The sequence below is a fragment of the Amycolatopsis samaneae genome, from assembly GCF_039541975.1.
GTDB lineage: Bacteria > Actinomycetota > Actinomycetes > Mycobacteriales > Pseudonocardiaceae > Amycolatopsis > Amycolatopsis samaneae.
This window is the reverse complement of record NZ_BAABHG010000007.1, coordinates 335,993-392,130: the sequence shown is the minus strand read 5'-3', so window position 1 is coordinate 392,130 and position 56,138 is coordinate 335,993. Positions and strand designations below refer to the sequence as shown.

General features: G+C 70.4%; 55 protein-coding genes and 1 tRNA gene (2 of these 56 running past the window's edge). 25 read left to right on the top strand and 31 right to left on the bottom strand.

Going from position 1 to position 56,138, the window contains the following annotated elements:
* The 3 genes in view from ABD987_RS20915 to ABD987_RS20905 are tightly spaced (each overlapping or abutting the next) and all read right to left on the bottom strand, a layout consistent with a single transcriptional unit that may run on beyond the window.
* Positions 1-427 carry the 5' portion of a DUF899 family protein gene (locus ABD987_RS20915; RefSeq protein WP_345395892.1) on the bottom strand. The gene continues 299 nt to the left of window position 1, outside the view, so 427 of the gene's 726 nt are visible here — the first part of the coding sequence; it begins with the start codon at positions 425-427; its stop codon lies beyond the left edge, outside the window.
* On the bottom strand, positions 424-819 hold the full coding sequence (locus ABD987_RS20910) for an ArsR/SmtB family transcription factor (RefSeq protein WP_345395889.1): 396 nt from the start codon (positions 817-819) through the stop codon (positions 424-426). Before ABD987_RS20910 ends, ABD987_RS20915 begins: the two co-directional genes overlap by 4 nt.
* On the bottom strand, positions 809-1,240 hold the full coding sequence (locus ABD987_RS20905; RefSeq protein ID WP_345395886.1) for an SRPBCC domain-containing protein: 432 nt from the start codon (positions 1,238-1,240) through the stop codon (positions 809-811). Before ABD987_RS20905 ends, ABD987_RS20910 begins: the two co-directional genes overlap by 11 nt.
* A 120-nt stretch (positions 1,241-1,360) precedes the next feature.
* Here ABD987_RS20905 and ABD987_RS20900 point away from each other — a divergent pair, with 120 nt between their 5' ends.
* Complete coding sequence (locus ABD987_RS20900; RefSeq protein WP_345395883.1) at positions 1,361-2,653, top strand: hypothetical protein; 1,293 nt, start codon at positions 1,361-1,363, stop codon at positions 2,651-2,653.
* Positions 2,654-2,809: 156 nt separating this feature from the next.
* Here ABD987_RS20900 and ABD987_RS20895 read toward each other — a convergent pair whose 3' ends face one another.
* From ABD987_RS20895 to ABD987_RS20870, 6 genes are all read right to left on the bottom strand, one after another.
* A complete protein-coding gene (locus tag ABD987_RS20895) occupies positions 2,810-3,151 on the bottom strand; it encodes a hypothetical protein (RefSeq protein WP_378214198.1) in 342 nt (113 codons plus the stop codon).
* Between the two features lie 23 nt (positions 3,152-3,174).
* The gene (locus ABD987_RS20890) at positions 3,175-5,922 is read right to left on the bottom strand and encodes an FtsK/SpoIIIE domain-containing protein (protein WP_345395877.1); all 2,748 of its coding nucleotides are present in this window, start codon (positions 5,920-5,922) and stop codon (positions 3,175-3,177) included.
* Positions 5,923-5,930: 8 nt separating this feature from the next.
* On the bottom strand, positions 5,931-6,176 hold the full coding sequence (locus tag ABD987_RS20885) for a hypothetical protein (RefSeq protein ID WP_345395874.1): 246 nt from the start codon (positions 6,174-6,176) through the stop codon (positions 5,931-5,933).
* An 8-nt stretch (positions 6,177-6,184) separates the two neighbouring features.
* Entirely contained in the window at positions 6,185-6,445 is a 261-nt protein-coding gene (locus ABD987_RS20880) for a hypothetical protein (protein WP_345395871.1), read from the bottom strand.
* A gap of 773 nt (positions 6,446-7,218) precedes the next feature.
* Positions 7,219-7,303: transfer RNA gene (locus tag ABD987_RS20875), tRNA-Ser, on the bottom strand.
* A gap of 62 nt (positions 7,304-7,365) precedes the next feature.
* Positions 7,366-8,130: a PP2C family protein-serine/threonine phosphatase gene (locus ABD987_RS20870; protein WP_378214178.1), complete on the bottom strand. Its 765-nt coding sequence runs from the start codon at positions 8,128-8,130 to the stop codon at positions 7,366-7,368.
* Between the two features lie 70 nt (positions 8,131-8,200).
* Here ABD987_RS20870 and ABD987_RS20865 point away from each other — a divergent pair, with 70 nt between their 5' ends.
* Together ABD987_RS20865 and ABD987_RS20860 are read left to right on the top strand one after the other, a co-directional pair.
* Positions 8,201-9,958 (top strand): N-6 DNA methylase, encoded by a 1,758-nt coding sequence (locus ABD987_RS20865; protein ID WP_345395865.1) that lies wholly within the window; start codon positions 8,201-8,203, stop codon positions 9,956-9,958.
* A 26-nt stretch (positions 9,959-9,984) separates the two neighbouring features.
* Entirely contained in the window at positions 9,985-10,878 is an 894-nt protein-coding gene (locus ABD987_RS20860) for a serine/threonine-protein kinase (RefSeq protein WP_345395862.1), read from the top strand.
* A gap of 38 nt (positions 10,879-10,916) precedes the next feature.
* Here ABD987_RS20860 and ABD987_RS20855 read toward each other — a convergent pair whose 3' ends face one another.
* Positions 10,917-11,426 carry a hypothetical protein gene (locus ABD987_RS20855; RefSeq protein WP_345395859.1) on the bottom strand — a complete coding sequence of 170 codons (510 nt, stop codon included), beginning with the start codon at positions 11,424-11,426 and terminating at the stop codon, positions 10,917-10,919.
* 223 nt (positions 11,427-11,649) lie between these two features.
* Here ABD987_RS20855 and ABD987_RS20850 point away from each other — a divergent pair, with 223 nt between their 5' ends.
* The gene (locus ABD987_RS20850) at positions 11,650-12,324 is read left to right on the top strand and encodes a L,D-transpeptidase family protein (protein WP_345395856.1); all 675 of its coding nucleotides are present in this window, start codon (positions 11,650-11,652) and stop codon (positions 12,322-12,324) included.
* A gap of 41 nt (positions 12,325-12,365) precedes the next feature.
* Here the strand turns inward: ABD987_RS20850 and ABD987_RS20845 are convergent, their stop codons facing one another.
* Positions 12,366-13,901 (bottom strand): 3-hydroxyacyl-CoA dehydrogenase, encoded by a 1,536-nt coding sequence (locus ABD987_RS20845; RefSeq protein ID WP_345395853.1) that lies wholly within the window; start codon positions 13,899-13,901, stop codon positions 12,366-12,368.
* Between the two features lie 56 nt (positions 13,902-13,957).
* On the opposite strand from ABD987_RS20845, the gene ABD987_RS20840 reads away from it, so the two are divergent.
* Positions 13,958-14,581, top strand: coding sequence for a TetR/AcrR family transcriptional regulator (locus ABD987_RS20840; protein ID WP_345396229.1), 624 nt, complete (start codon positions 13,958-13,960; stop codon positions 14,579-14,581).
* Here ABD987_RS20840 and ABD987_RS20835 read toward each other — a convergent pair.
* Positions 14,566-15,243, bottom strand: coding sequence for a TetR/AcrR family transcriptional regulator (locus ABD987_RS20835; RefSeq protein ID WP_345395850.1), 678 nt, complete (start codon positions 15,241-15,243; stop codon positions 14,566-14,568). The genes ABD987_RS20840 and ABD987_RS20835 overlap by 16 nt on opposite strands.
* A 130-nt stretch (positions 15,244-15,373) precedes the next feature.
* On the opposite strand from ABD987_RS20835, the gene ABD987_RS20830 reads away from it, so the two are divergent.
* Positions 15,374-15,820: a nitroreductase family deazaflavin-dependent oxidoreductase gene (locus ABD987_RS20830; RefSeq protein WP_345395847.1), complete on the top strand. Its 447-nt coding sequence runs from the start codon at positions 15,374-15,376 to the stop codon at positions 15,818-15,820.
* Here the strand turns inward: ABD987_RS20830 and ABD987_RS20825 are convergent.
* From ABD987_RS20825 to ABD987_RS20815, 3 genes are all read right to left on the bottom strand, one after another.
* Positions 15,767-16,018, bottom strand: a complete 252-nt coding sequence (locus tag ABD987_RS20825) for a hypothetical protein (protein ID WP_345395844.1) — start codon at positions 16,016-16,018, stop codon at positions 15,767-15,769. The two genes, ABD987_RS20830 and ABD987_RS20825, sit on opposite strands and share 54 nt — an antisense overlap.
* 94 nt (positions 16,019-16,112) lie before the next feature.
* Positions 16,113-16,769: a response regulator gene (locus tag ABD987_RS20820; RefSeq protein WP_345395841.1), complete on the bottom strand. Its 657-nt coding sequence runs from the start codon at positions 16,767-16,769 to the stop codon at positions 16,113-16,115.
* A 100-nt stretch (positions 16,770-16,869) separates the two neighbouring features.
* Complete coding sequence (locus ABD987_RS20815) at positions 16,870-18,045, bottom strand: sensor histidine kinase (protein WP_345395838.1); 1,176 nt, start codon at positions 18,043-18,045, stop codon at positions 16,870-16,872.
* Between the two features lie 153 nt (positions 18,046-18,198).
* Between ABD987_RS20815 and ABD987_RS20810 the strand changes: the two genes are divergently transcribed.
* From ABD987_RS20810 to ABD987_RS20800, 3 genes are read left to right on the top strand one after another with little or no spacing between them, the layout of a single operon-like run.
* The gene (locus ABD987_RS20810) at positions 18,199-18,945 is read left to right on the top strand and encodes a response regulator transcription factor (RefSeq protein WP_345395835.1); all 747 of its coding nucleotides are present in this window, start codon (positions 18,199-18,201) and stop codon (positions 18,943-18,945) included.
* On the top strand, positions 18,920-20,419 hold the full coding sequence (locus ABD987_RS20805) for an ATP-binding protein (protein WP_345395832.1): 1,500 nt from the start codon (positions 18,920-18,922) through the stop codon (positions 20,417-20,419). The genes ABD987_RS20810 and ABD987_RS20805 overlap by 26 nt, the downstream gene beginning before the upstream one ends.
* Positions 20,420-20,470: 51 nt before the next feature.
* Positions 20,471-22,441 (top strand): ArnT family glycosyltransferase, encoded by a 1,971-nt coding sequence (locus tag ABD987_RS20800; protein ID WP_378214179.1) that lies wholly within the window; start codon positions 20,471-20,473, stop codon positions 22,439-22,441.
* Between the two features lie 2 nt (positions 22,442-22,443).
* Here ABD987_RS20800 and ABD987_RS20795 read toward each other — a convergent pair whose 3' ends face one another.
* Both ABD987_RS20795 and ABD987_RS20790 read right to left on the bottom strand, forming a co-directional pair.
* A complete protein-coding gene (locus ABD987_RS20795) occupies positions 22,444-23,616 on the bottom strand; it encodes an FAD-dependent oxidoreductase (protein ID WP_345395829.1) in 1,173 nt (390 codons plus the stop codon).
* A gap of 815 nt (positions 23,617-24,431) precedes the next feature.
* Positions 24,432-25,508, bottom strand: a complete 1,077-nt coding sequence (locus tag ABD987_RS20790; RefSeq protein ID WP_345395826.1) for an RNA polymerase subunit sigma-70 — start codon at positions 25,506-25,508, stop codon at positions 24,432-24,434.
* Between the two features lie 230 nt (positions 25,509-25,738).
* Here ABD987_RS20790 and lysA point away from each other — a divergent pair, with 230 nt between their 5' ends.
* Complete coding sequence (gene lysA / locus ABD987_RS20785; RefSeq protein WP_345395823.1) at positions 25,739-27,082, top strand: diaminopimelate decarboxylase; 1,344 nt, start codon at positions 25,739-25,741, stop codon at positions 27,080-27,082.
* On the opposite strand, the gene ABD987_RS20780 is transcribed toward lysA, so the two are convergent.
* Positions 27,079-27,675, bottom strand: a complete 597-nt coding sequence (locus ABD987_RS20780) for a hypothetical protein (RefSeq protein WP_345395820.1) — start codon at positions 27,673-27,675, stop codon at positions 27,079-27,081. The genes lysA and ABD987_RS20780 overlap by 4 nt on opposite strands.
* 54 nt (positions 27,676-27,729) lie before the next feature.
* Complete coding sequence (locus tag ABD987_RS20775; protein WP_345395817.1) at positions 27,730-28,170, bottom strand: hypothetical protein; 441 nt, start codon at positions 28,168-28,170, stop codon at positions 27,730-27,732.
* Between the two features lie 261 nt (positions 28,171-28,431).
* Here ABD987_RS20775 and ABD987_RS20770 point away from each other — a divergent pair, with 261 nt between their 5' ends.
* Positions 28,432-28,929: an Lrp/AsnC family transcriptional regulator gene (locus ABD987_RS20770; protein WP_345395814.1), complete on the top strand. Its 498-nt coding sequence runs from the start codon at positions 28,432-28,434 to the stop codon at positions 28,927-28,929.
* Between the two features lie 147 nt (positions 28,930-29,076).
* Here the strand turns inward: ABD987_RS20770 and ABD987_RS20765 are convergent, their stop codons facing one another.
* Entirely contained in the window at positions 29,077-31,368 is a 2,292-nt protein-coding gene (locus ABD987_RS20765) for a helicase (protein WP_345395810.1), read from the bottom strand.
* A 184-nt stretch (positions 31,369-31,552) separates the two neighbouring features.
* Positions 31,553-33,400, bottom strand: coding sequence for a LamG-like jellyroll fold domain-containing protein (locus ABD987_RS20760; RefSeq protein WP_345395806.1), 1,848 nt, complete (start codon positions 33,398-33,400; stop codon positions 31,553-31,555).
* A gap of 506 nt (positions 33,401-33,906) precedes the next feature.
* Between ABD987_RS20760 and ABD987_RS20755 the strand changes: the two genes are divergently transcribed.
* Complete coding sequence (locus ABD987_RS20755) at positions 33,907-34,482, top strand: superoxide dismutase (protein WP_345395803.1); 576 nt, start codon at positions 33,907-33,909, stop codon at positions 34,480-34,482.
* Positions 34,483-34,489: 7 nt separating this feature from the next.
* Here the strand turns inward: ABD987_RS20755 and ABD987_RS20750 are convergent, their stop codons facing one another.
* The 3 genes from ABD987_RS20750 to ABD987_RS20740 form a co-directional block, all read right to left on the bottom strand.
* On the bottom strand, positions 34,490-34,891 hold the full coding sequence (locus ABD987_RS20750; RefSeq protein WP_345395800.1) for a TIGR03667 family PPOX class F420-dependent oxidoreductase: 402 nt from the start codon (positions 34,889-34,891) through the stop codon (positions 34,490-34,492).
* 376 nt (positions 34,892-35,267) lie between these two features.
* A complete protein-coding gene (locus ABD987_RS20745) occupies positions 35,268-37,055 on the bottom strand; it encodes a DUF2339 domain-containing protein (RefSeq protein ID WP_345395797.1) in 1,788 nt (595 codons plus the stop codon).
* Between the two features lie 58 nt (positions 37,056-37,113).
* Positions 37,114-37,887, bottom strand: a complete 774-nt coding sequence (locus ABD987_RS20740; RefSeq protein WP_345395793.1) for a hypothetical protein — start codon at positions 37,885-37,887, stop codon at positions 37,114-37,116.
* 123 nt (positions 37,888-38,010) lie between these two features.
* Between ABD987_RS20740 and ABD987_RS20735 the strand changes: the two genes are divergently transcribed.
* From ABD987_RS20735 to phoU, 8 genes are all read left to right on the top strand, one after another.
* Complete coding sequence (locus ABD987_RS20735; protein ID WP_345395790.1) at positions 38,011-38,466, top strand: Lrp/AsnC family transcriptional regulator; 456 nt, start codon at positions 38,011-38,013, stop codon at positions 38,464-38,466.
* A 90-nt stretch (positions 38,467-38,556) separates the two neighbouring features.
* Positions 38,557-39,228: a response regulator gene (locus tag ABD987_RS20730; RefSeq protein ID WP_345395787.1), complete on the top strand. Its 672-nt coding sequence runs from the start codon at positions 38,557-38,559 to the stop codon at positions 39,226-39,228.
* A gap of 36 nt (positions 39,229-39,264) precedes the next feature.
* Positions 39,265-40,410: a tRNA dihydrouridine synthase DusB gene (gene dusB, locus ABD987_RS20725; RefSeq protein ID WP_345395784.1), complete on the top strand. Its 1,146-nt coding sequence runs from the start codon at positions 39,265-39,267 to the stop codon at positions 40,408-40,410.
* Positions 40,411-40,473: 63 nt separating this feature from the next.
* Positions 40,474-41,307, top strand: a complete 834-nt coding sequence (locus ABD987_RS20720) for an alpha/beta fold hydrolase (protein ID WP_345395781.1) — start codon at positions 40,474-40,476, stop codon at positions 41,305-41,307.
* Between the two features lie 86 nt (positions 41,308-41,393).
* Positions 41,394-41,978, top strand: a complete 585-nt coding sequence (gene idi, locus ABD987_RS20715) for an isopentenyl-diphosphate Delta-isomerase (RefSeq protein ID WP_345395778.1) — start codon at positions 41,394-41,396, stop codon at positions 41,976-41,978.
* A gap of 93 nt (positions 41,979-42,071) precedes the next feature.
* Entirely contained in the window at positions 42,072-42,788 is a 717-nt protein-coding gene (locus ABD987_RS20710; protein WP_345395775.1) for a GGDEF domain-containing protein, read from the top strand.
* A gap of 252 nt (positions 42,789-43,040) precedes the next feature.
* Positions 43,041-45,197: an LCP family protein gene (locus ABD987_RS20705; RefSeq protein WP_425551087.1), complete on the top strand. Its 2,157-nt coding sequence runs from the start codon at positions 43,041-43,043 to the stop codon at positions 45,195-45,197.
* An 83-nt stretch (positions 45,198-45,280) separates the two neighbouring features.
* Complete coding sequence (gene phoU, locus ABD987_RS20700; protein WP_345395772.1) at positions 45,281-45,946, top strand: phosphate signaling complex protein PhoU; 666 nt, start codon at positions 45,281-45,283, stop codon at positions 45,944-45,946.
* A 442-nt stretch (positions 45,947-46,388) separates the two neighbouring features.
* On the opposite strand, the gene pstB is transcribed toward phoU, so the two are convergent.
* The 6 genes from pstB to ABD987_RS20670 all read right to left on the bottom strand — a co-directional run bounded on the left by pstB (position 46,389) and on the right by ABD987_RS20670 (position 52,296).
* Entirely contained in the window at positions 46,389-47,165 is a 777-nt protein-coding gene (gene pstB / locus ABD987_RS20695; protein ID WP_345395769.1) for a phosphate ABC transporter ATP-binding protein PstB, read from the bottom strand.
* A gap of 3 nt (positions 47,166-47,168) precedes the next feature.
* Positions 47,169-48,086: a phosphate ABC transporter permease PstA gene (pstA, locus tag ABD987_RS20690; protein WP_345396220.1), complete on the bottom strand. Its 918-nt coding sequence runs from the start codon at positions 48,084-48,086 to the stop codon at positions 47,169-47,171.
* Positions 48,087-48,088: 2 nt separating this feature from the next.
* On the bottom strand, positions 48,089-49,009 hold the full coding sequence (pstC, locus tag ABD987_RS20685; protein ID WP_345395766.1) for a phosphate ABC transporter permease subunit PstC: 921 nt from the start codon (positions 49,007-49,009) through the stop codon (positions 48,089-48,091).
* 195 nt (positions 49,010-49,204) lie between these two features.
* On the bottom strand, positions 49,205-50,332 hold the full coding sequence (gene pstS / locus ABD987_RS20680) for a phosphate ABC transporter substrate-binding protein PstS (RefSeq protein WP_345395763.1): 1,128 nt from the start codon (positions 50,330-50,332) through the stop codon (positions 49,205-49,207).
* Between the two features lie 225 nt (positions 50,333-50,557).
* Complete coding sequence (mshD, locus tag ABD987_RS20675; protein ID WP_345395761.1) at positions 50,558-51,460, bottom strand: mycothiol synthase; 903 nt, start codon at positions 51,458-51,460, stop codon at positions 50,558-50,560.
* An 80-nt stretch (positions 51,461-51,540) separates the two neighbouring features.
* Positions 51,541-52,296 (bottom strand): winged helix-turn-helix transcriptional regulator, encoded by a 756-nt coding sequence (locus ABD987_RS20670; RefSeq protein ID WP_345395758.1) that lies wholly within the window; start codon positions 52,294-52,296, stop codon positions 51,541-51,543.
* Positions 52,297-52,462: 166 nt separating this feature from the next.
* On the opposite strand from ABD987_RS20670, the gene ABD987_RS20665 reads away from it, so the two are divergent.
* The 5 genes from ABD987_RS20665 to ABD987_RS20645 all read left to right on the top strand — a co-directional run bounded on the left by ABD987_RS20665 (position 52,463) and on the right by ABD987_RS20645 (position 55,731).
* Complete coding sequence (locus ABD987_RS20665; protein WP_345395755.1) at positions 52,463-53,374, top strand: LmeA family phospholipid-binding protein; 912 nt, start codon at positions 52,463-52,465, stop codon at positions 53,372-53,374.
* A gap of 4 nt (positions 53,375-53,378) precedes the next feature.
* On the top strand, positions 53,379-53,810 hold the full coding sequence (locus ABD987_RS20660) for a TlpA family protein disulfide reductase (RefSeq protein WP_345395752.1): 432 nt from the start codon (positions 53,379-53,381) through the stop codon (positions 53,808-53,810).
* A gap of 295 nt (positions 53,811-54,105) precedes the next feature.
* Positions 54,106-54,540: a DUF4395 domain-containing protein gene (locus tag ABD987_RS20655; RefSeq protein WP_345395749.1), complete on the top strand. Its 435-nt coding sequence runs from the start codon at positions 54,106-54,108 to the stop codon at positions 54,538-54,540.
* A gap of 46 nt (positions 54,541-54,586) precedes the next feature.
* A complete protein-coding gene (locus tag ABD987_RS20650; protein WP_345395746.1) occupies positions 54,587-55,423 on the top strand; it encodes a sulfurtransferase in 837 nt (278 codons plus the stop codon).
* Positions 55,423-55,731 (top strand): DUF1416 domain-containing protein, encoded by a 309-nt coding sequence (locus ABD987_RS20645; protein WP_345395743.1) that lies wholly within the window; start codon positions 55,423-55,425, stop codon positions 55,729-55,731. The genes ABD987_RS20650 and ABD987_RS20645 overlap by 1 nt, the downstream gene beginning before the upstream one ends.
* Positions 55,732-55,791: 60 nt before the next feature.
* On the opposite strand, the gene ABD987_RS20640 is transcribed toward ABD987_RS20645, so the two are convergent.
* A protein-coding gene (locus tag ABD987_RS20640) for a helix-turn-helix domain-containing protein (RefSeq protein ID WP_345395740.1) crosses the window boundary here: on the bottom strand, positions 55,792-56,138 show its 3' portion. 52 nt of this gene lie beyond the right edge of the window; 347 of the gene's 399 nt are visible here — the last part of the coding sequence; the start codon falls outside the window, past its right edge; its stop codon occupies positions 55,792-55,794.

Here is a 56,138-nt window from a genome sequence, read left to right as displayed (position 1 = left end):
CGGAGGACTCGACCGAGTACCATGGCACGTCCCAGCCCATGAAGTCGCGGTAGCGGACGCTCTCCTCGTACGGGCCCTGGCAGAACGTGGCATAGGTGACGTCGCGGGCGTGCAGGTAGGACAGCTCGCGAATCTGTCCATTGTAGAAAGTGCAGCCCTCGCACTGCTCGGCCGCCGGGTGCCCGTTGTGCCACATGTGGAAGTAGGCGATCAACTGACGGCGACCCTCGAACACCTCAAGCAGCGGCACCGGACCGTCCGGGCCGAGCACCTCGATGGCGGAGTCCACCTCCACCATCGGCAGCCGCCGCCGGGCCGCCGCGATCGCGTCGCCTTCATGGGTGTGCGCCTTCTCCCGTACCCGCAGTGCGTCCACTTCGGACTGCCAGGTGGCCCGGTCGACCACCTGGGGAATACTCGCGGTCATCGGTCGTTTCCTTCCGTTTCGCTCGCTTCGAGATGGTTCTTCAACGCGCCGAGCGGACCGTCCCAGTCCCGGGCCAGCGCCGCCAGGAACCGCTGCGCCACCCGCATCGGCGCGGAGTTCAGCCGGAACCGCACCCGGCGACGTTCACCGGGAACGGCGATCACCAGCTCGGCTTCGGTCAGCAGGGCGAGATGCTTGGCGATCGCCTGCCGGGTGATCGGCAGCCGGGCCGCCAGGTCTGTGGCGGTGGCCGGGCCACCGGTGGCGAGCTCGGCCAGGATGGCGCGACGGCTCGGATCGGCCAGCGCGGCGAAGACCTGTTCGGCGACCGCCTCGGTGTCCTGACCTGCGGGAAAAGCGTCGCCTGCCCCCGTCTCGGTGTCAGGCGGCATCGAGGTAGGCGACGAGCTCGCCCAGTTCGTTCGCCCAGCCCGTGGTGTTGCCGTCGAACGCCACGCGATAGGTGTCCTCGGACAGCTGGGCGAATCCGGTCTCGACCACCGTCAGCCGGGTGCCCTCGGCCACGGGTTCGAGGGTGAACTCGACGTAGGTGCGGCGCGGATCGTCCTCGGGCAGCCCGTAGATCCGCCAGGTGAACCCGAAGACCTTCGGCTCCTCGATGCGCTCCACCCGCATGTCGGCCACATGCCCTTCGGCCCAGGTCATCCGGGCCGCGCCGCCGGGGCGCAGGTCGATTTCGGCGGTTTCGCCGAACCACGCGGCGAGCCCCTCCGCCGTGGTGAGCGCCGCCCACACCTTGCCCGGTGACTGGGTGATCTCGACGGTCCGCTCGATGCGATCAGGAAAGGCCATGGCGTCTCCAAACGAGTAGCAACTGTTCGGTTGCCACTCTATGGCAACCATCTGGTTGCGTCAACTCTCGACCCGAAAACCGGTTGTGACACCACGGAACCGGCTGCGACGCTCGGCGACGTGCTCACCGAACTGCACCTGCACTTCCATGGCTGTATCCGGCCACTCGCACTACTCGATCACCTAGCGCGGGCCAAGTACGCGCTGTGGGACTGGTACGAGGCGGAGATGGCGACCGCGTACGGGGCCGTGCCCGCGACCCGGCAGGTCGTCGAGCGGTACCGGCACGGCGACCAGTCCGCGACGGTGGAGTTCGAGGAGCTGTTCGTGTTCGGCGAAGCGGACGCGGGCACGTTCGCCCGATTCCAGGCGAAGGCGAACCTGCTGTGGATCGCGGCGCGGCCGGACGACCACACGAAACCGTGGTCCGACACCGACGACGAGGTCGCCCGGTTCGCCGAGGGGATCCGCACGAGCCACCGGCAGCAGGGCGTCGGATACGCGGAATTCCGGGTCAGCGCGGACATGGTCGCCGCGGCCCACCGCGGTGGCACTGAAGGGCTCGTCGAACGCTTCGCGATTTCCTTGCCGCGTAAGGATCCCTGGCCGGAATGGCAGCGTGTCCAGGAACTCGCCCTCGGGCCGTACGGGTCCTCGGTGACCGGGGTGGACTTCTGCGCCAACGAAGAAGGACATCCTCCGAAGGAGAAGGCCGCATTTTTCGCGGCGGTCCACGACTTCAACGCGGCACATCCGGAACGCGCGCTGGCGATTCTGTACCACGTAGGGGAAAGCTTCGGCGACAAGAGCCTGGAAAGCGCGGTGCGCTGGGTGGACGAAGCGGCCGAACTCGGCGCGCACCGGCTGGGTCACGCCATCGCGCTCGGTGTCGACCCCGGGCTGTTCGGCACGCGCACGCGCGTGGAGCCGGTGGCCGAACGCCGGGACCAGATCGCCTACGACCTCCGCCACCACGACGGACTGCGTGCCGCCGGAATACATGTCGATCCGTTGGCACTGCGCGAAGAACTCGCGCGCCTCGACGCTCTGCCGTCCGACGCGCCGATCACCGTCGAGTACGACCACGCACGGCTCGACGAAGTCCGTCGCCGCCAGGAGTACGCCATCGCGCGGGTCCGCTCGACGGGCGCGGTGATCGAGGTCTGCCCCACGTCGAACCGGCGGATCGCCGGCCTGACCGACCCCGCGCACCACCCAATCCACCGGTTCCTTTCCGCAGGGCTACCGGTGGTGGTCTCCTCCGACGACCCGGGCATCTTCGGCACCACCCTGGCCGACGAACTCGCCTGGGTCTGCGAACACACCGGAGGCGACGAAGACCTGCGCCGTACTTTGCTGGAAACCGCCTGGCAGAGCCGCTCCGAAGTCCTCACCGGCCGAGAAACCCCGTGACCAAGCGGAGTTCTCACGTGATTGAACACCGAACTCACGTGATTGGACGGAGAACTCGCGTGATTGCAGGCGTACCTCGTCCAATCACGCGAGTTTCGTCTCTGATCACGTGAGATCTCCGGCTGATCACGCGAGATCGCTGTTCGGTCCCGGGGTTCAGCGTTTGGCGCGCCAGCCCAGTGCCAGTACGGCTTGGACGAGTTCCTGGTAGCTCGGCTTGACCTCTTCCAGGTACCGCTCCAGGTACTGCGGCCGCGCGGTCGACACCGGCTCCGGCTCTTCCAGCTCCAGCCAGGTCAGCCGTTCCACGTTGTGCTGGGCCATTTTCCACCAGCGGGCGGCGCGTTCGGCGGCGCGTTCCTCGACTTCGGCGGCGGCGGCCACCGCGGCGTGCGCGTCGGCCAGCGCGGTTTCCAGTTCGTCGACGCGGGCGATTTCCCAGTTGCGCAGGTTCTCGGCCGAGCCCCTGGCCATGCCCACGATCTCCTTGTACCGCATGGCGGCGGTGATGCCATCGTCGGTCACGACACACCTGTCCCTTCGAAATCGGGCCGCTGGAACGGAATGATCACCTCGGGCGCGCCGTGGGTGGTGCGGTCGAAGAACAACGCCCGGCCCGGTCGCGGCGACCAGTGCACGACCTGTCCCGCGGCGAACGGCGACAGCTCGTTGCCCTGCACGTCGAGCGCCGCCCAGGTGCCGATGTCGTCGGTGCCGCCGAACCCGAGGGTGTCCTTCAGCCGCGCGATGCTGCGCCACCAGCCGATCGTGTGAATACCGTGGCCCGGCCCCTGTTTCAGCACCGTGCGCAGGTGATCGAGCCCGCTCTTGGGCTGGCCGACCGCCTTGGCCTCCAGCACCGGCAACGCCGCGTCGATCCCGTACAGCAGCAGGATCTTCGCGGTGTCCGCTGTGGACAGTCCATCGACGATCCCGGCCAGCCGGGCCGGGAGATCCTCGGCAAGTTCGACCCGGTGACCCTCGTTGCCCAGCCGTCCGACCAGCTCACGCACGGCGGGAAGGCAGGCTTCGACCGGGCAGCTCACCACGAACTCGACCGCGTCGCCCTCGTACTGACGGGCCAGCGACCGGGCCGCCGAGTCCATAATGGACAACGCCTCGGCGGTCGCACCGCCCAGCACGGCGATGTTGCGGCCGGGTGCGCGCGGGAGGTCGACGCCGCAGGCGGCCTCGGTGACGTCGATCGACTGGCCGAGCAGCGCGCGCGGCCGGTCGTTCGGCTTGAGCTCGGCGTACACCGGGAATTGTTCCAGCACGGGCGAATGCGCGCCGTCGAACAGCCGTGGCCGCGCGAAGCTGTCCGCGTACTTCTCCCACAGTTTGTGCTGGAGGTCGACGAAGACGTTCTTGCTGCTCGCGTCCGGCACATGGGCGAGCTGGTTTCCGTGCGCCACCCCCGAATCGTGGTTGAGCACGGCGTGCCACTTCGGCGCGGATACCGCGGCGTTGTTCGTCTCGGCGAGCACGCGCCGCGCCTTCGGCATCGCGATGCGCAGCGTGCACTGCTCGAACACCGCCGGTTTCCCCCAGAACGCCTCGATCCCCGCGACGTCCTGGCTGGCCAGCACCAGGTGGATGCCCTGCGAACGGCCGCGTCGCGCGATGTCCTCCAGCAGCTGAGTGGCCTGCGCGGTGACGCCGTCGCGGCCGGCGAACAGGTACTGGAACTCGTCGATCACCGCGACGATGCGCGGCCAGTGCCCGGTGGGATCCTGTTCGCGCAGGTCAGCGAGGTTGGTGACCTCCTGTTCCTTGGCCGCCGCCGAGCGCCGTCGCAGCTCGTCGGCGAGGAACCGCAGCAGTGCCAGGCCGAACTCGCGGTCGGTGTTCACGTTGACACCGACGAGCCGGGCGTGCGGCAGCCAGCTGGCGTCCTTGCGGCCCGGCGCGAGCCCGGCGAAGGACACGCCTTCCTTGAAGTCGAGCAGGTACAGCGCCAGCTCGTCCGGGCCGTACCGCGCGCACATGCTGCCCAGCATCGCGTAGAGGAAGTTCGTCTTCCCCGACCCGCTCGGGCCGCCGATGAGCGCGTGCGGGCTCGCGTCGCCGATGACGACCTCGACCGGCTCGCCCTCGAAGAATCCCACGGGGGCACGGAGTTCCCGCGACGAACTCTCCTTGCCGAACTCGGTCGGCAGCAGGTCGGCGAACGAGCGCGGGCCGCCCTGCTTGGCGATCAGCGCCTCGGCGATCCGGCCCGCGGCGCGGATGACCTGTCCGGAAGGCAGCGGCGGGTCCAGGTCGACGACCAGGTCGGTTCCGGTCATGCTGCTGATCGCGCGGCGGTCGTCGAGCAGGCTGAGCGTCTCGACCGCCGCGTTGACCGCGGTCGGCACGTCCACCATGATCAGGCAGATGCCCGCCGCGAGCGCGCCGCTCGCGACCCGCTTGAGGTCCCTCGCCCGTTCGGGTTCCAGCGTTTCGCCGTTGCCGTAGAGCACCGCGACCCGGAACGGCTCGACCCGCTGCCCGCTGGCGCGGCGGATTTCCCGCAACGTCGTGTGCCCCGCCTGCATCCCGGTGGCGTGGATGCGGCGGATGTGCCCGGCGAGCTCGTCGAGCAGGTCTTCCAACCGCCCGGGGTCGTACAGCGTCAACGCGCTGGTGCGGCTGAGCGGGTACAGGTCCGGCAGGATCGCGGTCAGCTGCCCCATGTCCCACAGGTGCACCCGCACCGCGCCGGGCTCGAACGTGCTGAGCACGCGGATGAGCAGGTTCTGCACGATCGCGTCGATGGCGGGCCGGGTCTTCGGCGCCGACGTGATCGCCAGGTGGGATTCGTCCAGCAGCGGGACCGCGACGTCGAAGGTCCTGGCGATGTCGCGGCCTGCCGTGGTCACCGAGCCGACGCGCCACAGCCCCGGCGCGGTGATGCCGGGGTTGTGGCCGACGCGGCCGAGCCATTCGCCCGGCGGCCTGCCCGCCGGGCCGGGTGCGTTGGAGGCGACCAGTTCGCGTAGTTCGTTCGGCCCCGCGGACCAGTCCGTGTAGTACGCGCCGCGGACGCCGCTCAGCGCGGTGAAGACGTCGTGGGCGGCCGGGTGGCGGGACCATTCGTGCTGTTGCTCGGTGGTCGCGTGGTCCATGCCGACCTTGACGATCTGCTGTTCCAGTTCGAGTTTCGCGAGTTCGGCCGCCGCGGCCTTGCGAGCGCCCGCGGCGGCGCCGAGCACCAGCCCGATCTGGTGCCGGACCCGGTTCAGCGCGGTCCGTACCCGGTCGCGCTGTTCGGCTGCCTTGCTCTTCATGGAATTCCCTAGAGACGTGACTGGTAACCGCTTACCAGGTCGTCCGCGGCGGCGAGCCGGGTGAGGAGCTGGTCGAGCCCCTCATCGGCCTGCGCGAACTGCACAGGGAGCCAGGGGTCGGCCTTGGCCTGTGCGTCGACCAGTGCCCGCCGGGCGTCACCGAGCAGGCTCTTGGCCCGCTCGGTGTGGGCCCGCCCGTTCGCGAGTCCGTCCTGGACGGCGGTCAGCAGTTGGTGAAGCTCGGCGAGTCCCATGTGGGAGGTCAGAGCCGTGCCGAGTACGAGTCGGCCGACGAAATGCTCGCCTGAATGGTGCTCTGCATACCGCTGATTCCTTGCAGCGCTTCGGCGAGCAGGCCGTGAGCCTGGTTCACCTCTTGCTGACTGCTGCCCTGGGTCGCCTGCGCGAGCGACTGCTGGGCTTCTTCGAGAGATTGCGCGGCTTGTTGAAGTGCGGCGATGCTCGCGGACGCCTTCTCGTTCGCGAGCGCGATGCCAGCGCGGATCTCTTCGACTCCGGCCATGGGGGCGGACTCCTTGGGAAGTGTGAGGCTGGAAACGAACTAGTACAAACTTAGCGTGGTCAAACGACTCTGGTAAGTGAACTTGGGTGAACCAACAAGGCCCCGGACGCCGAAAACGTCCAGGGCCTACGGGCGTGCGGAAGTACCGGATTCGAACCCGCGAAGGTGTCGTGCACCGGGGCTCTTGCCCCGCTGGCCCCAGGTCAGTGGGGTATTCGTGGCACGGCCAACCTCCGCGAACCGGTACGAACGAGACGGTGACTGAGACTAGCGTGGGCATCGGACCTCACCGCCACCGGAGCCGACTTCGTGGCCGAGCTGGATGAACCAAGTATGGCGCGCCGGGAGGCGTTGGGGGGCAAGGCAAATGCCAGATTGGCAACGGGATTGACAAGCGCGGCCGACCGGAACCGGGCACCGGCGCCGGAGCCGCGACGCCCCGCTGTGCGAACCCACCCGATCGCGCGTCCGTTCGAGTGGCACTCGCCTGCGGTCGGAGTACGCGGGCGCGTACTTTCCGCCACCACGACGGCTTTTCCCGACCAGGGCAGCATGCCGCAACACGGTGCGGCGCGGTGATTTCCCCGCCGAAAGGATGAAAGATGGCCGCCCTCCTCGTGCCCTGTCCGGAAAACGTACTGACGATGCCCGGCGAACCACGGAACGAAGGAGACCGCCCAGCGCCGGGGAGGCCGCCGGACACGCGGCCCGAGCCCGGCAACGGGAAACGCCGGGCAACCCTGGGGCCGCCCGGCGTTTCGCCTGCTGAAGCGCGGAGGATACAGGATTCGAACCTGCGAGGGCGTGAACCCAACACGCTTTCCAAGCGTGCGCCTTAGGCCGCTCGGCCAATCCTCCGTGGAGAACGATACCGGATGGGTCGGCGCCGGTGCACAGGAGGTCTGACCTGCGCCGGAGACTCAGGCGGGGAGCGCGTCGGCGACGACGCAGGTGATGTTGTCCGGCCCGCCGCCGTCGTTGGCGAGATCGATGAGGGCGGGGACGGCCTGGGCGGGCTCCGGGGTCCCGGCGAGGATGTCCCGGATGGCCGATTCGGCCGCCGGAGCGGTCAGCCCGTCGGAGCACAGCAGGTAGCGGTCACCGGGTTCGGGAGTGAACGTCCACAGATCGGGGTCCTGTCCGCCGACGCCTTGAAGCGCTTTCATGAGCAGGGAGCGACGCGGGTGATCGGCTGCTTCGTCGGGGGCGATCCGGCCGTCTTCGACCAGCGCCTGCACGAAGGTGTGATCACGGGTGAGCCGCCGGAGCTCGCCGCCGCGAAGCAGGTAGCCGCGGGAATCCCCGATATGCGCGGCGGCGAACCGGGTGCCGTCGAACAGCAGCGCGGTGAGGGTGGTCCCCATGCCCTCGGTGGCGGGTTCACGCGCGGAGATCTCCGCCAGCCGGACGGGGATCCGCAGCACCGCCTCGCCCAGTGTCGCCTGGAGGTCGAGCGCGGCCGGGTCCAGTGCCCGCAGTTCGGCGTCGAGTTCACCGAGCACCGCGACCGCCGCCGCGCTGGCGACCTCGCCGTAGGGCTGGCCGCCGATCCCGTCGGCCACGGCGAGCAGCCGCCCGCTGGCGTAGACCGAGTCCTCGTTCACGTCCCGGCGGCGTCCGACGTCGGAGCCGGCCGCGTAGCGCAGGACGTAGCGCGGCGTCTGCTGCTGTGTCATGGCACCCATAAAAGCACTGGTTGACTCAGTTCACAAGGAAAGCTGGCGAAAACAGAAGTTGCGGCTAGAGTGACCGGTCATGGACGACGCGAGGATCAGCGCGGTCGAGATCGCCCGGCTGGCGGGTGTGGGGCGGGCCGCGGTCAGCAACTGGCGCCGCCGCTATCCCGACTTCCCCGCGCCGATCGGCGGCAGCGCGTCCAGCCCGCTGTTCTCCCTCGCCGCTGTCCAGTCCTGGATGCGCGCCAGGGGCAAGCACTTCGAACTCACGACAGGAGAACGCGCGTGGCGGCGATTACGTGCCCTCGGTGACGATCTCGAACTCGGCACCCGGCTGAGCAGGGCCGGGGCGTACCTCGCCGGCCGGGTCAGGGACCTCGACCCCGAGCTCGCGACGCTGCTCGACGAGCTCACCGCCGAGATCGGGGACGCCGCCGCCTTCGAGCTGTTGTTCGGCCGCTACACCGAGGCGCACTCACGCCAGCTTTCGAACACACCGGCGCCGGTCGCGCGGCTGCTGGCCGGGCTCGCCGGCCGGGGTGCCGAGAGCGTGCTCGACCCCGCCTGCGGGTTCGGCACGCTGCTGCTGGCCGTCGACGCGCCGTGGGTACTCGGCCGGGACGTCGATCCGGTGGCCGCGTCGATCGCCGCGCTGCGCCTGGCCCTGCACGGCTACGACGGGGAGGTCCGCGAGGCGGATTCCCTGCGCGAGGACGACGCCGGCATCGGACTCGCGGACGTGGTGCTGTGCGACCCGCCGTTCAACGAACGGACATGGGGACACGACGAACTGATCGGCGACACCCGCTGGGAATACGGGCTCCCGCCGCGCGGCGAGTCCGAGCTGGCCTGGGTGCAGCACTGCCTCGCACACGTGAAACCGGGTGGGCTGGTGGCGATCCTCATGCCCGGCGCGCCCGCTTCCCGCCGCGGTGGGAAGCGGATCCGCGGGAACCTGTTGCGGGCGGGGGCGTTGCGCGCGATCTTCACCCTCGCGCCCGCCGGGCCGGACCTCTGGCTGCTGCGCCGCCCCGAGCCGGGCGGGCGGGCACCTTCGACCGTGCTGCTCGCCGGGCCGGTCGACGAACTGTCCACTGTGGAGAAACTGTGGCGGGAGTACGAACGCGACCCCGGGGCGGCGGGCACCCGGATCATCGACCTGCTCGACGACGACATCGACCTCACCCCGGCGCGACGGCGGAACGGTACGGAGCATTCCGGCCGGGCCTTCGCCGAGGCGTACGACCGGTTTTCCGCGTTGCCGCTGGCGATACCGTCGTTCGCCCCTGGCGAGGCGGAGCCCGCGTTCACCACGGTCGGCGAGCTGATCAGGGCGGGGGTGCTCGAACTGCGGCACGCACCGGCGAAGACGGCCGACGGCGACCACCCGCTGCTCACCCTCGACGATCTGGCCGCCGGACGCGCGCCGACCGGGCGGGCCGCGTCCGCCGCCGGTGAGGTGGTGGCCGAGGCGGGCGACGTCGTCGGGTCCGTGACCGGCCTCGCCCGCGTCCACAGTGGACCGTCGGTGCGCGTCGGCCCCGCGTTGTCGGTGTACCGGGTGGATCCCGAGCGGCTGGACGCGTGGTTCCTGGTGGGCTGCCTCCGCGCGGCGGAGCTGCCCGCGAACAGCGGCTCGACGCGGTTCGACGTCCGCCGGACCCGGATTCCGCGTCACCCGGTGGAAACGCAGCGTGAACTCGGCCGCGCGTTCGCCCGGCTCACCGCGTTCGACGACGCCGTGCGCGAGGCGGCCGAGATCGGCCACACCCTGGTCAGGCTAGGATTTGCCGGGCTCACCGAGGGGCGCTTGGAGCCGGGAAGCCCGAACCGGTGACGTCAGGGGGCCAGACGGGAGGCCGGATGCTCATCGCCGATCGCTACGAACTCGACGAACTGCCGAGAGGTCGTGGCGGGATGGGCGCGGTGCACGGCGGTCACGACCGCAGGCTCGGCCGCCGGGTCGCGGTCAAGCTGCTGCGGCTGCCCGGCGGCGACGAGGAGCTCGAACAGCGGTTCGCCAGGGAGGCCAGGATCCTGGCCACACTCGATCATCCCGGGGTGCCGACGCTGTACGACTTCGGGACCCACGACGAGCGGTTGTTCCAGGTCATGCAGTTCGTCGACGGGGTGACCGTGGCCGATCTGCTCGCCGAGCACGGCCCGCTGCCGGTGCCGTGGGCGGCCGCGATCGCGGCACAGGCCTGCGCCGTGCTCACCGCGGCGCACGCGCTTTCGGTCTGTCATCGCGACCTCAAGCCGGCGAACCTGATGCTGTGCCCCGACGGCAGTGTCAAGGTGATGGACTTCGGGCTCGCGGTGCTCCGGGAGGCCGACGTCGCGCAGTTCACCAGGGCCGGCCAGATCCTCGGCACCCCGTCGTACATGGCGCCCGAGCAGATCCAGCGCGGCGTCGCCGAGCCGCGCAGCGACCTGTATGCGCTCGGCTGCGTCCTGCACGAAATGCTCACCGGTGTCCAGCTGTTCAGTGGTCCGACCGCGTACGCGGTGTTCGAGAAGCAGGTGAAGGACGCGCCGCCCGAGGTACCGGACGTGCCTCGCGCGCTCAACGCCGTCCTCGCCGAGACGCTGGCGAAGGCCCCGGAACGCCGTCCGGCCGGAGCGGCCGTGCTGTACGACCGGCTCGGCCCGTTCGCACGGGACCTCCCGCCGCTGCCCGGGTTCCTGCGCCCACCGGACGAACCGAGCCCTGGCCGGATGTACGCGCGCATGGTCGGTGCCGTCCTTTCCGGATAGTCCTGTTCGAGCAGTCCTTTTCGGACATTTCGTGCCGGTCAGCGGGCGGACGCGACGCGACGGCCCTCCGCGAGGGGCAGGCGCAGCTGCTGGATGCGGTGCAGCGTCATCGCGTTCTGCACGCCGATGCTGATCCCGATGGTCAGCGCGATGGACGCCGAGGTGAGCGGCCCGGTGATGCCGAGCACAGTGCCGAGACCGACGAAGCCAAACCGGGCCGCGATGGTCACCAGCCACAGCACCACCGTCATCGCCGCCCCCTTCTGGAAGGTCGTCCCGGCGCGCTCGGTCAGCGTCGTGGTGGCGGCGCGGGCCGCGCCGAGAGCGGCGAGCACCACGATGTCGGCGACGAGCAGGCCGACCTCGGCGGTGGTGGCGCCGGGCAGCGCCTTGACGACGAAGAACGCGCCGACGACGACCAGGATCAGCGGCAGCCGCATCAGGCCGGAGCGGGTGAGCAGGGTGCCCCGCAACTGCTTGTAGATCATCCGGTAGAAAACGAGACCCGCGATCCCGACGTAGACCAGAATGGTGACTGCGGTGTTCATGGCGAGGGACTCCTTCGATCCGGCCTGCTTCTTGGTGCTCTCAGCATCGGCGGATCGGGCGGGGAATTCGTCGGCGCACGGGCCGGTCCCGGGTTGAGCCCGGTATCAACCCCAGGGTGGAGACGCGCGCTGCCCGAAGGTCACTCCGGGGCAACCAGGGCGGGGCGGGATTCGTCACCAGGACGAGAGCACGATCGGACGGCGGAGGAGGAGGTGCCTGGGCATGCGGACGTGGACACGGCTGCTGACCGGGTCGGCCGCGCTGGCGGCGACGCTCGCGCTGGCCGGCTGCGGCGAGGGCGGCGTGCCGGGCACGGCGGCGCCCGCGGTGACGACCACACCGGCCGTGCCGGTCACGACGAGCACGGCTCCCCCGACCAGCGCGGCCGCGGTGACGCCGACCACACTCCCCGGCAGCGGCGCCCCACGGACCGGCACCGTCGTCCCGTCGGCACCGCCCGCTCCGGCCACGCCATCGGACGGCACGCCCACGCCCTCGCCGGTCACGCCACGGCCGCGGGCGAAGGACGCCGGGGTGCCGTGCGAGGCCGCCGTGGAATCACGCGAAACGAACGCGTGTGTCGACCTGTCGGCACGCAAGGCGTGGCTGCTGGCGCGGGGCAAGGTCCTCTACGGTCCCGTGCCGATGCTGCCGGGGCGGAAGGACTTCCAAGCGCTTCTCGGCACGTTTCACGTGCTGTCCAAGGAAAAGCTGCACCGGCCGAAGGAGCGCGGCGTCCCGCCGATCACCAACTCGGTGTTCTTCCGCCCCGGTGAGGCCTTCCACTTCGGCAGCCTGACCGAGTACACGCACGGCGGTATCCACCTGTCGTTCGGCGCGTCGGTGAAGTTCTTCAAAGCGCTCCGGGTCGGTGACCTGGTCCAGATCGTCCGGTAACCACGCAATGTCCACTGAGGACGTCCACAGCGGGCCTGTCGTCACGGCCCCAGCAGATCCGCCGGTGTCGTCCCGGTCGCGGTGAGCGGGAGACCCAGCGCGGCGCGTTCGGTGAGCCAGCCGCTCGGCCGGTAACGCGGGTCCCCGGTGCTCGCGGCCAGCCCGCGCAGGATGCGCAGCGCCTCGTCCGCGCCGAGCGCCTCGCCCCAGGCCAGCGGGCCACGGGGGTAGCCGAGCCCGAGCCGGACGGCGGTGTCGATGTCGGCGGGCGCGGCGAGCCGCTGCTCGGCGATGAAGCACGCGGTGTTGACGATCGAGGCGAGCAGGCGCTGCGCGATCGGGGCCGGGGCGTCGCGGACGACACTCACCGGCCGTCCGGTCGCGGCCAGCGCGCCCCACAGCGCGCGGCCGGCGGCGGGGTCGAGGCCGGGATGCACGGACAACGTCAGCCGCCGCTCGAACCGGCCGAGCGGATCGACGCCGCCGACCCGTTCCGGCGGCAGCCCCGCCCGGCGCGCGGCGTCCACTGTGGACTCGCCGAACGGGGTGACGAGGAGGACGGCGTCGGGGTAGGCGTCCGGCACCACCTGCACACCGGATTCGTTCAGCAGCCGGGCGAGTCCCTCGTCGGCGGTGTAGACCGGGCAGTCCGGGGCGGGCGGCGACGTTGGCTCGGGTTCGACCTGCTGGACACCGTCCTCGTAGCGATAGAAGCCTTCGCCGTTCTTCCGGCCGAACAGCCCGGCAGCCACGCGCGGCCGCGTCAGCCACGACGGCCGCAGGCGCGGATCGCCGTGGAACCCGCTCCAGATGCTCTCCAGCACGGCGTGGGACACGTCGAGGCCGGTGAGGTCCAGCAGTTCGAACGGGCCGAGCTTGAGACCGAGCACGTCGCGGGCGATACGGTCGACGTCGGCGGGGCTCGCGACGGCCTCGGAGAGGATCTGGAGCGCCTCGGTGCCGAGGCCGCGGCCCGCGTGGTTGACCAGGAACCCCGGCGCGTCGGGCGCGAGCACCGGTTCGTGCCCCCAGCGACGGACGAGGTCCAGCGCCGCGGCGGGGATCCAGCCCGCGGTCCGGGTGCCGGGCACGACCTCGACCAGGCGCATCAGCGGGACCGGGTTGAAGAAGTGCAGGCCGACGAACCGGGACGGATCTTCGAGCCCGGCGGCGATCTCGGTGACCGACAGGGAACTGGTGTTGGTGGCGAAGACCGTCCGTGGTCCGCAGACCCGTTCCAGCTCGGCGAAGAGCGTCCGCTTGGTTTCCAGGTCTTCGCGGGCGGCCTCGATCACCAGGTCCAGATCGTCTGCCGGGGCGGTGGGCCCGTCGACCGCGACGAGCCGGGCCTTGACGGCGGCGGCGTCGGTGCCGTCCTTGGTGGACAGCTTCCCCTTCGCGGCGAGCTTGTCGGCCATGGCGCCGATGTGCTCGATGGCGCGGGTGACGGCCTCCTGCCGGACGTCGGCGAGTTCGACGGTCATCCCGGCGGTCGCGGCGAGCTGCGCGATGCCCCGTCCCATCACGCCGGTCCCGACGACCCGGATCCTGCCGACCTGTGCTGCCCACTCCGTCACGTCGTGCCGCCTTCCGCAGAGGTGTCTCCACCGCGAAAGGTACCGTCTCGGCCGTGATGGCGAAGCGGTTGACGCGGGCGGAAAGCCGCGAACGGACGAGAGAACGCCTGCTCGCCGCCGCGGCCGAACTGTTCGCCGAGCGCGGGGTCAACGGGACGTCGGTGGAACAGATCGCCGAACGCGCGGGGTACACGCGCGGCGCGTTCTACGGCAACTTCGAGGACAAGCACGAGTTGGTCGTCGAGCTGCTCGCCCAGCGGAGAGCACGGGAGGCCGAGGAGATCACCGCGCTCGCCGAGGGCGTCGGCTCGTTCGAGGAGATGCTGCGGCGACTGCGTGCCTGGCATGTCGAACGGGCGCGGCATCTCCCGGAGTGGTTCGTCCTGCGCGCCGAGCTCACGCTGTACGCGCTCCGCAATCCTTCGGCCCGGCCGCTGGTCGGCGCGGGCGAACTCGAGGCGCGCGCGTTGCTCGAAGGCGGGATCTCCGCCGAGCTGGCCCGGCGCGGGGCACGCCCGCCCGCGGACCCGGGATTCCTCGCGCTGATCGTGCACGCGCTGGAGGACGGCCTGCTTCGCCAGCGCTACCTGATTCCCGACGGCATCGGCGACGACGTCGTGGTGGACGCGCTGGAACTGCTCATGCGCTCCTGGTCGGCGGGTGCTCAGAGCCCGACGTAGTCCGCCATCCGCTCGGTCAGGTAATCGAAGTACGCGTCCGCCGGGTCGACACTGCCGACGTACTGGCCGAACAGCTCGAAGCTGATCGCCCCGAACAGCTGAGTCCACGCCGTGAGCAGCCGGAGCATGGTCTGCGCGGAGACGGCGACGCCGAGCTGCCCGGCGACCGCCTCGGCCTGGGCACGCAGCCGGGGTTCGAGGGCTTCTTCGCGCGGGGAGCGCGGCTCCGCCCGCCGCGTCACGGCGACCAGCGCCAGCGCGACCCGGCCCGCGGGGGCGACGGTGTCCTGCGGCGCCTGGTAGCCGGGGATCGGTGAGCCGTAGATCAGCGCGTACTCGTGCGGACGCTCCCTCGCCCAGGCACGGGTGGCGCGCCAGATCCGGCCCCAGCGGACGCGGGCCGGGTCGTCCGGATAGCGGTCGGCGCGTTCCGCGGCCTCCCCGATCGCGTTGTACGCGTCGAGGATGAGTTCGGTCAGCAGGTGATCCCGGCTCGGGAAGTACCGGTACAGCGCCGAGGAAACCATGCCCAGCTCGCGGGCCACCGCACGCAGCGAAAGGCCGTTCGCGCCGACTTCGGCCAGCTGACGCCGGGCCTCGTCCTTGATCTCCCTGGTCAGCTCGGCCCTGGCGCGCTCGCGGGCCGTCTTCGGCGCGGTCATGGCGTTCAGTGTGCCAGTTCGAGAGCGCTGCACAAAATCAAGAGCACTGCTCTTGACTCGAACCACCGTCTAGTGTTCACTGCTCTTAACAGAGAGCACTGCTCTCGCTTTCCGAACCGAGGAGGACGACATGGACGTGCGCTACGTGGAACCGGGCAAGGCCACCGCGGTGTTCAACCGGGTGATCCAGGGCCTGACCAAGCTGGGCCTGAGCGTGTGGGGCAGCAGGGTGCTGGTGGTCAGGGGACGCAAGAGCGGCGAGCCGCGCTCGGTGCCGGTCAACCTGCTGACGCTGGACGAGAGCAAATACCTGGTCGCCCCGCGTGGGGAAACCCAGTGGGTGCGCAACCTCCGCGCGGCGGGCGAGGGCCAGCTCCGGGTCGGCCGCCGCGCCGAGACCTTCGGCTACCGCGAGCTGAGCGACGACGAGAAGCCCGCCGTGCTGCGTGCCTACCTGCGCCGCTGGAAGTTCGAGGTCGGCGTGTTCTTCGACGGCGTCGACGACAAGGCGAGCGACGACACGCTACGCGGAATCGCCCCCGGATACCCGATCTTCCGCGTTCTTCCCCGCGGCTGAGGGCGGCCGGGGCGCCCGCCTGGTCGCGGTCGCGGCGACCAGCACGACGCCGACGAGGAACGCGGCGAGCCCGATCAGGAACCACAGCTTCTGCCCGGTCATGAAGCTGCCCTCCAGCACACCGATGCCCTGGAGCACCCAGACCGCGCCGACCAGGACGAGCACCACCCCGGCCGCGAGCCCGATCCAGCGCTTCATCGCCCAGCTCCTCCCGTCACCGGCGTCCAGTTTCGCATCGTCGGGGCCGGGAGGCGAGCCCGTCACCCCGACCATCCACAAAGGACGAACCGGGTCATCGCCCGTCGACGAGATCGTTCCGGTAGGCGTACACCACCGCGTGCACCCGGTCGGGCAGGCCAAGCTTCGACAGCACCCGTGACACGTGCGTCTTCACCGTCTCCTCGCCGACGTGCAACCGCCGCGCGATTTCCGCGTTGCTGCAGGCGTTCGCGATGAGCAGCAGCACCTCGCGCTCGCGGGAGGTCAGCCGGGCCAGCTCGGGCGGTTCGGCGGCGGGCGGTTCGAGGCTGCTGGTGAACTTCGCGACCAGCCGCCGGGTCACCGACGGGTCGATCAGCGCGTCCCCGCGCGCCGCGACCCGCATCGCGGCCACCAGTTCCTCCGGCGCGAGGCTTTTCAACAGGAACCCGCTGGCCCCCGCGCTCAACGCCCGGTAGACGTACTCGTCGGCGTCATAGGTGGTCAGCACGAGCACCCGGGTGTCGTTGCCCGGCGTCGCGAGGATCGCTTCGGTGGCCGCGAGCCCGTCGAGGCGGGGCATCCGCACGTCCAGCACGGTGACGTCCGGCCGCAGCCGCGCGGTCTCGGCCACCGCCTCCCGGCCGTCCGCGGCCTCGCCGACACACGCGAAGTCGGGCTGGGTGTCCAGCAGCGCCCGCATCCCGGACCGGAACATCGCGTGGTCGTCGGCCAGCAACACCCTGATCATGCGCACTCCTTGTCGTACGCGAGGCGACTCACGTCACCTCGGCGCCCTGCGGGACACCCGCACCCGGTCGGCGACACGAGCGGGCTGCGCGATTGTGTGCTCATGTCACCTCCGTCGGGAAACTCACCCTGACCCGCCAATGCCGCCCGTCCGGCAGCTGACCGTATTCGACCTGCCCACCGAACAACGTCACCCGCTGCCGAATCCCGCTCAGCCCGTGGTGGGCGTGGCTCGATGCCGGGACGGGACGGGGCTCGCGAAGACCGTTGGTGACCGTGAGGACGAACTCGGTGCGCCGGTGGTCGAGTTCCAGCTCGACCGGCGCCGCGCCGTGCCGCAGCGCGTTCGTCAACGCCTCCTGCGCGATCCGGTACAGCGCGATGTCCAGCGAATCCGGCAGTTCCCGCTGCTCCCCGCGCACGATCACCCGCGCGGGCAACCCGGCGGCGCGGACAGTGTCGAGCAAATCGTCGAGGTTTCCCAGCCCCGGCTGCCGGTCCGGGGACTCGGGGCCGGTGGCGTGCAACAGGTCGAGCAGCCGCCGCAGATCGGCCATCGCGGCCCGGCTGGCCGATTCGACGGCGCCCAGCGAGCGGCGGACCGCGCCCTCGCCGTCGGCGGGCAGACCCAGCCGCGCGGCACCGGCGTGCACGCCGATCGCGCTGACGTGGTGCGAGATCACGTCGTGCAGATCGCGGGCGATGGTGCTGCGTTCCTCGGCCACCGCGCGGCGGATCGCGTCCGCCTCGTTCTGGCGGCGGTGCTCCGCCGCCAGAACGAGGTCGGCGATGTAGGCCCGCCGCGCCGTCGTGTAGCGCCCCACCAGCCACGGCAGCAGCCCGGACACCGCGACGCCGATCGCGAGCAACCGCCAGTCGGTCGCGGTGCGGCCGCCGCCGAGCAGTTCGCTCACGGACAGCCCGGCCAGCACCGCGGCCAGCGCGAGGACCGCGGGCACCGTCCGCAGCCAGGCACCGGACCGGTATCCGGCGATGAGGACGCCCGAATTGTTGACGAGGATGTAGCCCCGGCAGTCGCAGAGCAGCAGCGGGGCGGCGACCAGCAGCAGTGCGTGCGCGAGCGAGACCCAGCCCGCGTACCGCGCGGGACCGGCCAGCGCGGCGTTGACCACGATGCCCGCCAGGAGCAGCACCCACGCGCGCCAGCCCGCCTCCGGGAGGGGACCGCGCAGGACGAACATGCCGGCGTCGGCGACCAGGCAGACCAGCGCGACCAGTACCGACTGCCGTGTCAGTGAGCCGCTGATGTCCCGCACCCGGCCAACTCTGCCCTAATCCGGCACGTCCCGGTGGCGGCCGGACAGGGGCGACCGGCCGTGGGTGACGTTCACCTGTTCAGGTACCGCTCACAGGGAACGCACAGCCGTCCCACAGTGAAGACTCACCCGCGCGCGTGAGGATGGGGCACCATGAGCGCTATGGACGCGACTGCGCACGGCAAGACCGAGCTGCGGCGTGCCGACGGGAGCCCGGTGCGGGTGCTGGTCGTCGACGACGAACACACTCTGGCCGAGCTGGTCTCGATGGCCCTGCGGATGGAGGGCTGGGACGTCCGCAGCGCCGGTGACGGGGCGGGCGCGGTACGCGTGGCGCGGGACTTCCGGCCCGACGTCGTCGTGCTCGACGTCATGCTGCCCGACTTCAGCGGCCTCGAAGTGCTGCGCAAGATGCGTGCCGAGGCGCCGAACCTGCCGGTCCTGTTCCTGACCGCGAAGGACGCCGTCGAGGACCGCATCGCCGGGCTCACCGCGGGCGGCGACGACTACGTGACCAAGCCGTTCAGCCTCGAAGAGGTCGCGCTGCGGCTGCGCGCGCTGCTGCGCCGCGCGAACGGCGTGCTCGGCGCGAGCGGCTCGACCCTCGTCGTCGGCGACCTCACCCTGGACGAGGACAGCCGCGAGGTGCACCGCGGCGGCGATCTCGTCCCGCTGACCGCGACGGAGTTCGAGCTGCTGCGGTACCTGATGCGCAACCCCAAGCGGGTGCTGAGCAAGGCGCAGATCCTCGACCGGGTGTGGAGCTACGACTTCGGCGGCCAGGCCAACATCGTCGAGCTCTACATCTCCTACCTCCGCAAGAAGATCGACGCCGACCGCGAGCCGATGATCCACACGATGCGCGGCGCCGGGTATGTACTCAAACCCGCCGCCGGCTGAGCGGCCGCCCGGCCGGTCCCGCCGCGCGTGGTCGTTGCGGCGGCGGCTCATCGTCCAGCTCGCCGCGCTGCTCACGCTCGTCTGCCTCGTCGTCGGGGTGCTGACGGAGTTCGCGCTGCGGGAGTTCCTCACCGGACAGCTCGACAACCGGCTCACGGCGGCGAGCGACCGCGGGCTCAAGGGCCCCGCCGACCGGTCGCCGTGGAACTCCGGCGGGCGCCCGCCACCGGACCCGTTGCGGGTGCTCGGGCAGGGCGAGGGCACGCTCGCCGTGCAGGTGGTGCACGGATCCACCGCCAACGGCAAGGTGCTGCGTTCCCCCAAGGGCAAGATGGACTTCCAGGAGGTGGCTCAGGAGGATCTCCGCGTTCTGCTGATGACGCCGCCGAACGGGAGCAAACGCACCGTCGACCTCACGATCGGCAAGTACCGGGTGGTGGCCGGGCACAACAGCAAGGGCGACTTCACCCTGGTCGGGCTGCCGATGAAGGACCTGACCGAAACCCTGTGGCGGCTGGGGTTCATCTTCGCCGCCGTGGCCTTCGGCGGGCTGGTGCTGACCGCGGCGGTCGGCGCGGCGACGATCCGCCGCACGATGAAACCGCTCGACCGGCTCGCCGCGACCGCCACCAAGGTGTCCGAACTGCCGCTCGACCGCGGCGAGGTCGCGCTGCCGGTGCGGGTGCCCGATGTGGACACCGATCCGCGTACCGAGGTCGGCAAGGTCGGCTCGGCGCTCAACCGGATGCTCGGGCACATCGCGAACGCGCTGGCCGCCCGGCACGCCAGCGAAAGCCGGGTGCGCCAGTTCGTCGCCGACGCCAGCCACGAGCTGCGCACCCCGCTCGCGGCGATCCGCGGCTACGCCGAGCTGACGCGCCGCAGCCGCGAGAACGTGCCCCCGGACATCGCCTTCGCGATGAGCCGGGTCGAGTCGGAGTCCGCGCGCATGACGACGCTGGTGGAGGATCTGCTGCTGCTCGCGCGGCTCGACTCCGGGCGCCCGGTGGTGCACGAGCCGGTGGACCTTTCCCGGCTCGTCGCGGACGCGGTCGCCGACGCGCACGCGGCGGGGCCGGAACACCGGTGGCTGCTGGACGTTCCCGGCGAGCCGCTCGAAGTGCTCGGCGACGCGGGGCAGCTGCACCAGGTCGTGATCAACATCCTCAACAACGCGCGGGCGCATACGCCGCCGGGCACGACGGTGACCGCCGATCTGTCCACTCAGGACGGTGTGGTGCGGCTGGTGGTCGCCGACGACGGCCCCGGCATTCCCCCGGAGGTACTGCCGGAGGTGTTCGAACGGTTCGCGCGCGGGGACAACTCGCGGTCACGCGCGGCGGGCAGCACGGGCCTCGGGCTGGCCATCGTCGCCGCCGTCGTGGCCGCGCACCGCGGCCGCGTGAGTGTCCAAAGCCGACCCGGCAGGACGGCGTTCGAGATCCTCTTCCCGGTGGCGCCCGCGCACAGCTAGGCCACAGGTAGCCCACAACCCGGGCACAAGCCCGCCCGAAAGGGTGGCGACATGAGTGCCCCCGCCATGACCCCGCCGTACACCGGAGAGCCGGCGCCGGACCGGGCCGCCACGGTCCGGCCGCGCTGGGTGCGGCCCTCGGTCGCCGCGCTGCTGCTCGGGACCGCGCTGCTCTACCTGTGGAACCTCTCGCTCAACGGCTGGGGCAACGACTTCTACGCGATGGCCGTGCAGGCCGGGACCCAGAGCTGGAAGGCGTGGTTCTTCGGCTCGCTCGATCCGGGCAATGTGGTCACCGTGGACAAACCGCCGCTTTCCCTGTGGCTCATGGGTCTTTCCGGCCGGGTCTTCGGGTTCTCGTCGTGGAGCCTGCTGCTCCCGGACGCGCTCGCCGGGGTGGGCTCGGTCGGCCTGCTGTACCTGGCGGTCCGGCGGCTGGCCGGGCCGGGTGCCGGGCTGCTGGCCGGCTCGGCGCTCGCGCTGACGCCGGTCGCCGCGATGATGTTCCGCTACGACAACCCGGACGCGGTGCTCGTGCTGCTCCTGGTCGCGGGCGGCTACTGCGTCGTACGAGCGCTGGAGAAGGCGAGCACGAAGTGGCTGCTGCTGGCCGGGGTCGCGATCGGTTTCGGTTTCCTCGACAAGATGTTGCAGGCGTTCCTCGTGCTGCCCGCGTTCGTGCTCTGCTACCTCGTCGCCGCGCCGACGTCGCTGGGCCGCCGGATCCGGCAACTGCTCGCCGCGGCGGGCGCGGTGCTCGTCTCGGCGGGCTGGTGGGTCGCGGCGGTCGCGTTCTGGCCCGCCTCAGACCGGCCGTACATCAGCGGGTCGACGAACAACAGCGTGCTGGAACTGGCCTTCGGCTACAACGGACTCGGCCGGATCTTCGGCAACGAGCACGGCGGCGGTGGCGCCCGCGACACGGCCCGCGCGGGAGGCGAGCTGCTCCGTGGCGGTGGCGGGCCGGGGTTCGGCGGTTCGACCGGCATCACGCGGCTGTTCGGGTCCGAATTCGGCACCGAGGCGTCGTGGCTGCTGCCCGCCGCGCTGATCGGGCTGGTCGCCGGGCTGTGGTTCACCCGCCGCGCGCCGCGGACCGACCGGACGCGGGCCGCGCTGCTGCTGTGGGGCGGCTGGCTGGTCGTGACGGCGGTGGTGTTCGGCTCCATGAGCGGCATCATCCACCCGTACTACACCGTCGCGCTGGCGCCGGGGATCGCCGGGACACTGGCGGTGTCGACGCGGGAACTGTGGCGTGGCCGGGCCAATCTCCCCGCCCGCGCGGTGCTCGCGGTGATGCTCGCCGTCACGGTCGCGTGGAGTTTCGTGCTGATGACGCGGGCCGCGTCCTGGCAGCCGTGGATCCGGTACACCGTCCTGGTCCTCGGCGTCGTCGCGGTGTTCGCGCTGTTGTTCGGCGCCGACCGGTTCCGGCGGCTCGCCCCGGCTGTCGCCGTCGCCGGGCTCGTCGCCGCGTTGCTCGCGACCACCTCGTTCACGGTGGCCACCGCCGCGACCCGGCACTCCGGCGGGACGCCGTCGGCGGGACCCGCGGCGCTGGCGGAGAAGTCGCGTGGCGGCGCCAGGACGGAAGGTCCGGCGCGGGTCGCGGACGGCCGCGCGCCGGCGAACGGCCGCGCGGGCGCGGGCGGTCGCGGCGGTTTCGGGGAGACCGCGAACGCCCAGGTGATCGCGTTGCTCAAGGCGGACACCACCAGCAGGTGGGCCGCCGCCCAGCCGAGCGCGAACGCCGCCGCTTCGCTCGCGCTCGGCAGCGGACGCCCGGTCATCGCGATCGGCGGGTTCAGCGGCAGCGACCCGGCGCCGACGCTCGCGCAGTTCCAGCGGTACGTCTCCGCCGGCCAGGTGCACTACTACGTCGCGGGCGGGCGCGGCGGCGGTCCCGGCGGCGCCGGGCGCGGCACCGCCGGAACGATCAGCACCTGGGTAACACAGCACTTCACGTCGATGAAGGTCGGCGGCACCACGGTGTACGACCTGACCAAGCCACTGGCGAAGTAGCCTCACGCGGGCAGCGGAGCCTGCCCCAGCCGCAGCCCGCCGAACCGGGCGGAGGTACGGACGGCGTCGAAGCCGTAGTCGATCATCGCGGTCTCGTACGCACGCAGCGCCGGGATGAGTTCGGCGCCGTCCGCGACCTCGACGAGCCGGGCCGCGAGCGTGTCCGCGTCGCGCAGGGCGATGTTCGCGCCGATCCCGACGGCCGGGCTCATCGCGTGGATGGCGTCGCCGAGCAGGGTGACGGCGCTGGTGGGCCACGGCGGATGCGGGACGCTGGAGCGCATGAAGATCGGGAACACCGTCTCGGCGTCGGTCAGCTCGACCAGCGCGCCGACCGCCGGATTCCACTCCCGCGTCATCGCCACCGCGGTGTCCCGCAACTGCCGCCCGGTCGCGGCGCGTAGCTCTTCGTCGGTGTAGGGCAACAGTTCGGCGCGGGCGCCGAACAGGCACATCACGTAGTCGTCGGTATCGGTCAGCGCCAGCTCCGGGGCGAGTTCCGCGAGCGCCTCCTTCGCCGGACGCCGGTAGTGCACCGGCGCGATGCCGACATGCTGATGACCGGGGCCCGCGACACCGGCGTAGAGCTGGAACAGCTCCTCGGGGATCAGCGCGGCGGTCTCCGGGGTGAGCGGGAACCGGCCATACAGAATGCGCACCCCGGTGTCCATGACGCGCGCTTCCGGCAGATATTGCCTTCGTACCACCGAGTTCACCCCGTCCGCGCCGACCAGCACGGCGCCGGTTTCCCGGGACCCGTCCGCGAACAACGCGGTCACCGAGCCGTCGCCCTCCGTCCGATAGCCCGTACATTCACGCCCGAACGACACGACGTCGTCGAGGCCGTGAAGCAGGATTTGCCGCAGCGTAAGACGATTCACCGCTACATTCCGATCCACAGTGGACAGTTCGGCGCGCCGTGCGCCGAGGAAGACGGCGCGGGACGGGGAGGAACTGGTCTCCCACACCAGTTCGCTCAGCTGGGGTGGCAGCAGCCGCCCCAGCGTGTCGAGCCCCTCCGGGGTCAGCCGCAGCCGATATCCCTGCATCCGGACGTCGGGCGACGCGTCGCGCTCATGGACCGTGACGTCGACGCCGCCGCGGCGAAGGCCCTGTGCGAGGGCGAGCCCGCCCAGGCCGGCGCCGATGATCAGTACCCGCGGTTTTTCGGACATCACAAAGTCCCCTCTGGTGAAGCGGCAAGGAAAGGGACGCCCTGGACGCACCGGGATCGATGCGGGTACGAGCGCGAAGCGCCGCCCGGACTACCTACCGGGCCGTGGCTTTCGACGTCCTCGGCCACCATAGCTTCCGCCGGAACCGAATTGTCAAGCACCGATTTTCCCGGCAGGGGAACGGCTCACCCCACGCGTTCGGCGTCGGCGGCCGGCGGGCATTCGGGCAGCTGCGCGTGGGTGGGTGTCCGCCCGCCACTCCTCCGTGTGGCTTCGGCTGTTCCTGGTGGCGGGCGACACGACTGATGATCATGCTTCTGCGTGTCCGGAGCCTTCCGAGCGCATCCGGACACCAGGAAACCGTTGCAAGAGATGAGGTTGTTTCGTGAACAAGCTGACTCGTGTTGCCATGCGGGTGCTCCTGCCCGCAGCAGCTGCCGCCGCGGTGATCGGCGGTGCCGCCGGTGCCGCCGGCGCTGCTCCCGATGTCCCTGCCGCGTCGCAGAGTGTCCAGCCCCGCCAGGCGGGGTCGCTCCTCGGAAGTATTCCCATCATCGGGGGCATGCTGGGCGGCGGAGGTGGCGGCGGAGGTCTCCCGCTCCCGATCTGATCCGCGCGACGCCGGGCGCCGCTGCTACGTACCGGTGTCCGCGTGGACGTGGTGGATGGCAACCGCGGCAGCACCGATCGGCTGGCCGGTCTCGATGGCATCGCGCAGCTGCCGCACGGCGGCGCGGATCTCGGCGCCCGGCCGGTTCTCGCCGCAGCCGGGCGCTCCCTCGCCGCAGCGGGGGAGCGCCCGCCAGGAGAACGGCTCACCCCACGCGTTCGGCGTCGGCGGCCAGCGACGCCGGCAACCCGAACGACGGGAACACCGCGGGCACGAAATTGACCACCTCGGCCACCTTTCCCTCCACAATGGACAGTACGTCCAGCGCGAACGGCTCGAACCGGCCGCCCGCCGACGGCCACCGGATGTAGGTCGCGACCGCGGGTTGCCCGTTCGCGCGGGTGAACCGCATCGCGAAGTCGAGCGCGTCGGGACCCCGGAGCGCGGGTGCCCAGCCCTCCAGCACCTCCGCGAGCCCGCCGTACCAGGTCGGCTCCGGCCCCATCCAGCCGCCAGCACCGGCCTGGTGACCGCACCGGACGTCCTCCCGCAGCAGCTGGGCGAGCGCGTCCTCGTCGCACTCCACCACCGCGGTCATGTACCGCCGCACGACGGCGCGCTCGTCGGCACTGGGCTCCGCGGCGGGACGCCACTGCGCACGACGGGTGGGCAGGTGCTCCTTCAGCTCCGCACGGGCCCGCTGCAACGCGGAGTTGACCGACGCGGGCGTGGTTTCCAGTAACGAGGCCGCTTCCTTGGCTGTCCAGCCGAGCACGTCACGCAGGATCAGCACCGCACGCGTCCGCACGGGCAGGTGCTGGATGGCGGCGAGGAACGCCAGCTCGATCGTCTCCCGCGCGACGGCGACCGCGTCCGGTTCGCCCGCCTCGTCGGCCGCCGGTTCCAGCAGCCGGTCCGGAAAGGGCTGCAACCACGGGACGGCGACGGCGGGTCGTGGCGCGAGGTCGGAGTCCCCGGCGACCGGCAGGTCGAGCGCGGGCACCGTGCGCGGGGTCCGGTCCAGGAAGTCGAGGCACGCGTTCGTCGCGATCCGGTACAGCCAGGCCCGGAAGCTCGCCTCGGCCCGGTACGTCCCGCGCCCGCGCCACGCCCGCAGGAAGGTCTCCTGGACCTGGTCCTCGGCCTCCTCGTACGAGCCGAGCATCCGGTAGCAGTGCACCCGGAGCTCGCGCCGGTACCGCTCGGCCAGCCCCCCGAACGCCGCCTCGTCCCCGGCCTTCGCCGCCGCCACGACCGCCTTGTCCACGTCACCCGTGATCATCCCGATCCCTCCGCCCAGCTGTGTGTTCACCATGCCCGGTATGACGGTGAACGGCGGGAAAACTCAGCACTGCGCAGGTCAGACGGGGTGTGGCCGAAGTTACTCGCCCGTTAAGGACGCGTCAGCGACTGGCCCCGGAGTGTCAGGAGCATGTCGACGGCGGCGGCATCGCGGCGAAACCGGGCGTTGGCTGAGCACGTGTCCGATACGACCGACGCACGGAGGTAACCGTGACGCTCAGCGAGCTCCTGCCCAGCCTCGGCTGCGAGGCCGCCGACCATCTCGAACCGGGTCTGTGGCCGCGGAGCACCTCCCTCGGCGAGAACGGTGAACTGCTCTTCGCCGGCGCGCCGGTGAGCCACCTGGCCGCCAGGTTCGGCACCCCGGCGTTCCTGCTCGACGAGCTCCAGATCCGCGACACCGCGCGGGCCTACCGCCGCGCGCTGCCGGAGGCCGAAGTGGCCTACGCGAGCAAGGCGCTGTGCATCCGCTCGGTGCTGCGCTGGGTCGCCGAGGAAGGCCTTTCGCTCGACACCTGCTCGGCGGGCGAGATCGCCGCCGCCCGGTCGGTCGGCTTCCCCGCCGAGCGGATCCTGTTGCACGGCAACGCGAAGACGCCCGAAGACCTCAAGGCCGCGCTCGCCTACGGCGTCCGCCGTATCGTCGTCGACTCGCTCGACGAGATCGAGGCGCTCGGCGCGCTCGCCCACGGCGCCCAGCAGGTCATGATCCGGGTGACACCCGGCGTTTCCGGCGACACCCACGCCAAGATCACCACTGGCACCGAAGGGCAGAAGTTCGGTTTCTCGCTGCGCGAGGACGTCCACGACAACGTCGGCCGCGCGGTCGCGGCGGTGCTGGCCCAGCCGGGCCTGCGGCTGGTCGGCCTGCACTGCCACATCGGCTCGCAGGTGTCCCGTGTGGACCGTTACGAACAGGCCGCGCGGCGGATGGTCGACGTGCTCGTGCGCGTCCGCGAAACCCACGGCGTCACGCTGCGCGAACTGGACCTCGGCGGCGGCCACGCCGTCCCGTACCTCACCGGCGACCCCCACTTCGACCTCCAGGGCTACGCCCGCCGGCTGCGGATCGCGCTCGGCTACGAATGCTCGCGACACGAATTCCCGTTGCCACGCTTGACGATCGAGCCCGGCCGCGCGATCGTCGGCCCGGCCGGGATCACGGTGTACCGGGTGTGCGCGGTCAAACGCGGCAGCCGGACGTTCGTCGCGGTCGACGGCGGCATGAGCGACAACGCGCGTCCCGCCCTGTACGGCGCCGGATACACCGCGCGGCTCGTCGGCCGCCACACCCGCGCCGCGCGGCAGCCGGTGACCGTCGTGGGGCGGCACTGCGAATCGGGCGACATCCTCGCCGACGACGTCCGCCTGCCCGCCGACGTCCGGCCCGGCGACCTGCTCGCCGTGCCCTGCACCGGCGCCTACCACCACTCGCTGGCCTCGAACTACAACCTCGTCGGCCGTCCGCCCGTGGTCGGTGTCCGCGACGGGATGGCCACGCTGCTCGTCCGCCGGGAAACCGAGGAGGACCTGCTGCGCCGCGACATCGGTTAACCCAGCGCGGTTTCGACGCGGGCGGCCAGTTCCAGCACCGCGGGCGCGCCGAGCGTCCACCCGGTGGGGTTCGCGCGATGCAGGGTGCGCACGAACAGGACGCCACCCTGCGCGTGCGGCTCGATCGAGAGCAGCCGTTCCACCGCCCAGCGGTGGTTGCTGTCGGGCCCGGCCTGGGTGGGCGCGAGCGTGGTGGCCTGCTGCACCAGGTCGAAGTCCTCGTTGAGACGGCTCGCGACCGCCGCGTCACCCTCGAACGGCACCGCCCTGGTACCACGCGGCGCGCCCAGCGCGGCACGGCCGGACACCGCCACCCGCAGTGGAACGGCGTAGAGCAGGGTGCCAAGGCCCAGACTGCGGCGGAGCGCGGAGCCCCCGCTCATGATCGCGGCGCGGAGTTCGAACGGCCGGGGCGCCCGCGCGTCGACGTACCCGAAACAGTGCGTCGGCGCGGGCATCCCGCTGAACCTTTCCCTTGGCGGCAGCAGGCTTCCGGCGGGTACCCCGTCGCTGTCGCCGGGAAGCGTCATGGCGGGCGGGGATTCCCCGAGACCGAGTTCGTCGCGGAGAGCACGGGCGAGATCGGCGGTCACGTTTTCCGGATCGCTACGCCGACCGGTCCAAACGGCTGCGGGCATGACGGCGGCTCAGGCGATTCCGGCGGCTTCGCGCTGGACACGCGCCGCCTCGTCCGGCTGCCCCGACGCGGCCAGCAGTTCCCCGAGCCGGTTCAGCGCGGCCTGCTGCTCCGCCTGGAACCGTCCCGGCCGCAACCGGGTGAGCTCGCGCCACTGGTCGGCCGCGGTCCTTGCCTGCGCCAGCGCCTCCGCCGACCGGCCGTCGGCGGCCATCTGGTCGCGGGTCTGGTCGTGCCACCGGGCCTGCCGCAGCAACGCCTGCGAACGGTCCTCGACCGGGGCCGGCGCGGCCGCCTCCGCCCGCGCGACCTTCCGCTTGCGCGCGGCGACGCTGAGCGCGCTCACCCCGGCGAGCAGCGCCGCGACGATCACCGCGGACACCAGCGCGTGCGGCAGATCGCTGCTCGCGCCGTAGGGAATGGCCAGGTTCGCAACAGTGGAAGTCATCATGCCGGGGACGCTAACCACCCCAGATGAGTTTTCGATGACGCGCGGTTTCCACCGCCAGGTGTGACACCGATGGCGAACCCTGTCTCACTCGGTGGCTCGGCGGTCCGCGACCGACATCCGGATCACAACGAAAGGCGTACACATCCCGTATACCGCGACACGCGCGCGAATATCGCGACGATAAGGTCTCCCCCTTTGTCGCCGTGACTGGATACGCTGCGCGCTTAAGAAAACACATGCCGAAACAAAGGGAGGGACGGCATGGGTGAGGAACTACGCACTCGGAACGATGATCAGCGTGCCCAGCGAGGCCTGGACACCACGGACAGGACGTTGATCTCGTTGCTCCAGCACGACGGGCGCGCCTCGTTCACCGCGCTCGCCAAGGCGGTGGGCCTGTCCGAGGGCGCGGTACGCCAACGGGTGCAGCGGTTGCTGCGCGAGGACATGATGCAGATCGTGGCCATCACCGCACCCGCCAACGTCGATCTCGACCGGCAGGCGATGGTCGGGATCACCGTCAGCGGCGATCCCCGCGAGGTCGCGGACAAGCTTTCCCCGCTGCCCCACGTGCATTCCGTCGTCCTGTGCGCGGGCAGTTTCGACCTGCTGGCCGAGCTGACCTGCCGGGACGACGAGCACCTGCTGCAGGTACTCGGCGAGGACATCCGCTCGATCCCGGAAGTCACCGGCACCGAACTGTTCGTGTACCTCAAGCGCGCCAAGCAGGACTACACCTGGGGCCACCTGACGAACTGACGCCGAGTCGTCCGCCTGGGTACGCGAGTCGTCCATCCAGGTACGCGAACCGACCGTCCAGGTACGCGAGTCGACCGTCCGGGTTCGGTACCGGCGCGCCGGGAATTCCCCGACGCACCGGTACCGCTCACCGGCACAGTGTCCCGCCTACAGGAATCGCCGATGTCCGGCGGACACCGGATTCTTCTCCCGCGCCAACCCGTTCAGCACCTCCGGCAGCGCGCCGGTGTGCAGGACGCCGAGCCGCTGCGTCGCCCGGGTCAGCGCGACGTAGAGCTCGGCGGCGCCGCGCGGGCCCTCGTCGAGGATGCGATCCGGTTCGACCACGAGAACGGCGTCGAACTCCAGCCCCTTCGTCGCCGAAGGGGGCCGCACCCCGGGGATGTCCGAAGGCCCGATCACCACGAACGTGCCTTCCCCCGGTGCTTCGGCGCGCACGAACTCGTCGATCGCGGCGGCGAGACCGTCCGCGTCGACCTGCCTCGCCCACGGCCGCACCCCGCTGGCCCGCACCGACGCCGGTGGGGTCACCTCGGGCGCGAACTCGGCGAGCAGCGCGGCGGCGACCGCCATGATCTCCGACGGCGTGCGGTAGTTCACCGTCAGCGAGCGGTAGATCCACCGATCCGCGACGTACGGCGAAAGCATGTCGCCCCACGAGCGCGCGCCTGCCGCCGACCGCCGCTGCGCCAGGTCGCCGACGATGGTGAACGAGCGGCTCGGGCAGCGCCGCATCAGCACCCTCCAGTCCATTTCGGACAGTTCCTGCGCCTCGTCGACGACGACGTGCCCGTAGGTCCAGTCGCGGTCCTCGACGGCACGTTCGGCGAGATCCCTGGTGTCGCGTTCGTCCTGCCGCTCGGCCAGCTGGGCCGCGTCCAGCAGGTCGGTGGCGATCAGCCCGATCTCGTCGTCGATGACGTCCTCCCGGTCGGCGACCACCGCGTCCAGCACGCCCTGCGCGTACTCCTCCGCGTCCCGCCGCCGCTGCTCGGCGGCGGCCTCGGCCGCGGCGCGGTCCTCGCCAAGCAGCTCGACCGCCTCGTCGAGCAGCGGGACGTCGGACACCGTCCACGCCGCGCCCTCCGCACGCACCAGCGCCGGATCACCCCCGGCCGCCGCGACCCGCTCCGCCGAGCCGAACAGGTCGGCCAGCAACCGGCGCGGCGTCAGCGTCGGCCACAGCCGGTCGAGTTCGGCCGACAGCCGGTCGTGCGCGTCGAGTTCGAGCCGGACCTGGGCGAGCATCTCCTCCCGGATCACGGTGAGCTCGTTCGTCTCCCGTGCCTGCTCGTCCAGTTCCCGCAGCATCTCGGCCGGGATCGACGCGAGGATCTCCGGATCGTCGGCGCCGAGCCAGCCGCCGCCGATCCGGTCCACCGCCAGCTCACCCAGCTCGTGCAGCACCGCCTCGCGGAACACCGCCCTCGCCTCGTTGTGCAGCAGCCCGCTCGCCCGCGCCTTCGCCCTGGCCCGCTCGGCGACCTCCGCGTCGAACTCGATCGTGATGTCGCTGAGCCCGATCTCGACGGCCGCCGCCGGCAGCCCCTGCCGGTCCGCCACCGCCGCGGCGAGGACGTCGAGCATCGCCGAAGATCCCTTGATCCGCTGGACCTCGGGATCGGTCTCCTCCGCGGTGACCCGCAGGCCCGGCACCAGGTCGCCGGGCGTCGCGAAGACCACGTCGGTCTCGCCGAGGGACGGCAACACCCGGCCGATGTAGGTCAGGAACCCCGGGCTCGGCCCCACCACGAGCACCCCGCGCCGGGCGAGCCGCTCGCGCTTGGCGTACAGCAGATACGCGACGCGGTGCAGCGCGACCGCCGTCTTCCCGGTGCCCGGCCCGCCCTCGATCACCGAAACCCCGGCGTGGTCGAGGCGGATGATCTCGTCCTGCTCGGCCTGGATCGTCGCGACGATGTCCTGCATCCCGGCGCCGCGCGGCGCGGAGACGGCCGCCATCAGCGCCGCGTCACCCCGCCCGGTGCTCTCGCCGGCGGCACCGAGCATCTCCTCGGTGAAATCGACGACCTTCCTGCCCCTGGTGTGGAACTGCCGCCGCGACGCCATTCCGTCCGGTGAAACCGGCGTAGCGCAGTAGAACGGCTTCGCGGCGGGGGCGCGCCAATCCATGAGCAGCGGTTCGTAGTCGTTTTCCTCGTCGAACAACCCGATCCGGCCGATGTAGGTCCGTTCGCCGGAAAGGGCGTCCAACCGGCCGAAGCACAATCCGTTGTCGGCGACGTTCAGCCGGCCCACCTCACGGGCGCGGGCGGCGGCGAAGCCGTCCCGCTCGGCGAGGGAGGAGTTGCCCTGCGATTTGACCGCCTCGTCGAACGCGACCGCCGCCCGCGCCCGCTCGGCGTCCAGCCGTCCGTAGAGGGAATCCACGTACGCCCGTTCGGACCGTAATTCCTCGTCGTACCCCTGACTTGACAAGTTCCCCTCACAGCTCCTATGATGAATTTAGTCAGTCGGCGATGTGCTGTGGAGTCCTTTCCTGAGGCAAGCACACGTCGACTTTTCATTGTCCACACCTTGTCAAGTCCCGGCACTTCCCCACGTGGTTTTTCCGCGCGCGAAGAAGGCGCCGGGATATCCGCGGCGCCTTCTCCGTACCCGCTCAGCCCAGCAGGAAGTCCCGCACCCGCAGTGGCCGGTCCACCACCCGGACCTCACCGAGCAGGCCGTAGAAGCTCTGCTCCACCACGCCGTCGTAGGCCGAGGCGCCGACGAGCCAGCTGCCGCCGGGATTCGCGATGCCGATCGCGGGCGTCTCGGGGTTGCGCAGCAGCGGGCAGCCGTCGACGTACACCGTGGTCCGGCGGCCGTCGTTGACCACCGCGACGTGCCACCACTTCGCCAGCGGCAGCTCATGCCCCCAGTTCGTCGAGATCGCGTTCTGGTTCAGTGGGAAGGCCGCCCACTGGAACGCGGCACCGTCCGAAAGGGACAGTGTGGCCGCCGGCTCCTTCGGGTCGTCGCCGGTCTTGCCCGCCCGCCCACCCGAGCCCAGCCTGCCGAACACCCCGGACCACGCGTGGTCACCGTTCCGGAAGTCCTCGGGCAGCCACACGAACGCCTCGAAGGTGTACCCGCGCTGGAAGGTCGCGGTGTTCATCGGCGCGGTGTCGACCGTGCGCAGGTAGGCCCCGCGTCCCGGCTTCCGCCCGCCGTCGAAGCGCAGGCTCGCTCGCGACGGCTGCCGCGGGGAGAAGCGGGCCGAGTAGGTCAACGCGGCCGCGCCACTGCCCGGCACGGTCGCCCGGACCAGGTCGTTGCCATGCCCGGAAAGGTCGCGTACCGGCGTGCCCTCGGCCACCGGCTGCCCGTCCCGGCCGTCCTCGAAGCGCCAGTACGCGACGGTCCCCGGCACGAGCTGCTGGCGCGGCGGACGGGCCGGTGGCACCGGGACCGGCGCGAACCCGGCGAAGCGCTCGGCGAAGTCGATCTCCATGCTGAAGTAGTCGGCCGTCCCGGTGCGCTCGACCTCCAGCCGCTCCAGCTCGGTGAGCCGGTTGGCCCGCGCGGCCAGCCACGGCGAGAACGTGCGGACGTCGATCACCCCGCGCGCCAGGTCGAACTGGTACAGCCGGATCATCGCGCTGCCACCGTAGTAGCGGTCCTGGTAGTTGGTGAGGTGCAGGTGCACGTCGTGCCCGGCGGCGTTCTTCTTCACCGTGCGCCCCGGCGGCCAGTAGTGCCCGTTGAGGCTCAGGAAGATCTGGTCGTTGCCGGAGATCAGCTCGTCCCACACGCGCTGCCCGAACTCCGACAGGTGGGCGGCGCCGCTCCCGTCGGAGTCCACCAGTTCGTGGATGGTCAGGATCGCCGGGGTGTGCGGGTGGCGCCTGAGCACGTCCCTCGCCCAGGCCAGGCCGCCCGCCGAGGGCCGCCAGTCCAGCGCGAGCACCAGCCACTCCCGGCCCGCCGCGCGGAACACGTGGTAGCTGTTGTAACCGTCCTTTGTGGACTCACGGTACGCCGGTGACCGGCGGAACCGCTGCGGGCCGAACGCGTCGAGGTACGGCGTGCGGCCACGCTGGTCGTCGGTCGAGGAGTTCACGTCGTGGTTGCCGGCCAGCGTGCTGTACGGGAACCGGCGGCGGTCGAGGATCTCGAAGGACCGGCTGATCTTCGCGAACTCGCCCGGCTGGCCGTGCTCGGTGAGATCACCGAGGTGTGCCAGGAAGACAACGTTGTCGTCGTTGCCGAGCACCCAGCGCAGGGCGGCGTCCACCGGCGCGGCGTCCCCGCGGTCGGTGTCGAACAGGTACTGGGTGTCCGGCATGACGGCCACGGTGAAGCGGAGGCTCTCCGGATCACGGCGGCCGGACGCCGAGGCGGCGTCGGTGTCCGGAGTGGCGCCGGCGGCCGGGGCGGCGAGCACGCTGGGCAGCGTGGAAACGGCCGCGCCCGCCCCGAGCAGCCCGGCACCGCGCAGAAAGGTACGACGGGAGGAATCGGTCACGAGCGGGAAGGTACGGACCACTCGGGGGCGGCCGCCGTCGATCCCGGCAACACCGGTCGAACACCGGGTGAACAGCGATACAGTCGGTGGCATGGGGGATGAACGGAATGTCACCGAGGAGCCCCCGGCCACGACGGCCTCGCTGGTGAATACTCGCCGGTGGCATCGTCGCCGCGTTCGCGTCCGCCTGGTGGGCGGTCGACGAACTGCCCGTCGACGATGCGGTGGCACGCGAAACATTGCCGCTCATCGACACACACGGTGCCGGGCTCCAGCGCTCGGTCGAGCGGATGTGCACCTGGCTGGGCGCCCGCGAGGTCCTCGCGGGCCCGGGGCCCGGCCGATCCGAAGCCGGTCGCCCCCGCGGCGTTCGGGCTGCCATCGGAAACCCCAGTCCGAAACATGTGGTACGGATCCCGGTAAAGACCGTGCTTTCCTCGGAAAAGCATCATCCGAACGAGTGACGACCATGGTTTGACCTGCGAATCAAAGCTAAAGAGGGGGATATGCGAATCCTCCCCGTTGCCCTTTCCGCCGTATTGCTGACCGCCGCGGCCGGCGTCGCCGGCGCCTCCGACGCCGTCCCGGCGAAGGGCGGCCACGGCCACCACTTCCGGGCCCACGGCACCTACGCCCCCTACACTCCCGGCGCGAACGCCGTGACCTACCAGCCCGACCTCGTCCCGGTCGGCGCGAAGGCCACGGTGTACGGGTTCACCAGGTCGGCCACGAAGACCGCGCTGATCGTCAAGGGCCTCGTGCCCAACCGCGAGTACGGCTCGCACGCGCACTCCAAGCCCTGCGGCGCGGCGCCCAACGACTCCGGCCCGCACCACCAGCACGTCCAGGACCCGGTGCAGCCCTCGGTCGACCCGAAGTACGCCAACCCGGACAACGAGATCTGGCTCGACTTCACCACCGACGAGGACGGCACCGCCTACGTAACGTCCACTGTGGACTGGGGGTTCGGGAGTGACCGCCGTGCGCAGTCGGTCATCATCCACGAAACCCACACCCACACCGAGCCGGGGAAGGCCGGTACCGCCGGTCCGCGGCTGGCCTGCCTGAACGTCGGCTTCTGATCCCCTCCTAGAAGCCCCAGGACCGCTCGGGCACGATCCGGATCCGCACCGAATACGACGCGTCGAACGCGGCGGCGTCCGCGAAGCCGATCCTGGCGTATGTCGGCTCGTACTTGTCGAGGTAGCCGGGTGCCTCGGACGCCTTGGCCTCGTCCACCTCGGCCCGGCCGTTGACGACGAGGATGCCGCCGCCCCCGTCCTGGCTGTTGAGGTGGAAGCTCACCTCCGGGTTGGCCGCGATGTGCCGCAGCTTCGCCGTGTCCGGTTGGCTGAACACCAGGATGTCGTCGCCGTCGAGGACGAACCACACCGGACGCGGCGCGGGCCGCCCCTTCGGCGTCACCGTGGTCAGCCAGCCGATCGGCTCGGCCGCGCGCTCGGCCAGCCGCGGGTCGGGTTGGTAGCTCATGCGATCCCCCAGGGTCTCGGTCGTCTTCCGGAGTGAACCACACCACACCGACATTTCTTCCCGATCAGCCCGATCGCCAGTGGCCGGACGCACCCAATGTGGCATTCGGTGCGTCAGACGCACCCAATGCCACATTGGGGTTTTCTCACCTGGGGTGGCGTGACCTCGCTAGCGGGGGTGGTGAGGCGGCGCGCGGCAACGGTCATGTCCCGAACGCGTCGTTGGGGATGCTCAATGTCCCCAACGCTCCGTTCGGGGCACCGGCTTCGGCCGGGGCGGTGTCGCGAATGCGACATTCGCGGCGTCGAACGTCGGCAATGCGCCATTCGCGACACCCACACACCTGCGCATGGGCCACCTCGGGAGCCGAGGAGATTCACGACTCCCGGACGACGCGGGCGTAGCGGACCCCCGCGACCAGCAGCGCCAGCCCCGCGCCGAGGAACGCCGCGACCCTGGCCATCCCGTCGAGCGCCGCGAGGTCGAACAGCACCAGCTTCAGCACCGCGGCACCGACCAGCACCAGCCCGGTCACCCGCAGCGCCACGACGTCGATCCCGCGCACCAGCAGGAGCAACGCCGCCACCGTCCACGACACGGTGATCAGCACGTGGCCGGTCAGGAATCCGGTGCGGTCGGGCAGGACCAGCAGGGTCGCGCAGAGCACCGCCCCGGCGGCGCCGTAGAGCACCGCGACACCGGCGAGCAACCACGGCAGCGGGTTCGCGGCGGGCGCGCGGAGCACTTCGAGCCGGAAAGCCGTCCACGGCAGGAGAATCGCGGCCGCGAGGATGAGCACCGCCACGACGAGCGCGCCGACGAGCACACCGGTCGTCCGGTCCCCGAAGAGCACGAGCAGCGCGGGCGAGTAGTCGTGGACGATCCCCACCAGGCCGCCGACGGCGGCGAATCCGAGCGACGCGGCCATCGCGAACCGGTTGCGGCTCCAGCGGGCGAGGAAGACGAGCACCAGGGCCTCGCCGAGCAGCACGGCGGCCCGCGCGGTCCCGTCGAACTGCGTCATCGTCGCCTGCATGAGCGCGATCAGCCCGGCCAGGCCCGCGAGATCGCCGACATACCCCGGCCACCAACGACGGGTGGCCCAGATTCCCAGCAGTACCAAGGAAATCCCACCCGCGACGAGGACGGCGCCGGTCTTCGGCAGCAACAGCGCCGCGATCAGTGCGGGAGCCGCCGACGTCGCCAGCAGCGCCAGCGCACCCGGGTCGTTTTCCTTGCGCCGCAACACAATCAGTGCCAGCGCGACGCCGAGCAGCGCCACGCCGAGCGCCGCACCAGTGTTGGCCCACGAGCCCGGCGAGCCGAGCAGCGCCGTGCTCACCACCGAGGCGATGATCGGCGGGAACGCCGAGGACAGGGTCAGCGCCGTCCACTCGCGGCGCAGCTGCACTGGTGCCGTCGCGGCCTGGACGACCAGTAGGAACAGCACGAGTTCCGCGCTGAACCCACCGGTGATCATCGGCGCGCACACCGCGCAGCCGAGCACCACCGCCGTCGCCAGCAGCGCCGAATCCCACCGCACGGCAACGAGAATCCCGCCGACCGTGACCAGCAGCCCGAGCGCGAGCCCGGCGAGCGACGGGAGGAAGTCGTACAGCGCCGTCGCGGCGACGGCGTCCAGGTAGAGCGTCGCGATCCCGGTGCCGACGAGCGCGAACGCCCCGGTGCGGCCGACCGGCCTGCGATGCAGCCACATCCCCGTCCCGATGAGGGCGAGCCCGAACGCGCCGCCGGAAAGGACGCGGGGCAGCGGGCCGAGCCAGCCACGCTGGACGGCCAGCACGAGCAGCAGCACGATGCCGAGCAGCGTGACCGCGCCGCCGACCCAGGCGACGATCTTGCTGCCCGCGCCCTGTTTGCCGAGCGTCTCCACCAGCGTCGGCCGGGGCACCGGCCGGTACACGGGCTGCGGCGGCACGGGCGGTGGCTGGTGCCACTGTTGGTGCGGCGGCTGTGGCGGCTGCTGTGGCGGCCAGTACATCGGCGGCGGTGGCATCGGCGGCGTCGCCATGACCGGCGGCGGCGCGGGCGCCTCCTGGGTCGTCCGGATGGCACGCAGTTCGGCACCGACCGCTGCCAGCCGGCGCCCCAGGTCGTCGATCTCCCCGGCGAGGCCGAGGATTCTGTCGCGATCGGTGGTCATGCGGTCAGAATGACGGCGATCCGCTGGTCAGCGGATCCGTAGCACTACTCATTCGGGCTCACGCTGGGGTAACGGCGGCACGGCGAACTCTCGGCAGCACGGCACCGGCGACGGCCACGACCAGCCCGCCGAGGCCGAAGGCGAACCCAACCGGCAGCCAGGTCAGGGTCCCGAGCAGGCACAGGAAGAAGGCCACGGTCGCGGGCAGCCCGGCGAGTATCCCGCGGGTCAGCTGGACAGGGGCCGCGGCACCGTCCAGCCGATGGGTGAACGCGGTCAGCACGCACGCGAGCGCGGGAAACGTCGCCAGTACCCCGGCCGCTCCCGCGCCGACGAACGCGGCCGTCCAGCTCAGCGCGCCCACCAGGACGGCGCTGATGACGACCCGCGCCGCGAGCTCCCACGCCGGTCCCGCCGGCGGCGCGGTCGCGACGGTCACCCGCCGCCGCGCGACGATCACCCCGGCGAGGGTGACCGTGGTGACAGCCAGTGAGCACCACAGCGGCGGCGCCAGAACGACGACGAGAAAGCTCGTCGCGACGGTCGCGCACACCGACGTCGACAGGCAGACGAACCAGCCGTGACGACGGGCGAGCAGCCCGTAACCGAGGCAGAACACGAGCACCGCGGGAGTGCCGAGCAGGACGCCGCGTACCGCCGCGCGGGCGGCCTCGGCACCTTCGGTGCAGGCGAGGATCAGCACGAACGGGCCGGAGGTGAGCGGGAGCGCGGTGAGCTGGCCGCCGAGCAGATGACCCCAGCGCCGCTGGGCCAGCGAGACGAACAGGACGAGCGAGGGCGTGAGCAGGACCTTCAGCAGCAGTACTTCCACATGTCCTGATGCTGCTCGATCCCCCGCCGAGTTTGTCTAGGAATTCACAAGCTCCGATGCCCATACGCCGAGCTATTATCGACAGCATTGTTGATTAGCCGAGAAAAACTCGGGAGGCACCTCGTGGACAGCATCGATCGGCGGCTCGTCGCGCTCCTGCTCGACGACGGCAGGCTCACCTACCAGGAACTGGCCAAGGCGGTCCGGCTGTCGGCGAACACCACCGCCGACCGCGTCCGCAGACTGCACTCCTCCGGCGTCATCCGCGGCTACCACGCGACGCTCGACTACGCGACGCTCGGACGGCCGCTGATCCTGATCAGCGATCTGCGCCTGCGCGAGGGCTACGACAACGCGGAGTTCCACCGGGGCCTGGCCACCATCCCGCAGGTCGTCGAGGCCTTCCGCACGACGGGCGAGTACGACTACCAGATCCGGCTCGCCTGCACCGGCACCGACGAGTTCGAGGGGGTGCTGGCGGCGCTGAAGGGGGAACACGGGGTGCGGGAGGTGCGCAGCAGGCTGGTGCTGCACAACATCGCACTCCCCGGCGCCCGCATCCTCGACGTCGGGGACTGACGGTCCGGAACTCGCGAACCGGATGTAGTTCGCTCGCCACCCCGGTAACGTTGGCTCACCCGGATCGGACACACGAGCCAGGAGAAATCAGTGGCCGAGACGATCAACTCGATTGCCAGTGCGCTGTGGCCGTTGCTGATCTTCGCGGCGCTCCTGCTGTTTCGGCGTCCGTTGCTACGCATCGTCCGGTCTGCCGAGAGCCGCGAGTGGACGCTCGAGGTCGGCGGCCAGAAACTGAGCATGAAACAGCTGAGCGACCAACAGAACCTGGTGCTCGCCGATCTGCAGAAACAGGTTGACCGGCTGGGCAAGGCGATCGAGGACCCGGCCGCACGCGCGGTGGAGACCGGTGAAGACCTCGCCGATGCGGCGGCCCGGACCGGCACGCCTTATTCGGTGCTGTGGGTGGACGATTCCCCGGAAAACAACGCACTGATCATCGAGCAGTTGCAGAACCATGGTGTCCGGGTCGATCTGGCGCGCACCACCGCCGAGGGCCTCCGGCTGTTCGGGCAGCGCGGCTACGGCGCCGTCCTGTCGAACATGAACCGCACCGAAGACAGCACCGAGGTGGTCGACGCCGGGCTGCGCCTGATGCGGGCCGTTCGACAGTCCACTTCGGACATACCGTTCGTGATCTACTGCAACGCCACGGCGAGCAGCAGATACCAGGCGGACGCGCTGGCCGAAGGCGCCACCGCGATCACGGCGTCGCCGACCGTGGTCACCGAACATCTGCGCGCACTCGGCCTGCTGGACTAGACACCCACCTGCGGGTGACGGACCTCACGGGCGACAATGGAGGGCGTGACCGCGACCCTGAGCAAGCCCGCGCTGAAGATCGGCCCCTACAAGGTCGATCCGCCGGTCGTGCTCGCACCCATGGCCGGGATCACCAACGTCGCCTTCCGGCAGCTGTGCCAGGAGTACGGCGCCGGCATCTACGTCTGCGAGATGATCACCGCCCGCGCGGTCGTCGAACGCCACCCCGGCACCATGCACATGATGACCTTCGGGGCCGACGAGAAGCCCAGGTCCATGCAGCTCTACGGCGTCGACCCGAAGACCATGCGCGAGGCCGTCAAGATCATCACCGGCGAGGGCCTCGCCGACCACATCGACTCCAACTTCGGCTGCCCGGTCGCGAAGGTGACCCGCAAGGGCGGCGGCGCGGCACTGCCCTTCAAGCGGAAGCTGTTCGCCGACATCGTCCGCGAATCCGCGAAGGCCGCCGACGAGGCCGGGGTGCCGTTCACCGTCAAGTTCCGGGTCGGCATCGACGACGACCACCTCACCTACCTCGACGCGGGCCGGATCGCCGAGGCCGAGGGCGCCGCCGCGGTCAGCCTGCACGCCCGCACGGCGGCGCAGCGCTACTCCGGGCAGGCCGACTGGTCGAAGATCGCCGCGCTCAAGGAGGCCGTCACCGGCATCCCGGTGCTCGGCAACGGCGACATCTTCTCCGCCGACGACGCCCTGCGCATGGTCGCCGAGACCGGCTGCGACGGCGTCGTCGTCGGTCGGGGCTGTCTGGGCAGGCCCTGGCTGTTCGGGGAGCTGGAGGCCGCGTTCGCCGGACGTCCGCTGCCGACGCCGCCGAACCTCGGCGAGGTCGCCAAGGTCCTGCGCCGCCACACCGAACTGCTCGTCGAGCACGACGGCCACGACAAGGCCATGCGCGACATCCGCAAGCACATGGCCTGGTACCTGATGGGCTTCCCGGTCGGCTCCGAGCTGCGTCGCGGGTTCGCGATGCTGTCTTCGATGGACCAGTTGGACGAACTGATCGCGCAGCTCGACCACGACGCGCCGTTCCCGGCCGCGGCGACCGGCCCGCGCGGGCGCCAGGGTTCGCCCGGCAAGGTCACGCTGCCGCACGGCTGGCTCGACGATCCCGACGACGACTGCGTCCCCGAGGCCGAGGACATGCATTCCGGCGGCTAGCCGGGACGGCCCGACAAGGCACCAGCCGCCCGCCGTTCACCCTCGCCGCGTAGGTTCGGGAGTGTGATCGACCACCTCAGCATCCCCACCGCTGCCGGATCCTTCGACGCCATCGCCGCCGGGCCCGAGGACGGCCGTCCCGTCCTGCTGCTGCACGGGTTCCCCGAGGCCGCCGTCGCCTGGGAGCACCAGGTCGCGACGCTGGGCGTGCTCGGGTACCGCGCGATCGCGCCCGATCAGCGCGGCTACTCCCCGGACGTCCGGCCGGAGCGGGCCGCCGAGTACGGGATCGACACGCTGGTCGGGGATGTCGTCACGATCGCGGACCAGCTCGGCTGGAACCGGTTCGACCTCGTCGGGCACGACTGGGGCGCGGCCGTGGCCTGGTGGACCGCCGACACACACCCCGAACGCCTGCGCAGCCTCACCGCCGTGTCGACGCCGCATCCGGCCGCGCTCGCGGCGGCCATGAAGACCGACGAGGACCAGCATCTTCGCTCGCGGTACATGACCGAGTGGCGGCAGACCCCGGTCACCGAGCGGCGCATGCTGGAGAACGACGCCCGCGCGCTGCGTGAGATGTTCGAGCGGCGGGTGCCGCAGAGCAAGGTCGAGGACTACGTGCGGCGGCTGTCCGAACCGGGCGCGCTCACCGCGGCGCTGAACTGGTACCGCGCCGGACGTCCCGGCGGGAAGATCGGCAAGATCGCCGTGCCCACGATGTACGTGTGGAGCACCGAGGACGTCTCCTTCGGCTCGACGGCCGCGTTCGACACCGCCAACTGGGTCACCGGGCCGTACCGGTTCGAGATGCTGGAGGACGTCACGCACTGGGTGCCCGAGGACGCTCCGGAGGCGCTGACGACTCTGCTCGTCGAACATCTCAAGGCCCGCTGACCACATCCACACGAAGAGGCGAAATCCGTCACGGACGGCCCATCCGGCTCTGGCCGCGGGGTGCGACGCGGTGTTCAGTGTTCACCGTGGACACCACGACTCAGCAAGAGACCGAGCGCGTCGTCTTCGTCACCGAGGACGGCGTCCCGACCGGGGAAACCGGCCCGAAGCTCGCCAGCCACCACGAACACACCCCGCTGCACCTGGCGTTCTCCTGCTACGTACTGCGGCACGCCGACCAGGCGCTGCTGGTGACCCAGCGGGCGCTGTCGAAGAAGGTGTGGCCGGGGGTCTGGACCAACAGCGTGTGCGGCCATCCCGCGCCGGGCGAGCCGCTGGAGGACGCCGTCCGCAGGCGGGCGGAGTACGAACTCGGGCTGCCGTCGCTGTCGGGCCTGCAGTGCGTGCTGCCGTCCTACCGCTACCGCACGCCGCCGTTCCAGGGCATCGTCGAGAACGAGTTCTGCCCGGTCTTCGTGGCGTGGACCGACCGGGATCCCGAGCCGAATCCGGCCGAGGTCGGCGGCTGGCGGTGGGTCACCTGGTCCGACTACGCAGGGTTGCTGCAAGACCCCGAGGCCGACATGAGTTACTGGGCGAAAGATCAATTCAACCAGCTCAGGGTCGTTTCTCCGTTCTCGTCGTTCGAGATCGAGAACTCCACTGCGTGACATCGCCGGACGAGTGTCGTCCACTTGAGCGATATTCACTTTCGCCCGTACCGATATCTCAAGCGCCGCCTCCTATACGTCGACAACCATTGGGTGGCGGAGGTGGGCGCGGTGGCCGAGGACGAGCTCCGGGGGTCACCGGAGCCGGGGGATCTGCTCGGCCTCCACGAGTCCATCGCCGATCTGCTGGCGACACAGGGGGACTGGCGGCGCGCGTACCAGCACCTCCGCTCGGCGCTGGACATCGCCCGCGCCGGCAGCCTCCGCGACACGTTGACGTCGAGCTACAACCGCCGCTATCTCGACCAGTGGCTGCACGACCTGCCCGGCGGACGGCACGGTTCCCCCGGGCCGCACCGCCACCCCGAGATGGCGGTCGCGCTGATCGACCTCGACCTGTTCAAGAACGTGAACGACACGTACGGTCACCTTGTCGGCGACCGGGTGCTGCGTCGCGTCGCCGACCTCCTGCAGGAGGAGCTGCCTCCCGGCGGGTTCTGCGCGCGCTACGGCGGCGAGGAGTTCGCGCTCGTGCTGCCCGGGGTCGACGCCTCGCGGGCGGTCCGCATCGCCGACGCGGCCCGCGCGCGGGTCGCCCATCACCCCTGGTCAGAGGTTCAGCCGGGGCTGCGTGTGACGGTCAGCATCGGCATCGCGCACGAGCCGGGTTCGGGGAACCCTGGGCCCGTTTCCCCCGAGCGCCAGTTGCGGCGCGCGGACACGCTGCTGTATGCGGCGAAGCACGCCGGCCGCAATAAGGTCGCTTATCGCGATCACGAAACCACTCGGGTAATTACCCACTCAGAGTAACGTAAACGGGTCATTACCCCGGTTTACCTACGCGATCCTTCACCTGTTCGCCCGCTGCTACCAGCATTTTTACGACTGACGGTGAAGAAATTCCCGGGAGGGTGTCGTCACAACCGGCGGGTATCCGTACGATAACGAAAACCCGCTACCCGGGACGCGCGTCCCGGTGGCACAGCCAGGACCGGAACGTGTCGGCAGAAGAGGCTGCGAGCAGCAGAGCAGCGCCGCCTTCGACGTGCGAAAGGAGACCGAGTGCCCGACGAGCATTACACCCCGGGGACCGGTCGTCGTTCGGAAGGCACACCCGCACGTGGCAGGGCGGGCAGGCGCCGGTCGATGGACACCTACGGCGGCATCAGCGTGTCCGACGTGGTCGCCCGGCACACCGGGGAGCGGCCCACCTTCGCGCCCGGCACCCTCCCCCAGGAAGACGCGCCCGCCCACCGCACGGAGCCCGCCGAGCCGGAGCCAGAGCCCCGCAGACGCAGGGCTGCCCCGCCCCGCCCCTCGGCGACGCAGACCCCGCCCGCGCCTCGCGTCCCCCGGCCGGACCAGCCACCCACCCCACCGGACGGCCCGCGCCCGCCCCGGCCGCCGCGCCCACGCCGTCCGACCGCCGCCGCGCCCGTCCCGGGCGCCCCGCCGGAGCGCAGGCCACCGGCCAACGGCGCGACGCCCCAGCAAGCGCCTCCTCAGCCCCGCGGCGCACGCCGTCCCGCGCCGCCCGGTGCGGGCGGACCGCCGGTGCCGCCGCCCGCCGCCGCGCAGACCGCGGTGGTCCCGGCGGCGAACGGGAAGAAGCCGGCGGCGAGCGGCCCCGCCCCGGCCGCCGCTCCGCCTGGCGCCAATGGCAAGGCCCCCGAGGCGCGTCCACGACGGCCCCGTCCCGCGCCCGCGGAGCAGCCGACGAGGGTGACGAACGGCGTCAAGCCCGCTGCTGCCGCCGCCGCGGCTACCGCTGCCGTGCCGCCGCGGGCCTCGCTGGACCCGCTGACGATGACCGACGAGATGGAGGTCATCGACGAGGCGACGCAGTACCGGCGCAAGATCGACCACACGCTCGCGCGGTTCTCCGCCGCGCACGACGAGCTCGAGGCCGAGGAAGCCAAGCGCAGGGAACGTCGTGACCGGCTCACCGCCCGGCCCACCGCGCTGCTGGAGCAGACCCGCACCGCGCTGATGCGCGTCGTGGCGCCGTCGTCCTCGGCGGCGGCCGAGCCCGAGGCGAAGCCGAACCCACAGGAGAAGGCGCCGCAGACGCGGTTGCAGGAGAAGAAGCAGCGGCACAACGAACGCACGCTCAAGGCGGGCCGGATCGCCGCGATCATCGTGGCCCTGCTCGTCTTCCTGGCCACCGGTATCGCCTGGGGCGCGAAGACGTGGTTCGACGCGAAGTTCAACACGATCACCGCGCTCGACGAGAACTCGGCGGACATCCAGGACGCGGCCGGGCAGACCGGCGACGAGAACTTCCTGCTCGTCGGGTCGGACACCCGGGACGGCGCCTCCGCCGAAGAGAACGTCGGCGACAAGAACGCGATCCCCGGCGCCCGCTCGGACACCGTGATGATCGCGCACATCCCGGCCGACCGGAAACGGGTCGTGGTCGTCTCGTTCCCGCGCGACCTGGAGGTCTCGCAGCCGGAGTGCGCGCGCTGGGATCCGGCCACCAGCAAGTACAGCGAGGAGAAGTCGCCCGCGGTCAAGATCACGAAGCTGAACACCGCGTACGGCGCCGGCGGCCCGCAGTGCGTGACGCGGGTGATCCAGCAGATCACCGGCATGCGGATCAATCACTTCGTCGGTATCGACTTCAACGGCTTCAAGGCCATGGTCGACGCGGTGCACGGGGTGAACGTGCACGTCGAAAAGCCGATCGACGACACCACGCTCGGCATGGTCATCTCGCAGACCGGCGACGTACAGATCTCCGGGGACCAGGCGCTGAGCTACGTGCGGGCCCGGCACGTCAAGGGCGACCCGACCTCGGACTACGGCCGGATGAAGCGGCAGCAGACGTTCATCGCGTCGTTGCTGAAGAAGGTCATGTCCTCGGACGTCCTGCTCAACGCCGGGAAGCTGAGCGGCTTCATCGACGCGTTCGCGAAGGCGACCTTCGGGGAAAACCTCGGGATCGACCAGATGATGACGCTCGCGAAGTCGATGCGCGGCGTCGATCTGTCGAAGATCACCTTTATGACCGTGCCGACCACCGGGAACGCGAACGCGCGCGGTAACGAAGTACTGATGCAGACCCAGACGAAGTCGTTGTTCCAGGCCCTGATCGACAACACTCCGTTGCCCGATCCCAACGCACCGGCACCGGACACGGGCAAGGACACCGGAACGTCCGGTACCTCCGGCACCACGGGGAAACCCGGCACGAAGCGGACGAGCAACTCGGGGTGAACCGAGGGATTCGTTAGACGTGGTTCACGTCGGGTTCACCCAGCGATGCGGTATTCGGACGTTGTTGCCCGTAGGGTGTGTTCATGCGTGAGGCTTACCATGTCGAACTCGAACAGCTCGCCGACCACCTGGCCGGAATGTCGGTCCAGGTCGCCGATGCCATGGAACGCGCGACGCGCGCGCTGCTGGAGGTCGATCTCGCCCTCGCGGAGCAGGTGATCAGCGACGACGCCAAGGTCGACGACGCCCGCGCCGAGTGCGAGGAGCAGGCCTACGCACTACTCGCGTTGCAGGCCCCGGTGGCGACCGACCTGCGCACGGTGCTCGCGGCCATCCACGCGGCGGAAAGCCTGGAGCGCATGGGCGATCTGGCGTTGCACGTCGCGAAGGCCGCGCGCCGCCGTCACCCGGAGCCGGTGCTCCCGGACGCCGTGCGTGACGACTTCGCCAGGATGGGCGATCTCGACGTCAAGCTGGCGCGGCGCGTGGAGCAGATCATCAAGACCAAGGACGTCGCCGCCGCGAAGGATCTGGAGACCGAGGACGACGCGGTCGACGACATCCACCGCCACCTGTTCACCGTGCTGATGGACCGCGACTGGCCGCACGGGGTCGCCGCGGCGGTCGACGTCACGTTGCTCGGCCGCTTCTACGAGCGCTTCGCCGACCACGCCGTGTCCGTCGCCCGCCGGATGATCTTCGTGGTCACCGGCAAGATGCCCGGCTACGGCACCGACGACGAGATCTGATCCGGATTTCCGAAGGCCCGTGCTCCGTTTTTGTTGGGGCACGGGCTTTTTCGTGTCTTCGGCGCCCGCAGGTCCGTGAATGCCACATTGAGGGACTCTGAGTCCCTCAATGTGGCATTCACGGACTGGGGAGTACTCCGCGCAGTGGCACACCGAATTTCTTACACGGCAAGGGATCTGGGTCCGCAGGCCCGGTTGTCCACAGCCACCGTCGCATGTGGACAACTTCGGCCCTCCACGCCCATCGCCGGGGTTTCGTCACACCCCGGCGGTAGAATGGTGCGGGGCCGCCCCCCAACGGGAGGGTGGGGGATGCGTAGGTGATGGCCCGGCACGGAGTCTTGCCGCGGGAAGTGGGCGGAAAGGTCCGTGGGGGCCTCCTTGAGGGAGCCAGAGTCCCTCAAGGAGGCCCCCACGGACCGATGCCGGAGAAGCCGCGAGATCAGCCGAAGCGGCCCGAGATGTAGTCCTCGGTGGCCTTCTCGTCCGGGTTGGAGAAGATCTTCTCCGTGTCGTTCAGCTCCACGAGGCGTCCCGGCTGGCCGACCCCGGCGAGGTTGAAGAACGCCGTCTGGTCGGAAACCCGCGCCGCCTGCTGCATGTTGTGCGTGACGATGACGATCGTGTAGTCCTTCTTCAGCTCACCGATCAGATCCTCGATCGCGAGCGTCGAGATCGGGTCGAGCGCGGAGCACGGCTCGTCCATCAGCAGCACGTCCGGCTGCACCGCGATCGCCCGCGCGATGCACAGCCGCTGCTGCTGACCACCGGAAAGGCCGCCGCCCGGCTTGTTCAGCCGGTCCTTGACCTCGTTCCACAGGTTCGCGCCACGCAGCGCCCGTTCGGCGATCTCGTCGAGTTCCTTGCGGTTCTTCGTGCCGGCCAGCTTCAGCCCGGCCACCACGTTGTCCCTGATGGACATGGTGGGGAACGGGTTCGGCCGCTGGAACACCATGCCGATGGTGCGACGCACCTGCACCGGGTCCACAGAGGACGCGTAGATGTTCTCGCCGTCCAGCAGCACTTCGCCGTCCACTCGCGCGCCGGGGATGACCTCGTGCATCCGGTTCAGCGTGCGCAGCACGGTCGACTTGCCACACCCCGACGGCCCGATGAACGCGGTGACGTTACGCGGCGGCACCGCCAGCGTGACGCCGTCCACGGCATGGAACTTGCCGTAGTAGATGTCCAGGTCCTTGACGTCGATTCGCTTGGCCATGACTCACTTCTTCTTCGGGGCGACGATGCGGGAAAAGACCGTGGCGAGCAGGTTGATCAGCGCGATGATGAGCACCAGTGTCAGCGCCGCGCCCCAGATCCGGTCGAAACCGACGCTGCCGGGGTTCATCGAGTTGGTGACGCGCTCGTTGTTCATCAGCAGCGGCAGCGAGGCCTGCTCGCCGCTGAAGATGTCCCAGTGCACGAACGCCGAGTAGCCGACCAGCACCAGCAGCGGCGCGGTCTCACCCATGACACGGGCGAGCGCCATCATCACACCGCCGATGATGCCGGACAACGCGGTCGGCAGCACGATCTTCATGATCGTCTTCCACTTGGGGACGCCGAGCGCGTACGAGGCCTCACGCAGATCGTCCGGGACGATCCGCAGCATCTCCTCGGTGGACCGCACGACCACCGGGATCATCAGCAGCACCAGCGCGAGTGACACCGCGAAACCACTGCGGGGCAGGCCCAGCGTGGTCACCCACAGCGCGTAGATGAACAGAGCGGCCACAATGGACGGAACACCGGAGAGGATGTCCACCATGAACGTGGTGGTCTTGGCGAGCTTGCCCCGGCCGTACTCGACGAGGTAGATCGCGACGAGCATGCCCAGCGGCACCGCGATGACCGCGCACACCACACCCTGCAGCAGGGTGCCGATGATCGCGTGCAGCACGCCGCCGCCGACCTCGTCCGAGAGCACCTCCCCGAAGTCCTCGGTCCACCAGTTCGAGAACGGGAGACGCTTGATGCCGTTGGCGATCACCGTGAACAGCACCCACACCAGCGGCACCACGGCGACGAGGAACGACAGCCACACCAGCACGGTGGCGAAACCGTTCTTCGCCTTGCGAGCCAGGCTCACCTGCTGGAAGGCCGGTGCCACGGCGGGCTTTTCGAGCGTGGAGGTCGGCATGCTCACGCCCCCTTCTTGCCGATGATCGCGCGGGCCGCGAAGTTGACGAGGAAGGTGAGGAGGAACAGCACGAGCCCGGCCGCGATGTAGGCACCGGCGGAGGTCGCGTTGTTGAACTCGCTGTAGTTCGCCGCGATCTTCGAGGCGAACGTCGCGCCGCCGTCGAAGACGCTCCAGGTGAAGAACCGGCCGACCGGGATGAGCAGGATGACCGCGAGCGCGATGGTCTCACCCAGCGCGCGCCCGAGCCCCAGCATCGAGGCGCCGATGTACCCGGCCTTGCCGAACGGCAGGACGGTGGTGCGGATGACCTCCCAGCGCGTGGCGCCGAGCGCGAGCGCGCCCTCGATGTGCGCGGTGGGGGTCCGCTCGAAGACCTCGCGGGTGAGCGAGGTGATGATCGGCAGGAGCATCACCGCGAGCACCACGCCCGCGGTGAAGATCGTGCCGCGCACGCTCGGCGCGACGTTGCCGGGCGCGAAGATCGGGATCCACGAGAAGGTGTCGTTCACCCACTGCGAGAACGGCTCGATCGCCGGGGCGAGCACGAGGATGCCCCAGAGGCCGAAGATGATCGACGGCACCGCGGCCAGCAGATCGATGACGTAGGCGAACGGCCGGGCGAGCTTCTTCGGCGCGTACTGCGTCAGGAAGAGCGCGATACCAAGGGAAACCGGCATCGCGATCACCATCGCGACCACCGACGTCGCGATGGTCACCTCCAGCAGATCGAGAATGCCGAAGGACATGTTGTTCGGGTCGTTGGTCGACCAGGCCTTGGAGAACAGGAAGCTGGCCTTGTCGGCCCGCAGCGCCGGGATGGCCTGGACGAGGAGGAACAGCCCGATCAGACCGATCAGGAGCACCACGAACAGCCCGGCGCCGGTGGTCAGGTTCTTGAAGATGCGGTCACCGGGCCGCACCTTCCCCCGTGGGGTACCCGCGGGCTCGGTGGCCGGCGGGGCGGATTTGTCCGAAATCGGGTCCTCCGGAGGCGTGTGGAGGGACGACGAACGCCCACCGGGGTCACCGGTGGGCGTTCGCGTCGAGGACGAGTCACTCATCGACTGTGTTGGTCCAGCCTGTGTCTAGTAGTCACACCGGGCACGGGCAGCCGGTCAGGCGATCGCCTTGGCGGCGGTGAGCACCTTGTCCTGCAGGCTCTGCGGGATCGGCACGTAACCCTTGTCCGACAGCGGCTTCTGCCCATCGGTGGCGGACACGGTCAGGAACGCCTTGATGGCCTTCGCGACGTTCGCGTCCGAGTACTTCGAGCAGACGATCTCGTAGGTGGTGAGCAGCAGCGGGTAGGCGCCCGGGGTGTTGCTCGCGTAGATCGCGTTCAGGTCGAGGGCGAGGTCGTTGCTGCCCTCCTTGAGGAACTTGGCGGCGTCCAGGGACTTCGCCACGTTCGCGGCGTTCAGCTCGACACCGCCGGAACCGCTGTCGATCAGGGCCGGGGTGAGGCCGTCCTTGGCGAACGCGCCCTCGACGTAGGTGATGGCACCGTCGCCGGCCTTGACCGCGGTGGCGACACCGTTCGAGCCCTGCGCACCGTTGCCGACGCCGCCGTTGAACTTCTTGCCGGCGCCCTGCTTCCAGACGTCCTTGGCGGCCGCGCCGAGGTACTTCTGGAAGTTGTCGGTGGTGCCCGACTCCTCGGAGCGGGAGACGACCTGGATCGGCTTGTCCGGCAGGTTCAGGCTCTCGTTGCCCTTGACGGCCTTGATCGCCGGGTCGTTCCAGTTCTTGATGCCGCCGTTGAAGATCTTGGCGATGACGGTCGGGGTCAGCGTCAGCTTGTCGACGCCCTTGAGGTTGTAGGCCACCGCGACCGGGCCGACCACGAGCGGGATGTTCCACGCCTCGGCACCGCAGCGCTTCTGCGCGGCCTCGGCGTCGGCGCCGGTGATCGGGGAGTCCGAGCCACCGAAGTCGACCTGGTTGGCGTTGAACTGCTTGACACCGGCACCCGAACCGCTCGCGGTGTAGTTGACCTGCTGGCCCTGGCACTTCTTGCCGTACTGCTGCTTGAAGATTTCGACGGCCTTGTCCTGCGCCGTCGACCCCTCACCGGACAGCGGGCTCTTCCCACCGCAGTCGACCTGGGCGGTTCCGGTGGCGGCCGGCGCCGAAGCCGAGTTCGAGCTGCTCTTGTTCGCCGCGGGGTCCGAACCACACGCGGTGAGCACGAGAGCGGCGCTCGCCACGATGCCAATCGCACCCAGGGGCCGCATGATCTTCACTGCATTTCCTCCACTAGGAGTCTTGCGGGACCGGCGGGCCGGGTCGCCCGCGCCGGATCCGGACATTAGGCAGCCACGGTGGACAGGCGGCCCTTTCCAGGTGAACGAAAAGTGAACAAGGCGGCCGATGTGAGTAGCGCTACTAGTCCGTGTGAGTGCCGTGTCACAGCTGTGACCTGGGCGTCCGCGCTTTGTGACGGATTAATCGCAAAGCGTTCTTAGTGTTCACAGTCCGTACTGCACGTCGGTCTCGAAACGCGTGAACCCGAGCTTCGTGTAAACCGCGAGCGCCGGGGCGTTGTCACCCTCGACGTACAAGATCACCTGACGCAGTCCGCGCGCCGCCAGGTACCGCAGTCCGGCCAGCGTGAGCGCCTTCCCGAGCCCGCCGCCCTGCGCGCCGGGGTCGACACCGACGACGTACACCTCGCCGACCGGCTCGCCGCCGAACCGGCCCGGTACCGGCTCGTGCACCTTCGTCCAGTGGAAGCCGACGATCTCGCCCCGCTCGTCCTCGGCCAGGAAGAAGCCGTCCGCGTCGAACCACGGCTGCTTCTCCTCGGCGCGGACCTCGTCGGCGGTGAGCGCACCCTGTTCGGGGTGCCAGTCGAAGGCGCGGGCGTTGACCGCGACCATCGCGTCCTCGTCCTGGCCGGGGACGAACGTGCGCAGCGTGACGCCGTCGCGGAGCGTCGGCTCGGGCCAGTCGGCCTTCGCGACGTCGGCGTGCAGGATGAGCAGCTCACGGGCCCGTCCCAGCCCGAGCCGCCCGGCGATCTTCGCGGCGCCGGGGTGATCACCGTGCGCCCAGACGCGGAAGCCCGCGGCGGCGTGCTCCTTGACCTCCTGCGCCAGCGCGAGGCCGTGACCACGACGCCGGTGCGCGGGGTGGACGATCAGCTCCGCGACCTGACGGCCGTGCGAATCGCCGTCGGTGTCGAGGTGGACGTACCCGACCGGGACGCCGTCCGCGCTGTCGCCGGCGAGCAGGTGCTGCCCGCCGTCGAACTCCCTGGGCAGCGGCCCGTCCGGCGAGACCTCCGGCCGCCCGTCGGTTTCCTTCGCCGCCAGCAGGATCTCCCGCACCGCGGCGTCGTCCCGCTCGTCACTCCACCCGGACAGCTCCATGACTCCCACCCTAAAGGTCTCTGAAGGCCACCATGAGGGACCAGAACGCCCTCATGGTGGCCTTCAGAGACTTGCGCGAGTCAGTGGGTGGAGAGGTCGGCGGGGAGGGGCACCTCGGGCGCGGGGGCCGGAGCCGGGGCGGACTTCGGGGTCACGCTTTTGGCGGGCCGTTCGAACTTGTAGCCGACGTTGCGCACGGTGCCGATCATCTGCTCGTGCTCGGGGCCGAGCTTGGCGCGCAGCCGCCGGACGTGGACGTCGACCGTGCGCGTGCCGCCGAAGAAGTCGTAGCCCCAGACCTCCTGGAGCAGCTGCGCGCGGGTGAACACCCGGCCGGCGTGCTGCGCGAGGTACTTGAGCAGCTCGAACTCCTTGTAGGTGAGTTCGAGGGTCCGGCGCCGCAGGCGCGCGGTGTAGGTCGCCTCGTCGATGACCAGATCGCCGACCCGCAGTTCGGCGTCGGCCTGCGCGGTGCCGCCGTCGCGCGTGGTCACCAGCCGCAGCCGGGCGTCGACCTCAGCCGGGCCCGCGGTGGGCAACAGGATGTCGTCGGTCCGCCACTCCGCGCTGACCGCGACCAGCCCGCCCTCACCGACGACGGCGATGATCGGCGTGGTCGCTTCGTCCTCACCGGCGCCTTTCAGCAACCGGCACAGGCTCTTCGCCGAGGCCAGGTCGCTGCGCGCGTCGAGGAGGATGACGTCGCGGTGCCCGGCGTCGAGCAGGGCGGTCACCTCGGGAGCGCGGACGCGTACGGTGTGGGGCAGCAGATCCAGCGCGGGCAGCACCGAAGTGGCGTCGGCTTCCGCTGTGAGTACCAGAAGGTCCAGGCTCATGAGCCACACCGCCTTCAACAAGTCGTCGCCTCGAACGTGGCTTCGGTCGGTGCTGAGTGAGAATAGCGGGTGAACGGCCGGAACACCTCCCCCTTGCTGGATCGATCACACCTGGTCAAACCGGGGACGAGGCCACGAGCCCGGAGAACAGAGGAGAGCGCACGCGATGGTGAACAGGCCCGTGACGGCACCGGACCGACCGGCCCAGGGGCCGGGCAGCGGGCGCCGTGGACGGCGTGTCCGGCGCTGGGTCATCGCGCTGGGGATCCTGGTGCTCCTCCTGGTCGGAGCCGATTTCGGGGCCGCGGCCTATGCCGAGCACACGATCTCGCAGAAGGTCCGCACCCAGCTCGGCCTGACCGACGACCCGTCGGTGACGGTGCACGGCTTCCCGTTCCTCACGCAGGCGCTGTCCGGTGACTACAGTCACATCGGTGTCACGGCCAGCGGGGTCCCGGTCGGCGACAAGCTGCACGACGTCGGCGTCAACGCCGATCTGGAGAACGTGACGGCGCCGCTGTCGGACCTCACCTCCGGCAACACCAAGTCGATCAGGATCGGCGAGCTGACCGGCTCGGTCACCATCAAGGCCGCCGATCTGGCGCGCAACGCGCCGCTGGACAAGATCGAGAACCTGCGCATCGAGCAGTCCAGCGAGGACTACGTGCGCAACGGCGACCCCGGCAAGAGCACGTCGTCCACCCCGACGACGACCACCACCACGACCACCACCGGCAAGGACACCGAGCAGGACAGCCCGACCGCGGGCGTGCGCCTCTCGGGCAACGTCCAGATCGCGGGAGAGAAGCTCGAAATCTTCTGCTTCGCGATGATCGAACTGCACGGCAAGGAAATCAGCATCGTCCCGACCCGGCTGCAGTTCGGGAATGACAAGAAGACGACGATCGTTCCCGCTGCTGTGCAGAAGGCGCTGCTGCCGAACTTCCGCGCGTCGATCAGCACGGCGAACCTGCCGCTGTCGGTGACCCCGACCGCGGTGCGGGTCGACAGCGGTTCGGTGACGATCAAGGGCAAGGCGAACGACGTGTCGTTCGCGCAGCTGTCCGCGAAGGAGTGACGCGATGGCCGGGTTGTGGGTGCTGCTGGGCACGCTCGTCGTCGCCGCCGCGGTCGGTCTCGGCCTGCGTGCGCGCAACGGCCGTGTCCGCGCCCCCCGCCCGGCCGAGACGCGGCCGCTGCCCGAGGCGGTGCACGAGGCGCTCGACCCGGGCTCGGCCGTGACGCTGGTGCAGATCTCGACGACGTTCTGCGCGCCCTGCCGCCACACCCGCGTGCTGTTGTCCTCGCTCGCGGAGAAGACCGACGGACTGACCCACGTCGACCTCGACGTCACCGACCGGCCCGAGGTCGCCAACGCCCTCTCCGTCCTGCGCACCCCGACGACGCTCGCGATGTCCGCCGACGGCCGTGAGCTGCTGCGGGTCGGCGGCGTCCCGCGCCGCGAGGAACTGCTCGCCGCGCTGCGCCCTCACCTGGGCGCGCCCACCCCCTGATCAGGGGAAACCCGCGACCCTACCGCCGCGTTCCCAGCATCCGAGAGCCATCCCACGGTATGAACGGTGTTCCCACTCTGAGGGAGCACTGGGTACCCTCGCACCCGTGAACAGGCTGGCTACCCCCCTTTTGACGCAACGCCGCGCAGTGGATCTGTGCCGCGTGCGCAGCAGCCTGTGTCCGGTCCCGTCCGGCCTTGGCTGACGCACGCCCGCTCGCGTGCCGGGCCCGCCGGAACATCGCCGAAGCCGTGCCGTCCGCACGCAACTCCGCCTCGCCAAGCAGGAGGATCCCATGTCCGCCGGACCGGCCGTCGACCCGCGAGGACCGCGGTTCGCCGCCATCCTGACCACGGTCGTGCTCGCCGTCGTGCTCGTCACCCAGTGGTGGCCGCTGCTGGCGCTGCAGACGGTCGTGTTCGCGATCGGCGCGTTCATCGGGCTCAAACCCGCCCCGTACTCGATCCTCTACCGCGCGCTCGTCGCGCCGCGGCTCGGCCCGACGACCGAGCGGGAGGACGCGGCGCCGCTGCGGTTCGCCCAGGCCGTCGGCTTCGTGTTCGCGCTGGTGGGCACGATCGGCTTCGCGGCGGGCGTCGACCTGCTCGGCATCATCGCGACGGCGTTCGCGCTGTTCGCCGCGTTCCTCAACGCCGCGTTCAACTTCTGCCTCGGCTGCGAGATGTACCTGCTCATCAAGCGTTTCACCCCCACCGCCCGCGCATCGTAGAACTCCCGCCCAGCCCGTACGAACCCCCAGAAAGAGAGTCAGCTCCATGAGCCGTGAAGAAGTCCTGGTCACCACTCAGTGGGCCGAGGAGAACCTGGACACCCCCGGCGTCGTGTTCGTCGAGGTCGACGAGGACACCACCGCCTACGACGCGGGGCACATCCGCGGTGCGGTGAAGTTCGACTGGCGCAAGGATCTCCAGGACGGGGTGCGCCGCGACTTCGTCGACAAGGCGGGCTTCGAGAAGCTCCTGTCCGAAAAGGGCATCTCGAACGACGACCGCGTGGTCCTTTACGGCGGCAACAACAACTGGTTCGCGGCGTACGCGTACTGGTACTTCAAGCTGTACGGCCACGAGAACGTCCAGTTGCTGGACGGCGGGCGCAAGAAGTGGGAGCTCGACGGCCGTGAGCTGAACTCCGACGAGGTCAAGCGCGAGCCGACCCAGTACAAGGCCAAGGACCAGGACCTTTCGCTGCGCGCGTTCCGCGACGAGGTCGTCGGTTCCATCGGCTCGAAGAACTTCGTGGACGTGCGTTCGCCCGACGAGTTCTCCGGCAAGCTGCTCGCCCCGGCGCACCTGCCGCAGGAGCAGTCCCAGGTCCCCGGCCACATCCCCGGCGCGCTGAACGTGCCGTGGGCGAAGGTCGCCAACGAGGACGGCACCTTCAAGACCGAGGAAGAGATCAAGGAGCTGTACGCCGACGAAGGTCTCGACCCCGCGAAGGAGACCATCGCGTACTGCCGGATCGGCGAGCGTTCGTCGATCGCCTGGTTCGCCCTGCGCGAGCTGCTGGGCTACCAGGGCGTCAAGAACTACGACGGTTCATGGACGGAATACGGCTCGCTGGTCGGCGTGCCGGTCGAGTTGGGAGCGAAGTAATGGCAGATGACGGCTGCGGCGCCCCGGCACAGGAGGCCACGCCCGCTGACTTCGACACGAACGGCCAGGTCGTCCTCGCCGGCAAGGTGACCGGCACGGAGGGGCCGCTCGGCGGCGCGTTCGTCCGGTTGCTGGACGGCGGCGGCGACTTCACCGGCGAGGTGGTTTCCTCCGCCGACGGCGACTTCCGCTTCTACGCCGCACCGGGCGACTGGACCGTTCGCGCGCTGCACCGCAGCGGCAACGGCGAAGCCTCGGTCACCGCCGCCGGGCCGGGCCTGCACCGCCTGGCCATCTCGGTCGGCTGACAAGCTGCTGAAGGGGACTTTCCTCGCAGGTGCTGCGCGGAAAGTCCCCTTCGTCGTGTCCTACCTGTCGAAAGCCCCCTTCAGCTCCCGGTCCGTGCGCTCCCGCAGCTGTGAGCAGTCCTTGATCGGGTCCGCCTGGGGGCACGACAGGAAGTGACCGAGAAATTTCTCCGCGGCGTCCAGCTTCTCTTGCTGCGCACGGATTTCCGACAGTCGCGTTTGGACGGCCACGCGCCAGTCGCCGTGCTTGGGCCCTCGCAGCAGGACGGCGATTTCGTCCAGGCTCAGCATTCCGGTGTCCCGCAGCATCTTCACCATGGCCAGCCGGTGCAGATCGTCCTCGCCGTAGTGGCGGGCACCCGACTTCCGCGCCGGACTGACGAGCCCGCGCTCGTCCCAGAACCGCA

Excerpts from the sequence above, each read along its gene's own strand:
- ABD987_RS20800 (WP_378214179.1), top strand. The coding sequence starts at position 20,471 with ATGAGTGCCCCCGCCATGACCCCGCCGTACACCGGAGAGCCGGCGCCG.
- ABD987_RS20830 (WP_345395847.1), top strand. The coding sequence starts at position 15,374 with ATGGACGTGCGCTACGTGGAACCGGGCAAGGCCACCGCGGTGTTCAAC.
- ABD987_RS20820 (WP_345395841.1), bottom strand. The coding sequence starts at position 16,769 with ATGATCAGGGTGTTGCTGGCCGACGACCACGCGATGTTCCGGTCCGGG.
- ABD987_RS20860 (WP_345395862.1), top strand. The coding sequence starts at position 9,985 with ATGCTCATCGCCGATCGCTACGAACTCGACGAACTGCCGAGAGGTCGT.
- ABD987_RS20890 (WP_345395877.1), bottom strand. The coding sequence starts at position 5,922 with ATGAAGAGCAAGGCAGCCGAACAGCGCGACCGGGTACGGACCGCGCTG.
- ABD987_RS20840 (WP_345396229.1), top strand. The coding sequence starts at position 13,958 with ATGGCGAAGCGGTTGACGCGGGCGGAAAGCCGCGAACGGACGAGAGAA.
- phoU (WP_345395772.1), top strand. The coding sequence starts at position 45,281 with ATGCGTGAGGCTTACCATGTCGAACTCGAACAGCTCGCCGACCACCTG.
- ABD987_RS20835 (WP_345395850.1), bottom strand. The coding sequence starts at position 15,243 with ATGACCGCGCCGAAGACGGCCCGCGAGCGCGCCAGGGCCGAGCTGACC.
- dusB (WP_345395784.1), top strand. The coding sequence starts at position 39,265 with ATGGAGGGCGTGACCGCGACCCTGAGCAAGCCCGCGCTGAAGATCGGC.
- ABD987_RS20885 (WP_345395874.1), bottom strand. The coding sequence starts at position 6,176 with ATGGGACTCGCCGAGCTTCACCAACTGCTGACCGCCGTCCAGGACGGA.
- ABD987_RS20825 (WP_345395844.1), bottom strand. The coding sequence starts at position 16,018 with ATGAAGCGCTGGATCGGGCTCGCGGCCGGGGTGGTGCTCGTCCTGGTC.
- ABD987_RS20650 (WP_345395746.1), top strand. The coding sequence starts at position 54,587 with ATGAGCCGTGAAGAAGTCCTGGTCACCACTCAGTGGGCCGAGGAGAAC.
- ABD987_RS20805 (WP_345395832.1), top strand. The coding sequence starts at position 18,920 with ATGTACTCAAACCCGCCGCCGGCTGAGCGGCCGCCCGGCCGGTCCCGC.
- ABD987_RS20850 (WP_345395856.1), top strand. The coding sequence starts at position 11,650 with ATGCGGACGTGGACACGGCTGCTGACCGGGTCGGCCGCGCTGGCGGCG.
- ABD987_RS20870 (WP_378214178.1), bottom strand. The coding sequence starts at position 8,130 with ATGGGTGCCATGACACAGCAGCAGACGCCGCGCTACGTCCTGCGCTAC.
- pstB (WP_345395769.1), bottom strand. The coding sequence starts at position 47,165 with ATGGCCAAGCGAATCGACGTCAAGGACCTGGACATCTACTACGGCAAG.
- ABD987_RS20910 (WP_345395889.1), bottom strand. The coding sequence starts at position 819 with ATGCCGCCTGACACCGAGACGGGGGCAGGCGACGCTTTTCCCGCAGGT.
- ABD987_RS20670 (WP_345395758.1), bottom strand. The coding sequence starts at position 52,296 with ATGAGCCTGGACCTTCTGGTACTCACAGCGGAAGCCGACGCCACTTCG.
- ABD987_RS20770 (WP_345395814.1), top strand. The coding sequence starts at position 28,432 with ATGGGTGAGGAACTACGCACTCGGAACGATGATCAGCGTGCCCAGCGA.
- ABD987_RS20855 (WP_345395859.1), bottom strand. The coding sequence starts at position 11,426 with ATGAACACCGCAGTCACCATTCTGGTCTACGTCGGGATCGCGGGTCTC.
- ABD987_RS20865 (WP_345395865.1), top strand. The coding sequence starts at position 8,201 with ATGGACGACGCGAGGATCAGCGCGGTCGAGATCGCCCGGCTGGCGGGT.
- ABD987_RS20665 (WP_345395755.1), top strand. The coding sequence starts at position 52,463 with ATGGTGAACAGGCCCGTGACGGCACCGGACCGACCGGCCCAGGGGCCG.
- ABD987_RS20905 (WP_345395886.1), bottom strand. The coding sequence starts at position 1,240 with ATGGCCTTTCCTGATCGCATCGAGCGGACCGTCGAGATCACCCAGTCA.
- ABD987_RS20795 (WP_345395829.1), bottom strand. The coding sequence starts at position 23,616 with ATGTCCGAAAAACCGCGGGTACTGATCATCGGCGCCGGCCTGGGCGGG.
- ABD987_RS20655 (WP_345395749.1), top strand. The coding sequence starts at position 54,106 with ATGTCCGCCGGACCGGCCGTCGACCCGCGAGGACCGCGGTTCGCCGCC.
- ABD987_RS20895 (WP_378214198.1), bottom strand. The coding sequence starts at position 3,151 with ATGCGGTACAAGGAGATCGTGGGCATGGCCAGGGGCTCGGCCGAGAAC.
- ABD987_RS20810 (WP_345395835.1), top strand. The coding sequence starts at position 18,199 with ATGAGCGCTATGGACGCGACTGCGCACGGCAAGACCGAGCTGCGGCGT.
- pstA (WP_345396220.1), bottom strand. The coding sequence starts at position 48,086 with ATGCCGACCTCCACGCTCGAAAAGCCCGCCGTGGCACCGGCCTTCCAG.
- ABD987_RS20645 (WP_345395743.1), top strand. The coding sequence starts at position 55,423 with ATGGCAGATGACGGCTGCGGCGCCCCGGCACAGGAGGCCACGCCCGCT.
- ABD987_RS20790 (WP_345395826.1), bottom strand. The coding sequence starts at position 25,508 with ATGATCACGGGTGACGTGGACAAGGCGGTCGTGGCGGCGGCGAAGGCC.
- ABD987_RS20775 (WP_345395817.1), bottom strand. The coding sequence starts at position 28,170 with ATGATGACTTCCACTGTTGCGAACCTGGCCATTCCCTACGGCGCGAGC.
- ABD987_RS20745 (WP_345395797.1), bottom strand. The coding sequence starts at position 37,055 with ATGACCACCGATCGCGACAGAATCCTCGGCCTCGCCGGGGAGATCGAC.
- ABD987_RS20750 (WP_345395800.1), bottom strand. The coding sequence starts at position 34,891 with ATGAGCTACCAACCCGACCCGCGGCTGGCCGAGCGCGCGGCCGAGCCG.
- ABD987_RS20880 (WP_345395871.1), bottom strand. The coding sequence starts at position 6,445 with ATGGCCGGAGTCGAAGAGATCCGCGCTGGCATCGCGCTCGCGAACGAG.
- ABD987_RS20755 (WP_345395803.1), top strand. The coding sequence starts at position 33,907 with ATGCGAATCCTCCCCGTTGCCCTTTCCGCCGTATTGCTGACCGCCGCG.
- ABD987_RS20660 (WP_345395752.1), top strand. The coding sequence starts at position 53,379 with ATGGCCGGGTTGTGGGTGCTGCTGGGCACGCTCGTCGTCGCCGCCGCG.
- mshD (WP_345395761.1), bottom strand. The coding sequence starts at position 51,460 with ATGGAGCTGTCCGGGTGGAGTGACGAGCGGGACGACGCCGCGGTGCGG.